Source organism: Bacillus massiliigorillae, from assembly GCF_000380245.2.
GTDB classification, from domain to species: domain Bacteria; phylum Bacillota; class Bacilli; order Bacillales; family DSM-1321; genus Bacillus_AD; species Bacillus_AD massiliigorillae.
This window is the reverse complement of sequence record NZ_HG428741.1, coordinates 1,253,286-1,310,956: the sequence shown is the minus strand read 5'-3', so window position 1 is coordinate 1,310,956 and position 57,671 is coordinate 1,253,286. Positions and strand designations below refer to the sequence as shown.

The following is a 57,671-nucleotide window of genomic DNA, read 5'->3' as shown; positions in this document are numbered from 1 at the left end:
AAACTAGTAAACCCATTATGTGTACGACCTAATTGTTCAAGAACAGTCGCTTTTCCAACCATTCCTAAACCAATTCCACCGTATTCTTCTGGAATGCTCATTCCGAATAAACCAAGCTCTTTAATTTGTTCAATTAAATGTTGTGGAATCGCATCTTCTTCTTCGATTTGTTGTGCATAAGGCTCCACTTCATTCTCAACAAAATTTCTCACCATTTGTCCCATTTGTTCAATTTCTGCATTTACTGTTGTAAACATACATATTACCTCCTCCATTTATTTACTTAATCACTAATGCAAGGTTCATGCCAAACCAATCATGTTGATAAATAAGGGCATTTTCTTAGCTCTTATAATCTTTAATTTAAAAATGAATCAAACTAAAGGCTTTAGTGCCTATAGCTTAATTCATTTTTGGTTTAAGGATTCTTTTATGCATCAAATGCTCATTATTCACAATGGAATGTTATATTTTTTTAATTTTCTGACAATAGTTGATTGACTAGTATCTAATACTCTTGCTAAATCATATGTTGTTTCAGCTGCTTGAATTGCACGCAAGATTACTTGTTTCTCTGCATATTCTGTTGCTTCTTTTAAAGTTGTATAAATTATTGGAGATGATTCATTTGCTGATGATTGATATTCTGAGGGTAAATGATCCATGGTGATGATATTATCATTTGTTAATAATACAAGCCTTTCAATTAAATTGGATAACTCTCTAATATTCCCTGGCCAGTCATATTGATATAGAAAAGACTTCAATTCTTCACTAATACTTTTACTGACATTATATTTATCATTCATTTTCATTAAGAAAAATGAAATCAGTGAAAGAATATCTTCTCTTCTTTCAGATAATGGAGGAATCGAAATAGGAATAACGTTTAAACGATAAAACAAATCTTCACGGAATGTTCCTAAATCAACCATTTCTCGTAAATCTCGATTAGTTGCCGCTATTAATCGAACGTCGATTTTTTTCGACTGAATGGAGCCTACGCGTTGAACCTCTCGTTCTTGAATAACACGCAATAACTTCACTTGTAAATTTACTGGTAGCTCAGCAATCTCGTCAAGAAATAGCACACCTTTATCCGCTAGCTCAAACATACCTGGTTTTCCATTTTTATTCGCACCTGTAAAAGCTCCGCCTTCATATCCGAATAGTTCAGATTCTATTAAATCTGGAGGGATTGCTCCACAATTCAATTTTATAAATTTACCTTGATCACTTCGATCACTTTCATTATATATAAACTTTGCTAATACATCCTTTCCTACACCCGTTTGACCCAATATTAAAACAGTCGCATCGACATTTAACACTCGCTCAGCAATATCATATAATTGCCGCATTTTCTCATTTCTAATAACTATTTGAGACATAGAATAATCTTCATTTCCTTTTAAGCGCTCTATTTCTCTTTCATATTTTTTATTTAATTCATTAGCCTTTTGTAAAGCTGCTTGTAGGTCCATTAATTCTGATAAATCTCTTATATTCGTTACAACACCATCAATTTCACCCTCATCATTAAAAATCGGACTTCCTGTTAACAACGTTTCTTTTCCAGCACGATTATTTTGAACAATAGAAATCGACTTCTTTTCCTTTAAAACTCTAGTAGAAACAGGAAATTGTAATATCCCCCGCTTTACTAATTGATCCACCTGCTTGCCTAAGTAATACTCTTTTGGTATCCCTGTTATCCTTTCAATAGCAGAATTGGTCTTTATCGTTACACCTTTTTGATCTGTTATGTATATTCCGTCAAAGGAACTTTCAATAATGGCATCTAATTTCTGATTAGTCCTTCTTAGTTCCTTTACTTCTTCCAAAATATCTTCTACTTCCTGTGAAAATGCCCCTACAAAAAGAATCTCATACACATTCCATTTCTTACGGAGAAATAGACACGACTCCTCATCAAGTTTTCCTGTTGCTATACATCCATCACCTGAGACTGACCATTCCCCGAATACCTCACCAACTGACTTTCCAATGACGAGATTACTAGATTTTCTTTTCAACTCCTCATTAACATAAAGAATCCTCCCCTCTTGATTTGCTACAAATAATGGATATAGTATAGCCAATTGGTCGTAATTCATCTTTATCCCCCCATTTAGTAAATAATAACATATTTACACATGTAATCCTTGTTTCAGGGGTTTTAGTTGAATAACGGAGACAACAAAAAGTCTTAGCAACAATTTCTACGAACAAATCCTTAAATATAAAATCCCTCTCTGTACTTTACGGAGAGGGATTTTATTATATGCGTTCAGTTATTTTTTTTCGCTCTTCTTAACATCAATTCGTTGAGGTTTACTATCTTGGTTTTTAGGTAGTTCAATATGTAACATACCGTTCTTAGCTTCTGCTGTAATATGGTTTGCATCTACGTTATCAGGTAATACAAAAGAACGGAAAAACGAACCATAACTATGCTCTACGATATGCATATTCTTTTCAGCGTCTTTTGTTTCGCTTTCTTGTTTCTTCTCACCTTTTATAACCAATCTATTACCATCAAGTTCAACATCGACATCATCAGCATCTACACCCGGCATTTCCACCTCAACTAAATAAGTGTTTTCTTTTTCTTCGACGTTCATAGCGGGTGTAAGTACTCGGTCTTTATTGAATACAGAATCGGATAAAGAGAAAAATGAGTCATCAAAGAACTTTTGGAATACGTCATTCATCTCATTTTTAAAATTTTGAACAGTTTGGTTCTTAGGATTCCATCTACTAATTTGTTTCATCATATGCTCCTCCTGTTTGTTTTATATTGCGTATATCCTCTACACGCTATTTTTAATTAACCGATTTTCATATACCCAAGATAATTTTTAAATAAACCAAGAATGGTTTTTCTTATTTAAAGGCTATGATTTCATTGTAGAAATCATAGCCTAACTAAGTGTTTATTTGTTGTTTAGCACCTCAAAACAGAACCCGTAAGAAAAATCCGTAATGCCTTTATTACTTGAAATTATTCACTTCTTTTTTTGCTATTTAGCACGCTTTCCTTAATTTCAATCTTATTTTAACCCTAACTTTTTTATGTATGGAGGTGTAAAATTCAAACCCGTTTCTTAAAATATTGGAATAATAAATGCACCGTAGACAAAAGAACATACAATCACTATTGCAGGATGAATTTTAAATTTCACTAAAGCAAAGAAAGCAAGTACAGCAATCAAAAGTGAATGTATTGGACCAATTGACTTCAAAGAATCTATTGATAAATTATAGGTCAACAACAGCATCATAACGGCTATTACAGGCTGAACAAGTAATGACATTCCTTTTACAACTGGAGACTGCTTATGTTTTTGCATGACTCTTAATAGTAATATCAGAGCAATTGCTGAAGGTACAATAGTTGCAATTAAAGCCGCAATAAAACCTGGCCATCCCCCTACTTCAAACCCAACAAAGGCTGCAATCTTTGTTGCGATAGGGCCCGGCAATGAATTTCCTAAAGCTAACATACTTGAAAAATCTTCATTCCCCATCCATTTATACGCATTTACAACTTGATCGTACATAAGAGGAATCGATGCTGGTCCCCCACCATAGCCAAGAAGATTTGCTATAAGGAAGGCTAGAAACAACTGAAAAGTTAATAAAATCATTAGATTGTTTCCCCCTCATTATCCCCTTTTTTCTTTGCCCAACGTTGCTTCCATTTAAAATGGAAAGCACCATACAATAGAAAAATTGCAATAACAATACCAGGATGCAAGGAAATGATTTGCAACATAATAAAAGAAATAAGAAATAAAAGAAAGCCTAATATCCATCCAAGTCCTTTTACAGCTTTTTCTCCAAATTCATAAGCCATTTGTCCAAGCATTACTGCCACAACTGGCATGACTGCTCCAATCATATGCTGCACAGTGGTTGAAGTACTCAATTGATTGATAAATGCAACTAAGAAAACCATCGCTAAACAAGTTGGTAATACATGTGCTGCGACGCTGACTATAGCACCTTTCCACCCTTTCACTCGATAACCTAAATATGCAGCCATTTTGGTTGCAATCGGACCTGGTAAAGTATTTGCAATAGCCAAAATATCTCCAAATTCATCATCTTCAAGCCAATGATATCTAGTAACTGCTTCATATCGAATTAACGGGATAACTGAAGGACCACCACCGAAACCTAATATACCTGTTCGTACCATACCTATAGTTAAATCTTTATACATTTTTCTTTCCTCCTGCTTACAAGTATAATACATTTCGGAAAATGAAAAGATACATACATGTAAAAAGATAAAAAGGCATTATGATTAATCACAATGCCTCATCATCTATACTAGCAACTTCTAACCTACTATATAGATCATAATAAAACCCCTTCTTCTCAAGAAGAGCCTGATGATTTCCTTGTTCAACAATTGCACCTTGTTTAATGACTAAAATCTTATCTGCATCTTCAATAGTCTTTAATCGATGAGCAATAACAAAGCTTGTTCTTCCTTTCATCAAGTTATGCAAACCTTTTTGAATTTGTACTTCTGTACGTGTATCAACGTTAGATGTAGCTTCATCTAGAATGAGAAGATCTGCATCTTCCAGAATTGCCCTAGCAATAGCTAATAATTGACGCTGTCCCTGACTCAAATTCGTTCCACCTGAAATGATTTTTGTATCGTATTTTTCTGGTAAATACTTAATAAACGAGTGGGCATGAGCAATCTTTGCAGCTTGAATAACCTCTTCGTCCGTTGCATTTAAACGTCCGTAACGAATATTCTCCATAATACTACCCGAGAAAAGATATGTATCTTGTAACACAACGCCAACCTTATCTCGTATATTACTAATTCGATAATGAGTAATATTTTCTCCATCAAGCTTAATTTCACCAGAGTCCACATCATAAAAACGGGTTAGCAAATTAATAATTGTTGTTTTTCCAGAACCTGTAGGACCTACTAAAGCAATGGTTTCTCCCGCTTTCGCTGTAAATGATATATCTTTTAAAATAGGAGAGTCTTTCTTATAACCAAAATGAACATGCTGAAATTGTACTTCACCTTTAAAATGTTTTTTCTCAACGGCATCTTTCTGATCAGTAATTTCAGGCTTTTCATCCATAATTTCAAAAACACGTTCTGCTCCAGCAATAGCCGATTGAAACGTATTCAATAGATTAGATAATTGATTGATAGGTCGGAAGAATTGACGTGTATATGTTACAAAAGCAGCAATAACACCAATAGTGACATAACCATTTACTGCCATAATGGCACCTGTTCCAATCACAAGTCCCAACCCTAGATTATTCATAAAGTTATTAAGTGGACCAAGAAAGCCGGAAACAACCTCAGCCTTCAATGCTGAATTTCTTAGCTTTTCATTTACTTCATTAAAATGCTTTGTTGTTGCTTGTTCTTTACCAAACAATGTAATAACTTCTGCACCTGTAATAGATTCCTCAATATATCCATTTAATTCACCTAAATCTCTTTGACGCTCGGAATAATTCTTACTACTTCTTTTGATTATTTGTTTCGTTGTCCACACAATCAACGGAATAATAATCAGCGTTACAATTGCAAGCATCCAATTCAGCACGAACATCGAAATGGAAACACCTATTACCGTTAATATAGAAGATACAATTTGAACAATGCTTTGACTTAATGCAACATTCAAATTATCGATATCATTGGTGACACGACTCATTAAATCTCCTTGAGACCTTTGGTCAAAGAAGCGTAAAGACAACGTTTGAAGCTTTTTAAATAAGTCTAACCTTAACGTTCGTATTGTTTTTAAAGAAACATTAATCATAACGAATGTTTGAAGCCAAGTGAATACAGACGTCGCAACGAAAATCGCTCCCAATATTAACAGCATGTAGATTGTGCCATCAATATCTTTAGGGATAATATAATTATCTACAATAATACCAATTAAGAGCGGTCCTAATAAAGTTAATATAGTGGTTATAATGACTAAACCAACAGCCAAAATAAGACCTAAACGTTGTTTACTTACATATTCCCAAATTCGTTTCAACGTCTGCTTTTGATTCTTCGCTTTTACGACTGGACCTTGAAAGCGTGAACCACGTTCAAAGCCTGTTCGCCTATTAGGCTTTACTTGCTGATTCAACTGTCATTCCCTCCTTTCCCACTTGCGTCGAATAGATTTCTTGATAAATTGGGTTATTAGCTAGTAACTGATTATGTGTCCCTTTCCCTACAATTTCTCCATCCTCTAACACTAGTATTTGATCCGCATCTTTAATAGAAGAAATTTTTGAAGCAACTATAAAGATTGTACTCGTTTTATATTCACTATAGATGGCTTTCTGAATGATGTTCTCAGATATACTATCAACCGCTGACGTAGAATCATCTAAAATGAGAATAGCTGGCTTTCGCACAAATGCACGAGCCATTGCAAGTCTCTGCCTTTGACCTCCAGATAAATTCGTTGCTCCTTGTGTCAATTCATGATTTGAGCCATCTGAAAACCTTGTAACAAATTCACTTGCACATGAGTCCTCCAAAGCAGCAACTAATTCCTCTGAACTTGCATCATCCTTACCATACTTCACATTATGTTCAATACTCCCAGAAAAAAGTGTTGCCTTTTGAGGTGTAAAGCCAATAGCATTTCGAAGTGTTTCCAAATTATAATCTTTAATAGAAATGCCGTCGATTTCAATTTCACCTTTATCACAATCAAATAAGCGTGGAATCAGCTTAACCAAAGTCGATTTTCCGCTACCCGTTGTTCCAATTATGCCAATTGTCTCTCCCGGACTAATAGAAAATGAAATGTTCTTTAACACTTGTTCTCCATTTTTACTATAGCTATAGCTTACATCTTTAAACTGAACGGCTCCTTTTATAATTGAAGGCTTATAGACTTCTTCCTTATTTTGCACATCAATATTTGTTTGTAATACTTGATGAATTCGATTTGCAGAAGGAAAAGCACGGGCTATTTGTACGAGCACATTACTACTAGAAATCAATCCATTCATAATAATCGTTAAGTAATTGATAAATGCTAAGATTACACCAACTTGCATGGTTCCATTATCAACTTTTATAACGCCCATCCATAATGCAGCGACAATCCCCATATTTGTAACAAATAAAGTTAGTGGCATAAGAATACCTACTATTTGATCAGCACGAATATTTTTAGCAGTAAGATGGCTATTTACTTCTGTAAATTGATTTATTTGATGATTTTTTCGATTAAACGCCTTAATGACTCGAATACCAGCTAAATTCTCCTGTAGCTTCGTATTAACAGCATCAATTGCTTCTTGTACTTTCTGAAAAAGCGCCCCAGATATTTTAGTAAAGAAATACATACAAACTATTAAAATCGGTACTACAAATAATAAAATTGAAAATAATTGCCTTGCTGTAAAGTAGACAACGATGATACTTCCGATAAACAATAATGGACCTCGAACAAACACTTTCAATGTCATCATTAATGCCCTCTGAAGCGTTTCTACATCACTAGTCATAATGGTTATTAGTTTACCTGTTCCAAACGAATCTTTATTACTACTAGAAAAATGTGTAATTGTCTGAAATAAGTCCTGTCTTATGTCGGTCGCAAAATGTACGGCTGTTCTCGAACTATAAATCGAACAACCCACTCCTCCAATTAACCCGATAATTGCACTGAGAATCATTAATAATCCTAACGTAATAACATACTTGTTATCACTATTTGCAATCCCGGTATCAATAATATGCTGCATAATTGTTGGCTGAATTAAATCCATTGTTACTTCAACAACCATCAGAAATGGACCAAGCAAAGCAATATATTTATAAGGTTTTAAATATTTTAGTAGTTGTTTAACTGCATGCATAGTCGTCCTCCTTTGTACTACTGATTATGATTCTCATTCCAAGATGCTAATCTACCTCTAGCATCTGTAATTATGTCCATTAGTTCTTGAGCATGTTCTAAGTTAGTAGAAACATATATTTCAGCTTTCTTCAATTCGATTTCCCAACCTTGAAGTTCCTCATGTATCTTCATACATTCTGTAGTTTGCTTCCAAATAATACGGCGTCTCCAATGATCCCAAAAAGACTCTTCTTCTATTCCAAGCTCTTGTAGATACTCTTCTCCATTAGGATTTAAGGAATATAATTTTTTATCATTTTCTTCATGAATAGTAACAAAACCTTTTTCATGCAAATCTTGAAGAGCAGGATATATTGTACCTGCACTTGGAGTGTAATACCCATCTGATTTTTCCTCTAGCCTCTTCATAATTTGATATCCATGCATGTGCTCATGACGAAGCAATTGTAGTACAGCTAATTGTATTCGCCCTTTTCTTTTACCTCGAGCTCCCCTTTTTTTACCTTTCACATTCATATGTACTCCTCCTAGAACTATTACGATTAATATTAATCGATATAATTTGAATAATACCATAATAAACTAATGAATAATATTAATACAACTCGCACTGATAATTCCCATCAAATGTAAACAACAATAAGCCTTTGAATATTTGAACTCAAAGGCTTCTCCTAACTCCCTATTATTGATTTGTTTATATAATGATTCCTATGTCCTTCTTCGATTACCTTTATTACGATACATTAGTTGATCAGCAAGTTTAATTAATGCTTCAACTGTGTTTGCACCTTTCGGAAGACTAACGATTCCACTACTCACTCCTAAAAAAGGCGTTTGCTGAATAAAAGGTCTCTCTCCCATCGCATTTATTTCTTCTATCTTTCTTTTAATATATGTATTATTTTTTTCATCACCTAAACTAATACAAATAAACTCATCTCCAGATAGACGATACACAGTTCCGTTTCGGTCTGTTTGTTAAGGACATAGAAATAGTTTTCACAACTTTTTTGTGGATAGGTCATTTTCCAGTAGCTGCATGACTTTATCACTCATGCGCTCTGTGCTTGTTTGGCTGAAATGGAGAGATAATTCATAGGTAATTTTTCCGATTTTCCGCTTGACGGTCTGCGGCTTCGGGGCGGCTGTCTTAAAGTCTGTCTGTTTGGTTGGTTTCCTGCATAGGCTCTGCTTTCTGATTTTGGCAAAAGAAAAAGCAGGATACCTGTTTTCAGATTTCCTGCTTGATGGTGCTAATGCGAGGGTAGCGGTTATTTAGTTGTTTGGTGGGGTGTCAATTTATCAAACAGGAATTTAGCGATTTGATTTGTTCTTACGATTTTTCCAAACATTGTACAAAATATCTTTAAGAACCAACATCGCATCTTGTTCATTAAATTGATATTCCTGCTTTATTTCGTCCAACATTTCATTTAATCTACGAGCGTAGTTGGGAATATTCACTTTACTTTGATATTTAAGCAGAATAGGATATTTTTTCCCCCACGCATTTGTCCAGTTGATTTTTTCTTCCGTTTCTTCACTTGTTTTGTCGATAGTCTCCTGGATTTCTTTTATATCAATGTCAAAATCAATCAGTTCATCTAACGACATATTGTATAACACCGCCATTTTTTTCGACTGACGAATATCTGGAACTGTTTCATCTGTTTCCCATTTTGAAACAGTCTGTCTGCTTACCCCCAGTTTCACTGCCACATCTTCTTGCGAAAGTCCACATTTTTTTCTTGCATGAAATAAACTATTTCCTAAATTCATTGATTTCCCTCCCTATCAATTTATAGCCATATTATATTATTTGATAAGGACAAACTCTACCAATTATAGTTATCAAATCTGCACGTTTTTTTTACATACAAGGAACTTACAACTTCCAGTTTTTCGCTGACTTTATTTCACCATATTTCCCCTTTGTTTCATTTCCTATTCGACAAGGGCAATCAGCTTTTTACTGACTGCCCCTGTCTGTACTATCGCCTTATTCCTCTATCTTGAAATTCTCCACGACAGCGTGAATTAAGCGGTGTCCCATGAAATCTTTTTTATGAACATCTACCTGAGTATAAAAGATGATAGTTTAACGTAGCATTGCAAATAAGCAATATAAATGTAATTAAGCGAAATAATTCGTTCTCCATAAGTAATAATTTAGGCATTTTGTATTGTTAACATTCTCAACCACTAAATTATAAAGAGTGGAAAAACCTAATAACAGCGATTTCTTTAATTTGGCAAGTTTAATTGCCAAGAAACACCGAATTTATCAACAACCCAGCCAAACTTCTTACTGAAAGAATAATCACCAAGTTGCATTAGCACGCCTCCATCTGATAAACCTTCATATAATCGATTAATTTCTTCTTCTGTATCACATGTAATATACAGCGAAAATGATGGTGTAAACGTAAAATCATGCTTAATATTACTATCGATACACATGATTTCTTGGCCCCTTAAAGAAAAAGTAGCCTGCATGACGCTACCTTCATCTCCTGCTTCATTTGCTCCATATCGAATAATACTAGTAATCGCTGAGTCTTCAATCAATGAAGTATAATAATTCATAGCTTCTTCTGCATTTCCTTGAAACATTAGAAACGGAGTAACCTTTTTCATCGTATTCTCAAACTCCTTTTAAAATATATAATGAATGTAACTGCCGCACAAACAAATAGAAAATTATTGACTACTATCACTATGTTTTTTAATCATTTCTTGCAAATACTGTGCTGATTTTCCTTTTGGTATACTAATGCACTCCCACTCTTCATTTTTCACCTGCTTACCAATATAAACGATTTGCCCGACATGATATGCATAGTGAGCTAACTGCCACTCAATTGCATCTAATACAAAATACTTTTCACCGCGTATGTATACTTGCTTTAATAAATCTTCTTCCGTTAATTGCTGCAATGCTTCCAATACAACGTTCCATCCATAATTCCAGCTTTCAATTAGCTCTTCCTTAGATTGTTTTGAGTCTACAAATTCTTGTTCACGATTTCGATTTGGTTTTTCCCCATCAGTTGTTAAAAAGTTTGTCCATCTTGACACCATATTTCCACGAACATGTTTGATAATGATAGATATACTATTAGACTCTTCATTAAGGGTCCAATGTAATTCTTCTTCGGATAACTGATCAATAGCCTTATCTCCAAGACTTTTTACGTTTTGAAATCTTCCTAAAATAATCCTTAAATATTCATTACCCAAACTCACACTCATTCCCCCTTATTATATCAATAATAAATTCTTCTAAAAAAATAAAAATCCTCTTAATATTACAAAAAGAGAGCAGCCTAAAAACTACTCTCTTAAAAATCTAACCCAGTACTATTGTTCAAAAATTACACTTCTCGAATTATTCTGTCTCAAAACTTGATAATTTTTCATTTTTTGAATGAATGATAGGGTGTAAGTCAAACTCATACGCTGATTGAATAGCAATATCAATCTGTTTTGAAGTGATGCCTAACTTCTTACATTCTAAATACACCTTCTCGAATTCAGATATCTCATCATCTTTTCTTGTGCTACTTTCAATCATTAATTCATAAACGCTACGTTCTTCGAAAGAATGCGGTTCCCTTGCACAATTTAATACTTTAATAATACTTTCAACCTTTTGATCTTCTTTATTACATTGATCTAGTAAATATAATACAATACTTGTTAAAAGGAGATGTATAGAACGTATATCTTTAATAGTGCATTGTTCTAAGAATTGCCGGCCAGAATTCAAAATATGATCAACATATTCTTCTGCACTATTTCTCTTATTTTCAGCTATAATTTTTTGAGAACTCATCTGCTCTTTGATTTCTTTATTACCTTCTCCTCGGATCATTTTCACAATAGGGTTTTTCTTGCTATCTCCAGTCAGTAGAATTTTTTCAACATTGCTTTGTCCAGGCAAATCAAATAATACATTTTTTAGAATATCATGAAATATATAAGCTAACCCTCTAGCACCCGTTTTCTCCATAATAGATTTCTCTGCAATAGCCAATGCACCCGCTTCGTCTGCTTCCACATTTACACCTACACTGTCTTGTAACAAAGCATCCATACTCTTAACTACAGACGCCTTTGAGTGTAAAACAATTTCTTTCAACTCATCTACACTTAATTGATGAAGTGCGACAAGCCCTGCAAATCTTCCAATGAACTGAGGATTTAAACCATACTTAATCAAATCTGATTTTTGTACATGTAGCAATAAATTCTCTGCCGCATTGTTCTGATTTTCACATTCTTCATTTTTAAAGCCAATACTTGTTTTCCCATAAATTCTGTCGTGTATAATATCCTCTAAACCTTCAAAAGCACCCGCTGCCACAAATAAGATATTAGACGTATCAATTTTTCTTCCTTCGTTATCTACAACAACTTCTGTACCCTCAATCATTTTTAGTAAGGGATTTTCCACGTTTGCACCAGGGCTTCTTCGCTTCTCAGAAACAGATAATATCACCTTATCTATTTCATCAAGAAAAATAATCCCCTTTTCTGCTCTTATAACATCTTTATCACATTGGATATATAAATCATTTATCATTTCAGGTACCTCGCGACCTTTATAACCTGTACCCGTAAATTCTGCAGCATTTTCTATTAATAAATCGTAGCCATAAAGTTTTGAAAGCTCCTGCAGTGCCAATGTCTTACCTGAGCCTGTTGGACCCACAATTAATAAATTGTGCTTAGGGAGTCTGGTCTGCAATCCATTTCTTTTTTGTTGCATATTAATTCTAATATCGTGAAGCCACATAGTAGTTGATAATGCTTTTAAGTAATCGTCTTGTCCAATGACAGTTTCTTTCAATTTCTGATACAGCTTCTCAGGTGTCCACTTTGTCATTTCCAACACGCTCCTAATAAATTTCCTAAACTGTGTAAAATATGCCTTTCGTTTTCACTGGTATAAATCATCATGATTAATTTTGAGTATTTAGAAAATTAAGAAACAAACTTTAGCCATTTATCTTAATATACATATTATATCAAAAAATTTATAAGGACTCGAATATTGAATATTGAATATTCAGAAATTCACTTTTTCATACTCCATTATCAAATCACCAGTAGTATTACTCACTTTTAAACGATTTTTCCCTCCCCCAATTTCAACAACCGCATTATTTTCCTCTTTGCTTATAATCATCCGTGGGGGATGAAAGAAAACCCCCACCGATTAAAGTTTCACTTTATAAATCTATCATTTCATAAAAAAATGCGACTCTTCATAGTGAAGAATCGCATTTGAATTATTCTCCCAAAGATTCATTTACTGCTTCAAGTGCATGAATAATAGTTGTATCAAACAAAGGAACAGCTGAATCTTCTGGCTTTACTAATAAACCAATTTCAGTGCATCCTAGTATAATTCCTTCCGCTCCATTTTGAATTAGCTTGTCAATAACTTGCTTATAATACTCTCTAGATATTGAAGATACTTTTCCTAAACATAGCTCTTCAAAAATGATTTTATTCACCACTTCTCGATCATGTTTATCTGGTACAATGACCTTGATTCCATTTGACTCTATTCGAGATTTATAGAAATCTTGTTCCATTGTGTATTTCGTTCCTAGTAAACCGACGGTATGATAGTTCTGTTCCTTAATTTGAGCTGTTGTAGCGTCAGCAATATGTAAAATAGGAATGCTAATCTTTTGTTCAATATGGTGTACAACCTTATGCATCGTATTGGTACAGATGACAATAAAGTTTGCTCCTGCTTTCTCTAAATTTTGAGCAACCTCAGCTAGTACCTCCCCGGCTTTTTCCCAGTTTCCTTCTTGTTGATATCGCTCAATTTCATCAAAATCCACACTATATAATAAGCACTTGGCTGAATGTAAACCACCTAATCTATTCTTTACTTCTTCATTGATTATACGATAATATTCAACAGACGATTCCCAGCTCATTCCTCCAATAAGACCAATCGTTTTCATATTATTCCTCCACATATGTTTGAATGTTTTCTACACTTCTTATATTATACTATTCCAATTGCAACTATATAAGTTTTGCCAAAATTAAGAAAGAGCTGTACATAATCAGTAGCTCTGACTAATAAACAGCTCTTCATGTTATTTATCCTGTAATAATTCATCTGAAAGTTTCATCTTTGCGATGTTACTTGCTATTGGAGTAAATACAATTAAACCTCCTAACAGCATCGTAATACAGATGGCGAATATCACATTATAATTTATATAGATTTTCCCTGGGTCTATTAATAAAATAATAGCCGTAAAAATAATGCCTGCGAGAATTCCCACGAACAATCCAATGATAAGATACAACAGTACTTGCGTAAGAATAACCTTCATTACTCCTATTTTAGACAGAGAAATGACTCGTAAAATAGCAAATTCTTTTCTCTTCGAATTAATATTGTTTGCAAGTGTGTTGAATACACCAAACATGACACATAACAAAATTACTCCGATTACTATAATAAATATAGCCCAGCGTTGCTTTAGCATTTCTGATGATTGCTCTAAAGAATCTTCTAAATTACTTATCTTTAACTCTGGAAATTGTCTTTGTACATCCTTTAATAGCAAAAGAGTTTCATCTACAGCGTTTGTACTTATAAACATTGAATCAACCGGAATGAGAAACGTATTATTTTGCCAAGACATAAAAATATCTGTATCCATCGTCTCTTTAATAATAGCACCGACTGTTATAAACCCTTCATATTCAATCGCTTGTTTACTTACATAGAAATTTCCTACTTCTAATGTAGTCCCGACTTGTATATGATGCTTTTTAGCGAACTTTTCTGAAACAACAGCTTTATTTTCTAGCTGTTCTGGAAGATGAGGGATAATACCTTGCTTCTCCAAATCTACTAAATCTCCCATTCTATACAATGCCGTTTCATTTCCATTAGCCGTTTTTACTTCTAACGATCCTAATCCACTCATCCTACTAATACCATCAACCGATGTAATCTTTTTCACTGCTTCCTTTTGATCAGTTAATAGTGCTTCTTGATCACGCACAGCTATCTCATCAGATGTTCTACTTTCAATAACGATTGGAGTAGGATATTTCGATTTAACGTATGCTATTTCATTATGAGAAATAGTCGTTATTAAAACTGTTCCAAAAACAGCGATAATCATCATCGTACTAATCGTTAATATGACTAATGTATTTTTCTTAACTTGTGGAATTAGATTTTTAATTGCTACATACGATACATGACCAAATAGTTTTTTAGAGATTGGTAGGAATCTTATCAGCCATGCTGTCATATATAGCGGCAATAATGTAAAAAAGGCTATGAGAATAAGTAGTGCCGAAGATACATACATCATCTCAGTATCCTTGCCACTTCCGAATTTGTCCTTACCAACAGCGAATAAAACGATAGAAAATCCAATAATCAATAGAATAAAGCCCACTTTTTTACGTACTTTACTATTTTTAAAATCCATTTTCTCATTTTCTATCATTGTTTGTAATGGTAATGTTTTCGCTACTTTGTTAGATGGAAGGAAGAGAAATATCTGAATTAGCAATCCACACCCAAAAGCCACAAAGATACTTTGTGAAAAGTAAAAATCCATCACAGTTATTTGTATAGAAAAAATCCTCTCTAACATCCCTTGTAGATATGTATTACAAATAATTGCCAACATTAATCCGCTTGTTACACCAATCATATTGATTGTGCTACTTTGAATCATAATCATATGTTTCAACTGCTTATTAGTTGCTCCTATACTACGCATAACAGCTAATTGATTTTTTGATTTATAAAGAAGCACATCAAAATTTGAAACAATTAGTAATGACGTAACAATAACCACTAAGACAGAGATAACAATTAAAAATACTTTTAATGACTCTAAATTCATCTTTAAATATTCGTTTTCTTCTGCTATATCAATTCGCAATTCTTTATCGAATCGCTTTATAGCAGCTGCCATTTTTAAAACATCTGCTCCGTCTTCACCTTTTATAAGCATATATGTAGCTTCATGCATTTTCTTTGTTTTTTCAAAAACAAATTGTTGAACACTTTCTTTTGACATTATTAATAAATCAGGAGTTGTTCCTCCAGCTTTAATATCCTTCAAAGTCTCTACTAATTTAAAAGACTCTCCTTCTATAATAACTTGCTTTCCTTTATCAATTTGTAAGGCTTCAGCAAGTGAAGCATTCATGCTAACTTCATCTTTTTTAAAATTCTTATGAAATTTATAACGACTTTTTACTAAGTCATCATTTTCCACACCAATTGTATAAATTTTTGCCCCCACTGCATCTACAGTTAAGTGTGTGATAAGTACATCTGAAACTTCTTTAACGTCAGGTTGTGAAGCAATCTTACTAGCCAATTGTTCATCCAATACTTTATTTTGGCCAGGATTATAGCCTACAGATAAATCCATGTTTCCATATAATTGTTTTACATCATCTTTTATTGTTTGCTTTGCATTTGCGGAGAAAACAAATACTGTAATGATTAAACAAACAGATATCATAATGCTGAAAATAGAAGAAGCAACAATTAATTTATTAGAACGAAAAAAGTGAAGTGCTAATTTATTTAACGGTTTCATTTGTATTTTGCTCCATAATTTTTCTGAAGATTGCTAGAATATTATTCATATCATTTTCATCACCACATCCGTATGTATCAACAATTTCCCCATCATGAAAGAATAGTACACGATCAGCAAATGTTGCAACGTACGGATCATGTGTGACTACAATAATACTTTGCTTTCGTAATTCTTTCATGTCTACAAGAATGGAAAGAATATCATTCGTCATATTAAAATCTAAATTTCCTGTTAGTTCATCCGCTAGAACAATCGGAGGATTTGTAATTAAAGCACGAGCAATTGCAACCCTTTGCTGTTGTCCACCTGATAATTGCACAGGTCGATGTTTTTTCCATTCTGTTAATCCAACTTGTTGCAGTATCACATCAACTCGTTGCTTAATTACATTATTTTTGTCACCCTTCAGCACAAGTGGTAATCCAATATTCTCTTCTACCGATAAGTCTTTCAACAAATGAAAAGATTGAAAGATGAATCCAATTTGATCTCGACGATAATGAGTAGCATATGGTTCCTGAAAGATATTACTTTGTTTCTTTCCATGTAGAAAAATATCGCCTTTATCGGGAGCATCTAATGCACCCAATACATGTAGCAGTGTACTTTTCCCTGAACCACTTGTCCCCATAATGGCAATCATCTCACCTAGATTTACCTCGAAGGATATATTCCTTAAAGCGTGAACTTCATATTGCTCTCCTTTATATGTTTTTGATAAATTTTTAATTTGTAATACAACTTCGTTATTTAACATAACCCACCTCATAGTTTCTGCTTTTTTTAAAAAATAACAGTTACTATATATTGGTAAGATTATTCATTTCCGTTCGATTTTTTTAAAAAAAGCAGACAAATAATCTTTTGTCTGCTTCATATGTTTTCTATTATATTTATATGTAACTACACTATTTTTCAAGCTGTTCGCTTCAAATCAAAAGCTCCCTTAACAAAATATATAATGGAGGCAATTAATAAAATAATCCAAAGTCGCTGAACGAAAACAAGCTCCCAAACTCCTATTAAATAAAGCATCGCTGGAATGGTTAATGTCACCCAAGATTGAACGTTCGCTACTTTACTTACATAATTTGCGATAGGCTTCTTCAAAACGTTTAATACGTAGAACAAATACCATAGAAATGCCCACATTAACCACATTAAGGCACTTACATAATCTTGAAAATAAACAACAGCCATAATGGTGTAAATACAAGCAATGATGGCTACCCAAATAGCAAACCATCCTAACCCGCTCCCATCCATCCCAAAATAAAAAGTAAAGCCTACATAAAGAAAGGTTAGACCAAACAAGAAAGTAGCTGCATGTCCATATATAGTCCAATTGCTTTGATCAGAAACCATCAGCAAGTAAAACGGAATAATGACTTGAAGAGTTCCAATAAAAAAATTAAATATAGCCACGCTTCTAGACTCCGCTTTACCAGAAAGCATTAAACTATTCAGAAAGAGTGTAGCTCCTGACAACAATATACCTACATAAGTCATACAGTAGTTCCTCCTAAATCCTTAAATTTTCCCATTAAGAAAAAGCAGCATTGCTCCTATACAGCAAGCTGCTTCTACGTTCCTACTATTAAATAACTAATCCAACGATGATTCCGGATAAGACACTTACAAGTGTAGCTCCATATAATAATTTCAAACCAAAACGAGCTACAACATTTCCTTGTCTTTCATCCAATCCTTTTACTGCTCCTGCAATAATACCAATGGAAGAAAAGTTAGCGAATGATACAAGGAACACTGAAATAATTCCTAAAGTACGCTCGCTGAATTGATTTGCTATATCTGAAAGACTAATCATTGCTACAAATTCATTTGTTACAAGCTTTGTTGCCATAATTCCTCCAGCAGTAATCGCTTCTGACCAAGGAACACCCATAAGAAACGCAATTGGTGCAAACACATAACCTAAAATTTCTTGGAATGAGATGCCTAAAACCATATCGAACACAGCATTAATACAAGTGATTAACGCTACAAATCCAATTAACATAGCGCCTACGATAATAGCTACTTTAAAACCATCCATAATATATTCGCCAAGCATTTGAAAGAATGTTTGTTTTTCTTCTTCTTCAATAGCCAAAATATCATCTGAATCATCCACTCGATACGGATTAATCATGGAAGCAATGATAAATCCACCAAACATATTAATAACAATTGCAGTTACTACATATTCAGGTTTAATCATTGTCATATATGCCCCAACGATGGACATTGAAACTGTTGACATGGCAGACGCACATAAAGTATACAAACGCTGAGAAGATAGTTGACCTAATTGCTTTTTAACTGTAATGAATACTTCAGATTGTCCAACCATTGCAGAAGCAACTGCGTTATATGATTCTAATTTACCCATTCCATTTACTTTACTAAGTAAGAAGCCTATTCCACGCATAATGAAAGGTAGGATTTTGAAATATTGAAGAATCCCTATTAGAACAGAAATAAATACAATTGGGAGCAACACAGTAAGGAAAAAAGGTGCTTCCCCTTCATTCGCCAAACCATTAAATACAAAGTCCACACCAGCTGCTGCATATGCTAATAAATGATCAAAGACTGATGCAATTCCTTTAATTAATACGTATCCAAAACGAGTATTAAGTAGCAACATTGCTAATAGAAGCTGAATTACCAGCATAATAATAATATATTTATACTTGATTTCTCTCTTATTATTACTTGCTACATAAGCTAGACCTAATACAACGATGATACCGATAATTGAAATTAGATAACTCATATTTTCCTCCAATTATGATTTAAAATTTAGCCTGATACCGCAAAGAGGATTTGAATTAATCCTTACGATACTTTTGCATTTATTTCCTTAATATATCCAGATTTCAATTTCCTATCCAAAAGCCATAATCTTTGAGCTATCCACCTTCATTTGGATAGTTTTTGAAAGCAAAAAAACCAACAAAGATCCTTCCTTTGTTGGTTTCAAATTAATTACTAATAATTAAATTACGTTCTACCAGTTTTCCAATTCCACTAATTGTTATAAGCACCACTATCATTAATATTATTTTTGATGGATTCGTTGCAATTTCAAGTATATCATCACCAATAAAACTAAAAATAAGTGTTAATCCAAAAATACCAATCGATGAAGCAAGTGCAAACATTTTAAAGCTCATTTTATTCAATCCTGCCACAACTGTAATGATAAAGTTCGGAAATACAGGAATCATACACAGTATTGTTACAATCCATAAGCCTTTATTATTCAACCATGTTCCGTATCTTTTCACATTTTCATGCTCACAATATTTCTTAAAAAATGGCTTATCTCCAAAATATCTAAACACCCAATATAAAACCCATGCTCCTGCTACACAGCCTATATAAGATAGAACAAATCCGCCAACTAAACCATAAGCGGCTGCATTGGCCATCATAAATGCTGTTAAAGGTAAAAACGGTAAAAAAGCTTCTGTAAACGGTAAAATCATGCCTGAAAGAGGACCTAATTTCCCATAAGTATCAATTAATATTTGTAAGTTGTCCAAAGACAAAATCTGTTGAAGTTCATGGAACATATAAGATGCTCCTTTCTATAAATAATTTTCTATCGTAATTCGTTACGTCGAATTTATATTTATAGTATATAAGGAGAACTGAGAATCTCTAATCGATTAATATTACGTCAGCTTACAATATTGTAAGTTAAGGATTAAATAGCTTTCAATGTCATAAAAGCAGCCACTTTTAATAAGAGCTCAAAAATAAAAAGAATAGTCAATGGAAAAGGAACAAGGCAGCAAGGAACAAAAGCAAACTATTTAAAAAATTGGAATTACTTCAAAAGAAATAAAATCACTAATCTCTAAAGAATTATCCATTATTTTCTTTGTACCACTACTGTTTGGTATGAATATAGGGATTTACTTTTCATTAATTGATTATTCTCAATCACCAATGTTAGGAACTGTTATTACTAAATTAAGCATACTATGGTTGGTATTTATTGTTATACAAATCCTTCTATATCGCATGTGCAAGAAACGCTATTTATATGAATTAAACGCATAAGTGACGCATGATTACTCAATAAAGACTCTAGTAATTGTACTAGGGTCTTTTCCCTATTCACATTTGGTTCTAGTTTCATAGGTTGATATTACCAAGCTCTCGCTATTTATTTTTCTGTTACACTCTTTAAGGTATCAGAAGAATACTAGGGAGGGAAATAGCTAATGAAAAAACGAAATCTCCTGATTGCCCTGGTAATACTCATTACCTTTATCGGAGTTATGACATTACAAAGTATAGAACAGCATTATTCTAAAGCTGCTAACATAGAAGAAAATCAACAAGTAAAGGCGGAAACCGACTCAAAACTATTAATTGGTTATGTTCAAGATTTCCGCAATCCAAACGAAGTGGATTACTCAAAACTTACTCATGCCATATTCTCATTTGCTCACCCTACTGAAAATGGCGACATCTTATTTACAAATGATGCTTCATTGCAAAATTTAAAACAAATGGTCAGTAATGCGAGACAAACAAATACAAAAATAATGTTAGCTGTGGGAGGCTGGTCTCATATAAATGGAGGTCAGTCATATGATTACTTTCAAAAAGCTATTAGCCAATCAACTTCTAGATTAAACCTTATTAATAATCTTATGGTAATTGTAGAACGAGAAGGTTTGGATGGAATCGATATCGATTTCGAACATCCTCACAACTCTTTAGATGCGAACTATCTTGATTTATTTACAAAAGAACTAAGCGAGCGCCTACATTCGCACAACAAAGTATTATCCATTGCTGTGCATTCCAAAATCAATGCTGCAACTGGATTAGAGTCTGATTATGTAGTTTATGAACCATCTACTTTTAGTTATGTAGATTATGTAAATATAATGGCATATGAAGGCCAATGGGATGAAGGATATCACCCAGAAAATTCAGCGCCTTATTCATATGCTGAACAAAGCGTAAAATATTGGCATGATTTCTTTACACAAAACGATTTAGATACAAAAAAATTAATTTTAGGTGTTCCATTATATGGTCAGCCAGATCATGTTTCCAATCAACCGGTTTCTTTTGCAACAATCATCGAAGAGTACCCTGCATTCGCTGACAAAGATTTAATTTATATAAATGGTACTAACTACTACTATAATGGTAGAGAAACCATGAAAAAGAAAACAAGGTTAGCATTAGACTATGGTTTCGGCGGAATGATGATGTGGGAAACAGGGCTTGATACAAATGGTAGTGACAGTTTGACTGCCGCTATTTATGAAGAGCTTAAAAAATGATAAAGTGAAAATTTGCACGGGATAAGAAAAACCGTCACCGGTCTTTTTTGATTAATGTTTATGCTTCTTGTACTACTCCAAATCAAAAAAAGAGCTATGCGGCAGAAATAAGACGAGCTGTTCTTGAAAACCCTCTTTTGGTTTTCAAAACAGATTGGCTTATTTCCGAGCATAGCAGGTGTAAGGTTAGACAGCGCTAAATTTATATACTTTCTTTTCAACCAACTTACATTTTATTTTTCAAATTTAAAAGCATTATTTCTTCCAAATATATTGCTCAGCTTCAATAAATACTCCTGATCAATCTGTTTGAAGTTCTCTTCCGTAAATCGAAAATTCCAATTTCCAGTTGCTTTACCTGGTATATTAATTCTTGTATCTTCACCATAACCGCAGGAATCTTGAACAGGTGCAATCGCTATCGAGGAAACCGATTGATATAATGTTCGCAATAAACCTCTACATACCGGTGATTGAGATCCTCCATCGCCCCAATGACTTGAAGGAATATTACAATATTCCAATGCTTGGTTACGACTTGATTCATCTATCTCCCAAACCCAGCCTAACGTAGTATTATTATCATGAGTCCCCGTATATGCAACGGAATGATTATTATACGTATGAGGAAGATGAAGATTACTAGTGTTTCCATCAAAAGCAAACTGCAAAACTTTCATGCCTGGAAAACCACTTTCTTTTAAGAAAGCAAACAATCTTTCATCTACTGTCCCTAGATCCTCTGCAATAATTGGGGCGGGACCATACTTTTTCTCAAAAGCATGAAATATAGAAAGTCCAGGACCTTCTTCCCAACGCCCTAGCCTTGCATCTCGATTTTCAGCTGATATATACCAATAGCGCTCAAAACCTCTGAAATGATCAATTCGCAAAGCATCATTATACTTTACATGAAAAGCGATTCGGTGAATCCACCAGTCATAACCTTCACCTTTCATCGCATTCCAATCATAAAGCGGATTCCCCCAACACTGACCCTTTTCTGAAAAATAATCAGGTGGTGTTCCTGCAATTCCAATAGCTTCAAAATCTTTGTTCAGCATAAAAAGATGCGGATTTGCCCATACATCACTGCTATCATGCGAAACATAAAAAGGTAAATCGCCAATTAAGCCGATTCCTAAACTATTACAATAGTTCTTTAGGTTTTGCCACTGACTATAAAATTCATATTGTAAAAAACAATAATAAGAAAAGACTTCATCATTTATTAAAGCTTCTTCTTTTTCTTTAGACAAAAAAGCTTTGCTAATGATACTTTCACCTTTCTCTTGTATCGTCATAAACAAAGCATAATCATTAAGCCAGTATTTATTCTCTTCCTTAAAATGTTCAATATCTTCTTTCATGGATGTAGTCAATCTTGAATATGCCTTCTTTAGTAATAAAGGTTTATGCTTTAACAGCCAATCATAATCAACAGAATAAGAAGAAAGAGGATAACACGCATCCTCTAATTCTTCCTTTGTAATTAATGATTTTTCATACAGTGTTTCTGGATCAATATACAAAGGGTCACCTGCAAAAGCAGAAATTCCCGAGTATGGTGAATTACCTGCCCCTGCATGAACCATCGGCAACACTTGCCAGCAATGAATTCCCGAAGCAAGAAGAAAATCCGCGAACGCTCTCGCCTCTTTTCCTAAAACACCAATACCATATGACCCAGGTAGAGAAAAGACTGGTAATAGTGCACCCGCTGTTCGTGTAAACGAAATTTTAGATAAGTACGTCATTTTGACTCATCTTCTCTACTAAAGACTTACCATACGTTACTAGTTCTTCTTTCTTCTTTAATGCTTCTTCATGTGAGTCTGCTTTAACCATAATATATAATTTAAGCTTTGGCTCTGTACCAGAAGGTCTTACAATAAATGAAGAACCATCCTCTAATTCATAGAAAAGTACATCTGCAATCGGTAAACCAGTACTACTCTCTTCACTAGTTGAGATATTTGTCACTTTACCCGTTTTATAATCACGCACTTTTGTTACCGGAATAGTAGCTATTGAAGTTAGTACATTTTCACGTAAATTTGACATGATTGTTTTGATTTTCTCAATTCCATCTAAACCACTAAGCGTAATGGATACAACTTTCTCATCAAAATAACCGTATTTTTTATAAAGAGTAAATAGTGCTTCATATAAAGTCATATTTTGTAACTGATAATAGCAAGCCATTTCTGCAATTAGCATAGAGGCTACAATTGCGTCCTTATCTCTTGCATATGTACCAGCTAAATAGCCATTACTTTCCTCAAAACCAAATAAGAAAGTATGCTCGTTCGTTTGTTCGAATTCTTTAATTTTTTCACCAATAAACTTAAATCCTGTTAACACATCCATCATTGCAACATGGTTTTGCTCGGCAATAGCTTTAGCCATATTAGAAGATACAATACTTTTGATAACAACAGCATTGTCTGCCAATGTGCCGTTCGCTTTTCTACTTTGAATTAAATAATCCAATAATAGAACACCGATTTGATTTCCTGTTAGCGTTACATATTCACCATCAAAATTTCGTACAACAATACCAACACGGTCAGCATCTGGATCTGTACCTACAATCAAATCTACATTTTCTTTTTCTGCCAATTGAATCGCAATTTGTAAAGCTTCTTTTTCTTCTGGGTTTGGAGACTTCGTTGTTGGGAAAAGACCATTTGGTTCCATTTGTTCAGGAACTGTAATTAAATGTTTAATACCTAAACGAGTTAATACTTCCGGAACAATACGGTATCCTGTACCATGAATTGGTGAATAAATCATGCGGAAATCATCTGCTACTTTATTGACATATGTACTTCCAACAGATTCACCAAGAACCTTCTCCATATATTTCTCATCAAAGTCTTTACCAACTACTGTGATTAAACCTTTATTCATTGCTTCTTCTTTCGAACATGTTTTCACATCAGCAAAGATATCTAATTTTTGAAGACGATCTGAGATTTGTTTCGCATGCTCAGGTGGTAATTGAGCACCATCTTCCCAATACACTTTGTAACCATTGTATTCTTTTGGGTTATGACTCGCGGTAATGTTAATCCCAGCGATCGCACCAAATTCTCTAATTGCAAATGAAAGCTCTGGCGTTGGTCGTAATTCATCAAAGATATAAACAGCAATTCCATTTGCACTTAGGTTACAAGCTGCTTCCCAGGCAAATTCAACTGAATTTAAACGAGAATCATAAGCAATGCAAACACCTTTTTTAGCAGCTTCAGCGCCATTTTGTAAAATAAGGTCGCTTAAACCTTGCGTTGCATATCGAACTGTATACTCATTCATATTATTTAAGCCAGCTCCCATAATGCCACGAAGACCTGCTGTACCGAAATCCAGCATAGATGAAAATCTATGTTTTAGTTCGTTATCATTATTTTCTAATGAGCGTAATTCTGCTTTCATCTCATCATTTACAACGCTACTGTTCAACCATTTTTGATACTCTTTTTTATATGCCATTTGCCAAAACCTCTTCCTTATAAACAATATTCTATTTTTTATATTCAAATTTCTAGTTGTCGATCACGAATGCACTAGGAAACAACATGCATTCGGTTGAATTATGTATTCATTTGTAACTTTTTCATTATGTAAAACATCTTCATAAAGCTGCACCACATCCATTGCAAACGGCTTGTCTGAGCGATTCACACCAACAACCACTTTTTCCTTTTCAGTTACGCGTTGAAAGATAAATACTTTCTCTTCTGCATATATCGTCTTATAACTACCCTCTTTAAACACAGATAGTTTTTTACGAATGCAACCTAATTTCTTATACCAATTCAGTAATTCTTTATCTTCATTTCCCCATGGATAACATCGTCTATTAAAAGGATCTTCATATCCTTCCATGCCGACTTCATCTCCGTAATAAACACAAGGAACACCTGGTAATGTCATTTGAAGAAGCGATGCTAATTTTAACAATAAGATTCCTTTGACTCTTTCTTCCGGAGTCATCACTGTAAGAGATTTTTCTTCTTTCGTCGCATTCGCTAATTCTTTACCTCCAAGAGAAGTTAATATTCTTCGAGTATCATGTGTACCAATCATGTTCATCAAGCAATGAACAACAGCATCCGGATAGTTTTGCACTATCGATGTGACAACAACATCCAAATTCTCTGCATCTCCATAGCGGATAAAACGAATAATGGCATTCATGAAAGGATAATTCATGACACTGTCTAGTTGTTGCCCATAAAAATAATGACGTCTTTTTCCGTAAGCAATTTTATAAGAAGCATCTTCCCATACTTCACCTACAATAAGTGCATCTTCATTAATATTCTTAACAGCACTTCGGAATCTCTCTAAGAAATCATCAGGCAATTCATCCGCAACATCTAAACGCCAACCGGAAGCCCCTTCTTTTAGCCATCGTCGTCCGATTCCATGTTCACCCGTAATAAACTCTATATAAGATGGATTATCTTCTTGAATAGCAGGTAAGGTATCAATCCCCCACCAACTTTCATATTTATCTGGGTATTTCAAGAACTTAAACCAATGGTAATACTCAGAATTCTCCGATTGATATGCACCCACACTATTGTACGTTGCTTTTTTATTAAAATAGACACTATCAGAACCCGTATGATTAAATACACCGTCTAATAAGATCCGAATTCCTCTTTGCTTCCCTTGCTCGCACAACTCATGGAAATCTTCAAGAGTACCAAACATCGGATCAATCTTGGTATAATCTCCCGTGTCATATTTGTGATTAGAATAAGCTTCAAATATTGGGCTTAGGTACAAGCAGGTAATTCCAAGAGAATGCAAGTAGTCTAGTTTAGAAATGATACCTTTCAAATTGCCTCCGAAAAAGTCATTATTCATCACTTCTCCCTGCTTGTTGGGTGCATAAATAGGTACACCATTCCAATCATTTCGCATAACAATATGATTTTTAACTGGTGTAGAGCCTACTTTTGCAAAACGATCTACAAAAATATGATAAAAAATACCACCTTTAATCCAATCTGGTGTTTTAAAAGCTTCATCATAAATCGTTATTTGCCATGAAGGAGGCTCTACTTCTGTTTCGATAATGCCATCAACATCCTTGCCAACGTAAGTTACATGATCCAAGGATTTCAATTGAAAATAATACCAAAGCAATCCTTGATTCTTTACTTCCATAGATACTTCAAAAACGTCCCTTCCACTTTCAATGCCTTTCCAGTTCATCCTAAGATAATCATAGTGATTATCTTCATCTTTAATACACACAAGAAAAACTTCTTTTAATCCGTAGTAACGTGGAACCTGTATGTTAAAATTGATGTTTGAATTGGTAGGTACTGCTCCTGATGGATAACGAAAGTTCCCTATTGTAAACCGTGAACTAATTTGATTCTCCACACAAACAGCTCCTTAATCCTTTACTTCAAAGGTTCGATACCCCATATTTGACTAGCATAATCTTGAACGCTTCTATCTGCCGCGAAACGTTCTGCACCAGCAATATTATATAGTGACATCGTATTCCATTTATTTCGATTATGATACGTTTCTGATAATTGATCGTGAACCTTTAAGTAATCATCAAAATCAGCAAGACACATATAAGGATCACCCATACCATACTCACCTACTAGTAAATAGCGATAAATCGACTCAAAGGATTCTCCATTAAAACCTTTACGTAAGCAATCAAGTACTCTGCGGATTTTCGGATTATTTTGATAGTAGAATGATGCAGCATAACCTGACTTTAAACGTCGTTCTACTTCATCGGCATTCATTCCAAAAATAAAAATGTTATCTTTGCCAACAGCGTCGAATATTTCAACGTTTGCTCCATCCATCGTACCCATAGTCAATGCGCCATTAATCATCATTTTCATGTTACCTGTTCCACTTGCTTCTTTACCAGCTAAGGAGATTTGCTCACTAACTTCTGCTGCTGGCATTAAAGTCTCTGCCATCGTTACACAATAATTTTCCAGGAATACAACACGAATATTTTGACGCAACACTGGATCTTTCTCGATTTCAACACTTAAATGGTTAATCAATTTAATAACTTCTTTAGCGGCAAAATAACCTGGAGCTGCCTTTGCTGCAAAAAGGAATGTTTGCGGTACGACATGCATATTTGGATTTTCTTTTAAATCCAAATACAACGAAATGATTCGTAATACATTTAACAATTGACGTTTGTATTCATGAAGACGTTTCGCTTGCACAACAAACATTGAATAAGGGTCAATCGTAACCCCTTTATTTTTCATTAAATTCGAAAATCGAATTTTATTATTAAGTTTTATATTATCTAGCCGTTGTAAAACATCTAAATTATCATGATATTTACGGAAATGAGCAAGTTTACTTGCATCTTTTTTATATTCGTCTCCTATGCACTCATCAAGCAGCTTAGTTAGTTCAGGATTAGCTTGACATAACCATCGTCTATGAGCGATACCATTTGTGACATTTGTAAATTTCCAAGGTGTATTTTGATAAAAATCGTGAAAGACATCATTCTTTAAAATATCCGAATGTAGCTTAGAAACACCATTTACATGTGAAGAACCAATTACACTCAAATTGGCCATTCTGATTTGTCCATTCGAAATAATAGCCATACGCTCAATTCGGTCCCAATCACCAGGGTATTGATTCCACAATTGTTGACAGAACTGTTCATTCAATTCTTTCAAAATTTCATAAATTCGAGGTAGTTGCTGCTTAATTAGCACCTCTGGCCACTTTTCAAGCGCTTCTGCAAGAACTGTATGGTTCGTATATGTTACTGAATCGATTACCATTTTATAGGCGTCATTCCAAGTATATTGATATTCATCCATAAATATGCGCATTAATTCAGGAATACACATTGCTGGATGCGTATCATTAATATGAATCGCAACTTTTTCACTGAAATTATTTAAGGTACCATATTTTCTTAAATGATCATGGATAATATTTTGAATAGAAGCAGACACAAGGAAGTATTCTTGTCTTATACGTAAGGTCTTGCCTTCAGCGTGGTTGTCGGAAGGATAAAGCACTTTACAAATTAATTCTGCACTCGTATTTTCCATCATTGCTCGATTATAATCACCATTAGAGAAAGAGTTCATATCGAAGTTCTTAATATCTTGAGCTTTCCATAATCGTAGAACAGCTACATCATCAGAATCCGCACCAGAAATCATCATATCGTATGCAACCGCTTCAACTTCATTGCAGTTGTTATAATCGATACGTAGACCATTTTCAGTCCACACTTCCTTTAGTTCTCCTTCAAATTTAACAGGAAAGGTCAGATCTGTTCTCTTTTTCAGCCAAACTTCACCACCAGGCAACCAAATATCTGGTAACTCCATTTGCCAACCATCTACAATTTTTTGCTTAAAAAGCCCATATTCATAACAGATGGAAAAACCCATTGCTGGATAGCCTAATGTTGCAAGAGAGTCCATAAAGCAAGATGCTAAACGTCCTAATCCACCATTACCTAATCCTGCATCCGGCTCTTCCTCATACAAGTCCTCAAGTTGAAAGTTCCAGTCACTTAATACCTCTTGAAGTTCGTTATCTAACCCTAAGTTGTATATATTATTCTTTAAAGAACGACCAATAAGAAATTCCATGCAAAGATAATAGATTTTTTTATTTTGTTTTTTCTTCATTTCTTCATGATATTTTGCTCTTTTTTCAAGAAGCAAATCGCGAACGATTCTAGCACAAGTTTTATACATTTGATTTCGAGATGCTTCTTCTACTGAGATTCCGTAATGACGAGATAATTTATGCTCTATACTATTCCTTATTTCGTTCTTCAATTGTGTCTCTTCCATGGAAATTCCTCCAAGCTGTTTAAATGACTTATCCCCCTATGGTGAAGCATAAAGCTTTCACCATAGGGGATTGCTGTCTTTTTCTTATACATGTTGAACTTGACGTGAGCCCAATTCTAAATATAGCTTTTCATATTCTCTTGCTGATTTTTCCCAACTAAAGTCAATTGACATAACCCATTTAACTAAGTTATTCCAAGATTCTTTATTGTGATACACATGTAATGCTCGATGAATGGCATCTAATAATGCATGTGAATTATATTGATCAAATACAAAACCATTACCTTCACCTACGCTGCAATCTTGAATCGTATCACGTAATCCACCAACTGCTTGAACAATTGGAACAGTTCCATATCTCGAAGCAATCATTTGAGCTAAGCCACATGGCTCACTTTTAGAAGGCATTAAGAAAATGTCTGCCCCTGCGTATACTTTTCGAGCTAAATCTTGATTGAAACATAACATAGCAGCTACTTTACCTGGATATTGTGATTGTAACCATTTAAAGTAATCCTCATATTTACGCTCACCAATACCTAGTACAACTACTTGAACGTTTTCATTGACCACTTGTTCCATAATAGCTGTAATAAGATCCAAACCTTTATGAGAAACTAAACGACTAACAATCGCGATAACAGGTACATTTTCATCAACAGGTAAATTCGCAAGCTTTTGTAGCTCTGCTTTATTTACTTTTTTATTCTCAATGCTGTCAATTCCATAATTCAAGAATAACGATGAATCCGTTTCTGGATTATAGCTTTCAACGTCTATTCCATTTAAAATGCCACGCATTTTAAATTCATTTTTCTGGATGATAGCTGCCAAACCTTTTGCAAAATAATCATTTATTAATTCTCTTGCATAGGTTGGACTAACAGTATTAACCTGATTTGAGCATTCTATAGCCGCTTTCATCAAATTTGCACAACCATCATATTCAATACTTGCACCAGCTTCTGGTGATAGTCCAAATAAATCTCCAATGATACTCAAATCCATTTTCCCTTGATACTCAATATTATGAATCGTAAAAATAGTTTGAACTTGTATATGATGATAATTATAGTGTAGGTACACAGGAATCAATGCTGTTTGCCAATCATGGCAATGAATAATATCCGGGTCAAAATTAAGTAAAGCAATACTATCTAGAACGGCTTTACTAAAGAATGCATAGCGCTCTCCATCATCATAATATCCGTACGGGTTAAATCTCTTGAAATAGTATTCATTATCAATGAAGTAATATGTTACATCATTTTTCACTATACGAAACACGCCACAATACTGCTGGCGCCAAGACAAGCTCACATTGAAATGACCTAGAAATTCCATTTGCTGTCTATCTTCATTAGTAATACTTTCATATAATGGGAGAATCACTCGAATATCAAACTTCTCATTGTTCTCCTTCATAATCGCTTTAGGTAACGAACCAACAACTTCGCCCAATCCGCCTGTAGCAACAAAAGGTAGTCCTTCAGAAGCAGCTATTAATACTTTGATTTTCTCTGATTGTTTATTACCCTTCGAAACCTTCTCAATAATCGGAGTATCTACTGCAGCCGCCACTTCATTTATAGATGAAATAATCTCTGATTCCACTTTACTTACTACTTTTTCACGCTTATCGATTACTTGTTTTTCTTTTATATTTTTTCTCTTCCTAAGAGATTTACTTGCCATATCGAATCACCCTTGATTTGACTATTCGTCTTGAATTTTATTTCGCTTTTAAAAAATTAAATTACACTGCCTTTTTCAATAAAGAATGGATGTGTTTCGTGACCACATAATGTACGATGATTCCCAATTACAACATTTTTATCTGTAACAATGTGATTTAATGTTGCGTCCATACCAATCACGCTATCCTGCATAACAACGCTGTTGCTAATTGTTGCATTTTTATCAACTTTTACCCCACGGAAAATCACCGAGTTTTTAACAACACCATTAATCACACATCCGTCTGCAATGATCGAATTTTCAACAACTGCATCCGCTCCATATGTAGTAGGTGGAGAATCGTTAACACTTGTATAAATAGGACGATATGGCTTACGGAATAATTCTTCACGAACATTTAAATCTAATAAATCTAAATTACTATTTAAATAGCTTTGTAATGAATCAATGTATGCATAATACTCATTAAATGCAAAACCGTTAATCATAATTTCATTAGCATGATCACCTAGATATGTTAATAAGCTTCTATATCCTTTATGACAAGCAATTTGAATATGTCGCTTCAAGAAATTCTTTTCAATAACCATCGTACCCAAATAAAGAAATTCTCCCTGTCTTGTGCTCGATGTTTTTTTGATTGCTGTAATACGATTATTTTCTTTCATACGAAAGACTGTACGTTGCCCTTTCCAACTAACATCCTCATCTTGTTGACTATAAGCAAGCGTTACATCTGCATTACTTTCTTTATGAGCTTTTAGCATATCTGAGTATGAAATATTACAAATAACATCACAATCAGATAGGACTACATACTCCTCATCCGCTTTTTCAAGATAATCTAGGATTCCCTTTAAAGTTTCGATACGGTTATCCATTTGGATAAATTCTTCAATATTATCAACATTAGGCTGCAGAAGACGGATTCCTCCACGCTTTCTAGCTAAATCCCATGCCTTACCAGTACCGATATGATCCATCATATTCTGATAATTCTGCCTTGTTACCACACCTGCTTTGATGACACCAGAATTAGCCATATTAGATAGTACGAAGTCGATTAGGCGATATCTTCCTCCGAAAGGAACAGCGCTCATGATTCTATTCTTTGTAATTTCTGGTACATGTTTATCTCGAATATTAGAAAAAACGATACCTAATGCGTTCATACTACTACCTCTTTTTCTACATTGTTTAAATGGATTTTTTCTGCACACTTTTGTTTCTTAGAAGTACTCTTCTTAAGAGCTGTTACCTTTTCATCTAATACCATGTCACAGTCAATAATTACACCTGCTTGAATAACCGCATGATCCTGTACCTTTACACCAGTACCAAGCACTGTAATATCTACACCTTCTGAGCGCTCTTTTCCAACTGTTGCATGCGCCCCAACCTGAACACGACCATCTACAATACTATAATTAATTGTTGCACCATCATTAATATGCGTATTTCTCATGACAACACTATCTTTAATGACTGCACCTTTACCAACAGTAACACCACTGAATAGAACAGAATTAATAACTTGACCTTCAATTTCACAACCTTCTGCAATAACACTGTTTGTTACTGAGCCATTTTTTCCGATGAAATGTGGGTGATCTGGATAGTGTCGATAGCTAATTTTCCATTTATTATCACTTAAATCTAATAGAGGGTTTTCACCTAATAAATCCATATTACTTTCCCATAAAGATTGAAGTGTACCTACATCTTTCCAATAACCTTCGAATGGATATGCAAATAATTTCTCATTCCCATTAAGCATGGCAGGGATAACATTCTTACCAAAGTCATTTGAGGATGTTTCGTTTGCTTCATCTTGAATTAAATAACGGAACAACGCTTCTTTCTTAAAGATGTATACACCCATAGAAGCTTTATTGCTCTTAGGTTGTGCTGGCTTTTCTTCGAACTCAAAAATACTACCATCTTCATTTGTATTCATGATTCCAAAGCGACTAGCTTCTTCTAGTGGTACAGACAGAACAGCAATTGTGCAGTCAGCATCTTTCTCGATATGATAATCTAGCATTTTGCTGTAATCCATTTTATAAATATGGTCACCAGATAAGATAATGACATATTCTGGTTCATAACGATCAATGAAATTCATATTTTGATAGATTGCATTAGCCGTTCCTTTATACCAATCTCCACCTTGAACACCTTGGTATGGAGGTAAAATATGAACTCCGCCATTTGTACGATCTAAATCCCATGGTTCACCATTGTCAATATAATCATTCAGTTCAAGAGGCTGATATTGAGTTAATACACCAACTGTATCTATACCCGAATTAATACAATTCGATAAAGTAAAGTCGATAATTCGATACTTTCCTCCAAAATGAACAGCTGGTTTTGCTAGTTGCTTTGTCAGTGCATATAATCTACTTCCTTGCCCCCCGGCAAGTAACATAGCTACACATTTTTTCTTTCGATACATACACATTCACCCTCTTAATTTTTTATATAAATAATGTTTTTATATTTTTGTTTTAGTTTGTTTTACTTGCTGAAAAACAAGTGTAGTTAATGGTGGCACAGTAACCGAGATGTATTTGTCATAATCATGTATATTTCCTTCAATTGCTTTCAGAAGCTTACGATTTCTCTTTCCTGATCCACCGAACTTCTTCAAATCCGTATTGAAGATTTCTTTATATGACCCTTCATAAGGTACGCCGATATAATAATTCCCCCATTCTTCTGCAGAGAAATTGACGATAACAATTAACTCATTACCTTCTTGGTCTAAACGTCGGAAGGCTAATATATTTCTCGTATGATCGTTATGGCAAATCCACTTAAAACCATCCCAAGAGCAATCTAACGCCCATAAAGGTTTATGTTCTAAATAAAAATGATTCGCTTCACTAAAAAATGTTTGCAGCTTTTTATGAGATTCATATTTTAATAAAAACCATTCCAGCTCCTTGCTGAAATTCCATTCAATAAACTGGCCAATTTCGGAGCCCATGAACATTAATTTTTTCCCAGGATGACATAGCATATAAGCTACAAAGCTACGTACTCCTGCAAATTTATCATTATATTCTCCTGGCATTTTATCTAATAACGATCGTTTACCATGTACAACTTCATCATGTGAAATAGGTAAAATAAAATTCTCATCACACGCATACATAATTGGGAATGTTAATTTATTATGATTATGCTGTCTTCCTATTGGATCTACTTCAATATAAGAGAGAGCATCATTCATCCAGCCCATATTCCACTTAAAGTTAAAACCTAGGCCATTATGTGACGGTGGCAATGTTACACCCGGCCATGCTGTTGATTCTTCAGCAATCATTAAATTATTTGGATATTTAGTCAATACTGTACTATTCAAAGTTTGCAAAAATTCTATAGATTCCAAATTTTCTCTACCACCGTTTTTATTCGGTCTCCACTCTTCACGGTCATAATCTAAATAAAGCATCGAGGCAACAGCATCAACTCTTATTCCATCAATATGATATTTTTCTATCAAAAACATAGCGTTTGAAATGAGGAAAGATCGAACTTCATTTCTACCGAAATCAAAAATTCTTGTACCCCATTCCTTATGTTCTTGCTTTAAAACATCTTGATACTCATACAAAGGTTGACCATCGAATTCATATAAACCGTGTGCATCTTTTGGAAAATGAGCAGGTACCCAATCTATAATGACGCCTATCCCATGTTCATGAGCTAAGTTGACTAAGTACATGAAATCTTCTGGTTTACCAAAACGAGATGTTACGCTGTAGTATCCACAAATTTGATATCCCCAAGATCCATCAAATGGAAATTCAGCTATTGGTAATAATTCTAGATGGGTGTATCCCATTTTCTTTGTATATGGAATTAACTGATCTGCAATTGTTCGATAATCTAAATACTGATCATCTTCCGTTTTTCGCCAAGAACCAAGATGTACTTCATAAATATTCATTGGACTTTCATAAATATTAAGATTCGCCTTATAGTTCTGCCAGTCTCTATCAGTCCATGTGAATTTGTCCGTAAAACTATATGTATAAGATGCTGTTTGTTCCTTTGTTTCACTATGAAAAGCATAGGGATCTGACTTAAATAAAACGCGGTCATCCTTTGTAGTGATGGCATATTTGTATAATGAATACTCTGCCAATCCTTCAATGAACAGTTCCCATATACCTTCTTCTGTTTCTCTTTTCATAGGATGAGTCTTATGATTCCATTCATTGAAATCGCCAACAACTGATACAGCAGCAGCATTTGGTGCCCACACTCTAAAAACAAAACCTACTTTTCCATCTTCGTTAATCAAATGAGAGCCTAAATAATTGTATGCCTCAAAGTTTTTCCCTTGATGAAATAAGTATTTTGCTAAAGAAAAGTCTTCTTTCATTTGCTGCACCTAATTCAACTCCTCTATTAAGGTATTAGTATATTCAATACTGTTTTTCCTCATTACTAACTGAACAAAATTTTATTTTTTCACCATTGGATTACTTCTTTCATTATCTTGTGCGAGGTTCACAGGATGTGAGTCAAAGTGGTGTTGTGCTACAGAGGATGTTTTACCCTTCGTAGTTGTTTCTTGTTTGTGAGGTTTTGTTTCTTTTGAAACCTCCATTGTCAAATGCCTAAGCATGAATAACAAAATATGTTCTTCTTACTTAAATAGCGCTTATAACTACACAAGGTATTACATAAGAGCAGTTTGACAGCTACCCAACAGAAATAGTCATGCTAAAGCTGTAACTGCAACGATGTACTCAATTCCATTCTGTTGCAGATTCATTGCTGCAATACGATCATCATTCGATGTGTACTGACATGTTTTGCATATAAACATATGCTGCTTTTTATTGCGGTTAGCCCTCTCTGTATGTCCACATTTGGGACAAGTCTGAGATGTATACTTCGGTTCAACCGCAATTACTTTCGACTGTTTCATTCGAGCTTTATACTCTAGCATTTGCCTTAATTGTTCAAAATACCAACCATAGCAAACTTCTTTTTGAGCACAATTTAATTCTTCGATAACAAATAAAGTGTTTTTACCGTATTTAGAAACGAGTGCCTTGCTGACGCAATGATTTACATCAGTAATCCAACGGTTTTCTCGCTCTCTTATCTCTCGAAGCCTTTGTCGAGCTGAAGGTGTTTTCTTCATTTGTAACTGTTTGAGAAGACGTTTATATTGAGCTCGTTTATGTTTCGCTTGCCTCCCTGAAAAGAATGTCGTCTTACCTCTTGAATCGTATGTAGTAGCTAAAAAATTTTGACCGAAATCAATTCCTACGACTTGGCGAATATTCTTATATGAAGCTTGTTCAAAATATTTCGTCATTGGGATAAGCAACAACCACTTCTTATGTTTACAAATAAGTTTTGCTGTTCCGAAAACCCAAGAGCCATCAAAATATTTCTCCATTCCCTTCTGTATAAACGGCACCTTAATACGTCCTTGTAAAGTGTTTACAGAGAAACAATCTTTCATTATGGAATAGTCTCGATTCCATAACAAATCGTATTCAGGTTTTCTGAAGCGAACCAAACTCCAGCCATATCCGATATTTTTGTTAGTTTTATATTTTGCTATAACAGTTTTCATAACCGACTGAGCCATTTGCGATCGCAATGCAAACCCAGATCGCAACTCGGTATAAGTAGCTCTATGCAGAGCTGCTTGTTTTAGCTGCTTTGTATGAAAAACAATCTCAGAAACAAAATTACAACCATTTCGATATGCTCGAACCGTTTTTTGAAGCAAGGATACTTGTTCTATTGTGGGAAGAATCTTAATTTTAGCAGTAATTGTAATATTAATAATCTTCACCTCTCTTCTTCACTAATTACTATATTGAAATAGTTTAGTGAAAGAATGAAATAAATATTAACATTCTTTGAAAAGAGACTCTTATAGTTGACATTTTTCGATAAAAAACTCTTGACAAATACGCAAGATACATGAAACATTGCAATTCACCTATACATCGGGGCGGTTATTCATTGTTTTTTCATGAAAGGAACGTGCAGAATCTTTAACAATAAAAATGGTATATTCACTCCTTCATTTAACAATCTCTTTTATTGAAAATTAGTCACAAAATACTTTACATGAACAAATGTCATTTTACATTTAGCTATTTATGCTCACTCACATCATTGATTACCAAATATATCCTATAAATATATATTCTTCCCTTCCATTCTTTCTCCTCTTATGTTCTTAAATCTATTTCATACTTTTTTATTTCTAAATACAAAGGGACATTTATTCAAAAAAATAGATTACATGGAAATACTCCTATAATTTGTGAACATGACATAAGAATAAAAAGAAAGAGCATATCTTGAAACTGACATGCCTAAAAATATGCTCTATAATTTACAATTATAGTTGCATTAGCTTGTACCTTCTTCTTTATCAGGCTCGACGTGAATATGAACATCATATACACCATACCTATTCTTCATTTCTTCTTCTACTAATGTCGCAATATCATGAGCTTCATTTATATTTAAAGAAGATTCAACAAATATAACAGCATCTATTACCTCATTGTTTCCGTAATTCCTACCCTTAATGCCGTTTATACCTTTTACTCCATTTACTTTTGAAATTAACTCTTTATAAGCGGAAAGCTTCTCTACATCAAAGCCATCTGTTAATTCATGTGTTGCCTCTTTAAATATATCCCAAGCTGTTTTACAAATTAACAAACCCACAATGAAAGCGGTAAAGCTATCTAGCCAAGGCATATTCAATTGTGCTCCAAAGATTCCAATAGCCGTTCCAATACTTACCCACGCATCTGAAATATTGTCCTTTGCAGCAGCCATAACAGCCTTACTGTTAATCCGAGCTCCTAATCTTTTATTGTAACGATATACAAAGTACATAACGATCGCTGAAAATATCCCAATATAAGCAGCTAATATATCTGGAGATGCTTTTTCTTCTGCAAAGAAAGACCTAACCGTATCTGTTATTACTTGTATACCAACAGCGAACATAATAAACGAAGCAATTAAAGATGCTACTGTTTCGCTTTTCCAATGACCATATTTATGATCCTTATCTGGCGGTCTTTGTGCAATCTTCAGTCCTATAAGAACAGCAATAGATGCAATGATATCTGTTGTATTATTTAATCCATCAGCTTTTAATGCATCTGAAGAACTAATAAATCCTACAATCAGTTTCAAAATAGAAAGGAAAATATAAGCAATGATGCTAATCATTGCGCCACGTTCTCCCAGTTTAAGATCATTATACTTTTGATTTTCCAAGTATACCTCTCCTCCCTTCAAATCTAAATTCATTCTCTATTCTTTACTTTTCCCAATTCCTCATAAATACATAGTAAAAAATAATGTGTATTCACTCATTATTTTCAACCCACAGCATCAAATTATAATTACTCTCGATTAATTTACGAATTGATGTTATTTTTGATAGAATATTCTCATTATTAAATGAATGGAGGATATAAAAATGTTCACTCTCTCTACCTTGAGTGCATTCGTAATAATAGTACTGGGGCTTTTTATTATACCCGGACCCGCTGTTTTACTAGTCGCTACTCGTACAGCACAAAGCGGACGAAAAGCTGGTATTATGGCCGGCCTTGGAGTTGCAACTGGGGATTTAATTCATACGTTATTCACAGCAGTCGGACTTTCTGCTATTTTAATGACTTCTTCTGTTGCTTTTAACTTTATTAAATTTGCTGGAGCAGCTTACTTACTTTACTTAGGGATTCGAGCAATTTTAGAGAAGCCTGCCAATCCACAAATATCAAAGGTTACACCTGTATCCTCTATAAAGGCTTATACTCAAGCTATTTTAGTAGAAGTTCTTAATCCCAAAACATCTCTTTTCTTTTTGGCATTTTTACCACAATTCATACATCCTGGAAACGGACCATCTTTTCTTCAATTCTTAATACTTGGATTAATATTTGTATTGTTAAGTGCTATCTATACGACGTTTTTAGCATTAAGTGTTCAAATGCTCGGTAGGTTAATTAAGCGAGTAGCTTGGATAGGTCGTTGGAGCGGAAAGATTGTAGGTACAATTTATATAGGGCTCGGATTAAAAGTAGCTATCCAAAGTCAATAAAAACATTCACAACCGGTAGTAATGGATAGCGACTATATGATAGGATAAACGTCACAGCAATTATGACCTACTAGCAAGGAGATGTTAACAATGAACATAACAATTAGACAAGAACAAATTAATGATTATAAAACGACAGAAGATATTGTGAAAAAAGCTTTTGCAAATATGAAATTTAGCGATCAAAAAGAACATGAGTTAGTATCACGCTTAAGAAATACTAATGAGTTCATACCAAAATTATCGCTAGTCGCGATTAGCAACGATACTATTATCGGTCATATTCTATTGACTAAAATACAAATAACGAACGACAAACAAACATCAGAATCACTAGCTCTTGCTCCTGTTTCTGTCTTACCTGAGTTTCAAAGCAAAGGGATTGGAAAGAAATTAATTCAAGAAGCATTAAAAAAAGCCAAAGAGCTCCATTTCAATTCTGTTATCGTATTAGGACATCCGACATACTATCCTAAATTTGGATTCAAAAAAGCTTCTCTATGGGGAATAAAAGCTCCTTTCGAAGTACCTGAAGAGTCATTTATGGCATTAGAATTAAAAGAAAATGCACTAACTTCTAATTCAGGAGTTGTGGAATATTCAAGTGCTTTTTTCGAATAAACCCTTCGAAGTGAACAATCGAACTCATATAAAAAAACAGAGAAGCATTTGCCATTAAACGCTTCTCTGTTTTCTTTTTTACCTATGCCAAAACAAAGTTCATTAGCACAATTATTGATTAAACTTGTATACCCATCTCTCTACTTACGCATCGCTCTCACCTAATACACGATATATAAGCTCATTTAATAGCAAGTAAGGATTCTCGTTTTCTAAAACATATTGTGCTAAATACGGATTATCTGTAATGATACCTTTTATCGGCTTTTCCGCCACTTTACGCATATCCTCTTCCTCATTTACCGTCCACACATATAATGGTTTCCCTATACTCTCTAATCGTTTAATTAGCTCTCTGGATATAAAGGTTGTCTCAATGCTATAAATATCAGCCGAATGAAGGCTTTCAAAATCACCATACGCTATGGCAGAAATATACGCTGTTTGGATGTTTGGATTTTTCCTTTTTACTTGTTCTAATAACCCATGATTCATCGATGCAATAATACATTGATTCTCAAAATTATATTTCTCTATAATCTTCAGCGTTCGACCAACTAAATCATGCTCACGTCCATTGCTTTTCAGTTCAATCATAAGTTTAATTTTATTTTTCGAAAAAGATACCGCTTGCTCCAAGGTTGGAATTTTTTCACCTTGGAATCGGTTATCCATACCAGCATCATAACTTCGAGTCTGTTTAAGTGTTACATCCCAAACATTTCGGTTTACTCCTGTCGTCCTCTGAAAGTTTGTATCGTGCAACAAAATTAATTGTCCATCCTTTGTCTGCTGAACATCCACTTCCGCGTAGTCAGCACCACTTTCGATGGATTGTTCTAATGCTGATATAGTATTTTCAGGTGCAAAGAGAGCTCCCGCCCGGTGCGCCACTATTTCGATTTGACTTCGTGTTCCAGAAAATATTCGTGATTCATAATTCGGCGTAAATTCCGAGTAAAAAAGAAATAGTAGTGTAATGACAACAGCTTTACATATACCTAAGAATAACGCTTTCCGCGTCCATTTATTTTTATTTCTTAATACCACATGATGTTGTGAATAATATAGCACAGTAATTAAGGCTAAATTTCCTATCGCACACAGCATTCCAAAAGCTATTCTACCTATGTAATCCATCGTCGAAAAATAATACCAGAACTGCGCTTGCGCTTCTTCCCCAACAAAAGAAAACTTAACAACTGTTAAAATCAAGAATATACCAATATAATATATTGCCGCTGATATAAACCATAAAAAGAATGACCAAACAATAAAATACCATAAGGTAATCAACCATTTGCCCTTAAGCATAGAAGAGCTTGTTCTACACGCCTCGCGAAAACTAACGCCTTTTAAGATTGTTTCATGCAAACTGAAAATCCATCGAAAAACGAGAATTAACAAAAAAAGATGATTCCTTTATAAAATATATTTAGAAATGTCTTCCCATGAATATAATCTAGAATAAATCCCGGAACTTTTACGATAATCAAAGGGCCTGCTGAAAGTGAAAAACCCGTTAATGGGATGATTACAGCTACAAACAGCATTAATAATACATTCCGTGGCCACATAATGATTACAGCTTTTCTAACAGCTTGGGCCATCAATTTTAGCGGCCCAATTTTACTTCTCGATATACCATGTTGACAGTAAATAATGATTGCCGTAATTTCAACATACACATATAACAAGAATAAAAGAAACAATAGCAATAAATACACAATAGCTACAGGATGAGTGAATAACTGCGTCATATTTTGAACCGTCAAATAGTTGAGCCCTGCAACCTTTAATGCTTGTTCCAACAATAGCTCATAATACGGCGCTACCAATACTAAAAAGAATTTATATAAAAGCTCGAATATTAAAATCGTACTCCAATCCCAAAGGATTAGTCGAAACGCCTTTTCAAATAACTGTTTCACTTTAAGACACAACCTCTGCCCAAAATATTAACCACAAGTTAACGTCGTCTTAATAGGATGCCCTGACAACATGTATCTATTACTTACTATTGTTAAATACTTCAAAAAATAACTGTGGAGAAAGGCTTTCTCCACAGTTATATAATAAAAATTAAATGTTTATGACTAATTATTTTCATATTCTTTAGAACCTTGATTACTCATAAAAATGAGTTATCGTTACATAGATTGCTCTATATTATTAAAAAATTTAATACATGTATATACCCTTATATTTTTTCATTGTGATATATAATTATTTTCATGTAAAATAGTCATTGTCAAAGGTATTCAATTAAAACCGATATTGAGTTCATCTTGAGTGTAGAAACAGACAATAATTATAATAAGTGGTGTTTATGATGGAAAAAATGTATAAAATCCAGTCTGATAGTATGCATCCATTTAATTGGAACGGCTTCCTCGAATGTATTCGTCATTGTGAAGGAACCCTTCATTCAATTCATTTGCATACTGGAGAGTCAATCAACATTCAAAAACAATTAGAATTTGAGGGACCATTCACCCTTACTAGAGCAAGTAAGGACTTTTTAAACATGAAAATAAAAGCAACTTTTCCTTTTATTTTAAGAGATTTAACCTCGAATTTAGATCACGGTTATATGATAGTACAAGCAAAATTAAATCAATATGATATAGCCAGATTCCAAAGTTATAAATTCAATGTTATGCTATACTGATTCATTTAACGTATAAAGGGGCTGTTCAAAAAGTGATATTCCATCACTTTTCGAACAGCCCCTTCGTTTTATACTACTGATTACTTACTCTCTTATTTAGATAAGTTTTCAGTAATGATTTCATAAATTTCAGGTTGTCCTGAACCATTTACAAATTCAACATTAATTGAAACAATTTTTTCCGCTTTCTTTAATTCAAATACATTGTATCCTTTAGATAACGTACCTAATTCAATGTATTTATCCTTATCCGTACGAGCAACTACTTTCGCATTTGAGATTTTACGCTCATTTTGGAAGATTTGAACACGTTTTACATCTTTACCTTCAAACATGTTGTATACTAATTTATCGCCCGCTTTTACTTCAGTACGAGGAATAAATGATGTTTGGATATTGTTATCTTTTAAGTTATCTAAACGATGCTCATCATTTAATGGTTTAACGTTTGACATGAACTCAACTTCAGCTACAGGATTATTCACTGAGAAGTCAGCCATACGGAACCAAGAATCTGTGCTATCCGTTGCTGTTAGGCGTAAATATTGCGCATCAAAATCTAAATCATACATATTTAATTGCGCAGGAATTTTACCTTCAGTAAGAGTTTTCCAAGTTGTTCCGTCTACAGAATATTCTAGTTTACCGTCACGAATACGGTCTGCTCCAGATACTCGGTCTGAGATAATTTGAACATTACGGATGTTTTTCACTTTACCTAAATTTAAAGTTACATAATCTCCAACTTGTACTGGTGAACTTGAGATAAATGCATGATCCACGTCACCATTGATCATATAATCTGCTTGGTTATATTGTGGCCAAGAAGCAGATAATCCATTACGGTTCGTTGTAACAGAAAGATCTCCTCTACCTTCAACATTTACCTTTAAGTTAAATGCTTTCTTATACTTGCTTGTAGCATTTGATGTAAATCTCACTTGCTTAACAGCTAGCGGCTTTTCAAGGACAACTTTTCCACTACCTTTAACTGTAGCAAAATCAATCCAATCTCTACCATTAATTGTGTAAGCTAATTTACCAGTTGCACCTTTTTGTAGTTCAACAGAAGTAATGTACTTGTATTCTGGAAGTTCAATTGTTGCATAGTCGTTCTTCGTCAACTTAACAGGTTTGCTTGTTGTGAAGCTATACACATCTTCCGTGTTTACTACGTCTTTTTGTAATTCTGCTTCTTTAATGTCCTTTTTGTTAGAATAAATTCCACTAGTTGTTGCTTTATTCACTTGGAATTCTCTAACAAATACTTGATTAGCTTGATCTTCTAAAGCTGTATATTTAATATAACGAGCAGAAGCATCTAATGTTTCAAAGATTTCATGATCTTCGTTATTTTTAATTAGCGTTTTCCACGTTTGACCATCTTTAGAAATTTCTAATTTGCCCTTCATAATAGTGTTATCACTATTAGTACGACCCATTTCCATGTAAATGTTCTTTAATTCTTCGACTTTACCAAGATCAACTTGAATGAAATCACCTTTTTTAATTTCATTTTGTGAACGGTAAGTAGTGTCTAGACGTCCATCAACCATACTTGAGAACTCGTAAGGAGCTTTTGTATTTAACCAATCTTCATGCTTTAATGGCACTAAGTTTTCTGAAGCTGTAACCTTATAGTCATAAGTTTTCACTTCTTCTTTCTCTACACCATTAAAGAACATTTCATCAGTTAATGAATTTGCTTTGCTAACAAATGCAGCAAGAACTTCTTCAGAAATAATTGCTTTATTTTTATTTAGCTCTTCAATCTTAACACTTAATTGAGATTTTAAATCCCACCATTGCTGTGTATTCTTATTCATCATTGCAGTAACCATATCAGTAGCAATTGTAGCTGCATCTGAATATACACCAAGCTTATCTAGTTGACGATTAATTTCTTTCATCATCTTAGGATCTTTCAAGTCTGCTTTAACTTTATTTACTGCTTTTTCAATATTTTTGAATTCAGCTTTTAAAGTAGCAATCTCAGAAGTAGGTATTGTTCCTTTTTCAACTTTTGCCCAGAAGTTATCCATAACCTCTTTCATTTCAGGTGCATCAGGACGACCTGTATCTAAACGTGTTGAGTGATCAGCGAACACTTTAAAGCTATCTTTCAATTCCGCTCCAACAGTTGCTTCAATTGCACGATCCCATGCTTTATCATGATCATACTTCGCAGTGTTCCATGCATAATCAGCACCTGTATGAATGGAAATTTTAGATGACTCTGCAAATGTCATTGGGTTAATAATGAATCCACCAATGTTTTCGTTTAAGTTATTTGGAAGGTTATAAATTGGTCCTAAAGCCAATTTCTCTTCTCTGTAATCACTTACAGGATAGTTCCACCATAACAACATGTCACGACCATAAATATCTTTAATTTTTTTTGCATCTTCAGGTGTTACAGTTTGTGACATTACATCATTACCTGTCCACATTACCTCAATGTCTTTATCTAATGTACGAGCAAAATCTTTCGTATAAGTTTTTACTTCGTCTCCATTGAACATTACACTTCCCCAATATTCCGTTGGTACAGTAATAAGTGGTGTAACATCACCTTTAGCTTTAACAAAATCATTATTAAAACGGTTCAATACTGTAGCTTGTCCTACTCCATCTACGATGAAGATATCATCCCATAGGATTGAGAAGCTACGTACACCCATTTCATATAACGCTTCAGCTTTATCTAGTAATGCTTTGTAATCTTCAGGGTGAACTTCATGTGTTTCTTCATTGAATCGAATATCTTTACCTGGAGAAATAGCAAACACGAAGTCTACTTTATTTTCTTTAGCAGTCTCAATTAGTTCTTTCATACGACCTAATTGATCAGCTGGGTATGGCTCTCTCCACTTATCACGATGATAAGGGTCTGATTTTGGAGCATATATGTAAGAGTTGATTTTATTCTCACCATAGAATTTGAATTGATTTAAACGTGTTTCATGGCTCCATGGCTCTCCATAAAAACCTTCTACAATCGCACGTTGATGTTGTGAAGGATGGTCTTTAATATATAATTCTGGAACATGAACACCATCTTGTTCTTTTTCAATTAATTGCTTTAACGTTTGAACACCATAGAATGTGCCCTTTTCGTCTTTACCTTCAATTGCAATCTTTGAAGATCCGTTTTCATCCGCAACTGTAGCAAGTGCATAGCCTTCAGCAGTTGTAATCTTGCTAGCATCATCCTTGTTCAGCTCAGCAAATAATGCATTTAATTCTGCGATTTCATCTTCGTCTTCACCAATAAGAATTGTTGTATCTTTCTCATTGATTGTTGTATTAACTTTAATACCATATTTATTAAGTAACTCCGTTAATTCGCGCATCGCATCTTTATCAGCTACATCTTTACCAATGATGTTAACTGAAGAAGTAAAAGTAAAGTCCTTCCCTAGTTCATTAACAACTTGAGGAGTTGGGCTTAACTTTTCAATTACATTACTTACAACCATTTTTTCTTTTTCTTCTTTAGTTGCATCCACTGCGAATACGGCTGTTGGAATCGTAGTTGCTGTTAAACAAGATGCCATTACAATTCCGAAAACTTTTTGATGCTTGTTCTTTTTCAAATACTCTCTCTCCATTCTGATGACGCTTTCAGTAGTTGAAATAATAGAAAAGTTACAAACATAATATAATTTCAATATAACTATATTATTAAATCTACCTTCAACTAATTAATAATAAAGCCTAAAAATATTGTGAAATCGCTTTCCGAATCTAAATATATTAAATTAAAATACAAATGTCAATTATATTAATATAGTGTTATTTTCAGAGTATTAGTTAAGTCACTTAATTTCCGAATTTACTTCTTAATTATTTCACAAAAGAAAAAAGAGACTGTCCCATCTACATAAAACTTGGGTAGCCTCTTTTTTCACGAACATTTCTTACTTTTATCTTTAAATATTACGCTAAATTATCGCTTTTTTAAGAAATTCACTTCAAAATAGAGAATTAAATCGAAAAGATTCGCATTTTCTCACCTTTAGAGTTCCTCTTTTACTATCTATTTACCATTTCACATTATAAATCTCGTCAAATAATACGACTTATTTTCATTACTTACTATGCCAAAATCAGTGTAACTTTACTATTATTACGTAGTTGTCAATTATTTTTCTTAAATCAAAAGTGAAATTCCACTCTGAAAAACTGTATCACTTCATGAAATTGTAAAAAATACAAATAGTTTAAATATATGTTAGACGAGGAATTAATCCTTATATTCTACTATATTAAACAGATAAGTAATTATTTTCAAAACATTGAATACATATTCAGAAATTAAACAACACATTCAAGAAATCAGATTTCCTACTTAGGTGATATATAGAGTCCCTCACTTTTTTTCCATTCAGCATGGAAAATATTCTTCACATCATTGAAACCTTTAATCTTGAGTTCTTTCTGTAACCATTTTTCATCTAGTCCATTTTCATACAATGTGTTCCTTATTATTTCCCCATCAATAATGAGTGTTATAGGTAAATCTATTTTCTGTTCAGGTAATTGTAAATCTTTATTCTTAAGATTATCATATTTCGATTTTAAAGCTACGCTAAGTTGACCATTAGGTTCTAAAATTGCAAATTCAACTTCTCTTATTGAAAATACTCTTTGCTGGCGTAGTAAGCTTAATATTTGATTAATATCTAATCTAGACTTTTTTACTGCATTACGATCTAGTTTCCCATTCCTAATTATGAAAAATGGTTTTCGTTGTATTATAAATCTGATTTTTATATATTTCATCGTAACAAATTCTAAAATAATCATTAACAAAGTCCACAAACCAATAGCGTAAAGAAACTTAAAAATACTTAACTTATTTTCATATATAACATGTCCTAAAAAGTCATCTAACATTAAAATAAAGATAAAATGAAATGGAGTTAATTGAGAAATTGATGTTCTCCCTGTAATAAGAAGAATACAATACAAAGAAATAAACCCAATAACTACCTTCAGTGCAATTAATCCTAAGCTAACTTCATCCAAAGTTGCAACCTCCAAAACCAAACGTTTCTATAAACACATTATGTTTAGGAAGGGCAATTTATATACAATTATTAGTATTAGAACTCTGTCTATTTTATTGTACCAACTTCATCGTTTATGATTTTTCAACTTTTATTTTGTTTCATCCATCACTGTCTACACATTTTACCGTAAAACAAAAGGTGGACCTTCATAATAAGCCCACCCAAATATTTACTCAATTATCCAATTTAAAAGTGACCGATCCAACACCCATTTCCATATTCACATTCAAAATTACATCAGCGTTATCATAGGCTGCATTAACATATACTCCATTTCCTTTAGAAATAAAGTTTTCCATGTTAATCTCCCCTATTCCTTTTTGAGATGTAATTTTCACTCCAACTTTTGAAGGTAAAATAACCGTAGTTTCTCCCACACCAGTTTCAATTGTAGTTGTAAAACTTTCTTTCCACTCTCCACCTAAATCAACCTCTAGCTGACTCACACCAGCTTGAATATTTAATTGTTTTAGCTTTAAGTCTCGTAAATCTAGTTTTGCCATCGATGCACCAGTGTTAACTGATAGTTTCATTGGGATTTTTTTCGAAAGCTCTATATTCCATTCGTTCTTTACATTCTTAATTTGAGGAAACTTTAAATTTTTCTGCTTAATTACTACCTCACCTTTATCATTACTATAATCATATTTTACAATCGGTTTAAGTTTATCCTTATTATAATTAATGCTTCCTTCAATCCAATCCTTTGCACCTTTTGAAACATTTAACTCTCCTGCTCCTACATTAAGTTCTACATCTAATTCCTTTGCTCTATCCTTTTTAATCAAGATAGGCTCATTTTGTACATCACCACTTACTCCACTAACTAGATTGTTACAACCCGCTGCTATAAATAATAATCCACAAATAAGACCAATAAATAATGTTTTTCTCATTTTTTCCTCCCCCATTCAATTGTTTTTTACTTTTAGCCTGATAATTTAACAACATTCCATTTGGAATACTTTTACATCCACTTATAATTCAATCATATCTCCTTACACAGTTTCACAAATGTAGCTGAAGTAATATTTTTTCTTAAGACTTAAGACGTAATGAATTTCACACTCAGTGAACTTTTTCTAAAAGAATATTTATAAAATAAGCAGAATGATTGAATCCAAAGTTGTCCAGCAGTAAGCTCAATATGTATTTAAATAGGCAAAGGGGTTTTTTCATGTCAGTCAAACTAGGAAGTATGCAAGATGAATGCCATTAAAATTATTGTGCAAATCGCTATTTTATATGTTTTTTTGTTCATTGGAAATGCTATGCATACATACGCGCATATTCCACTACCAGGAAGTATTATCGGTTTATTATTATTATTTCTAGTATTATCTCTAAATATTTTGTCTGTAAAATGGATTGAACGAGGAGCTGGATTCTTATTAGCCTTTTTACCACTGTTATTCGTTCCTACTCTAGTAGGAATTATAAAATATCCTGATCTTTTTTATGGTAAAGGTCTATTAGTTCTTTTAGTTGTCATTATAAGTACCCTTATGACTATCGTTTCAGCAGGGAAAATTAGTCAATTTGTTGAACATAAAACGAAGCAAAGAGAGGAAAAGAAAAAATGTTACAAGCGCTCATCGCAATCGCTATAATATCCATTACGATTCTACTTTATTTAGGGATGAATCGATTATACTTAAAATTCTCCTCTCCTTTTCTTTCGCCGATTTTGACAACAGTGCTAGTTATTATTGGAATACTTGTTTTATTTCATATTCCATATAACACATATTTAATAGGAGGTCATTGGATTAATTATTTATTAGGACCAGCTGTAGTAGCTCTCGCTTACCCTTTATATAACCAAAGAAAAATATTAGTGAAATACTTATTACCAATTGTCTCTGGAGTATCAATTGGCTTGGTTGTTGGAATGATGAGCGGCTCACTTTTGGCATTTCTATTTGGAGTAAATAAAGATATGATTCTTTCTCTTCTACCAAAATCACTTACAACTCCTGTTGCTATGGAAGTCTCCTCTGAATTAGGAGGAATTCCTGCAATTACGGTTGTATTAGTAGTGATTGCTGGGTTCGTTGGTGCTGTACTAGGTCCACTCTTTATTAAATGGAGCCGTATTCATAGTGATATGGGGAAAGGAATTGCTCTTGGCAGTGCCTCACATGCACTTGGTACTTCGAAAGCTTCTGAATATGGGGAACTAAGCTTCTCCATGGGTTCTGTGTCGATGGCTTTGACTGCAATTCTTGGAGCAATTATTGGTTCGATTATTCCGTTTTTTATGTAGTAACGTACTATTTTATAAATGTTTAATAGAATGGGGACTAAAAAGATCTTAATACTTTGACCTTTTTAGTCCCCTAGCTGTTTATTGTGTGATTTTGATTTTCTTACCATTACTCGTGCAATATACCGTACCTTTACTTGTTAAAAAGGTTTTAACATTCAATGCATCTAGCGCTTTTAACGTTTTTTTCTTTGGTGGTTCTTCATCGGAACAAGTAATAACACTATAGGAAGGTGCAACTTGCTGTAGAAATAGTTTCGTTTGTTCATTATATTTACCATGATGAGGAACCTTCAAAAATGTATGCTGTAGATTATCTATTCGCATTAGTTCTTTTAATCGTGTTTCTTCAGCATCTCCAGCAAATAAAAAACTCGTTTTTTTATATACAACACTAAGAACGAGAGAATAATCATTATCCTCTTCATAATATAAACGTTCAGGAGGATATAATGTGAACTGAGCATCATTGATTTGAAATTTCATTGGTTCTTTTAGTGTTTTAGGTACAATTCCCTTTTCTGAACAAACCTCTATGTATTGCTTATATTGTTTCGTATTTGCTTCATAATGGCTATGAATCAGTTGTTTCACTTTCAATTCTCTAAGTATATGATCCGCTCCCCCGATATGGTCTTTATCTGGATGAGTAAGAATGAAATAATCAATTTCTTTAATATTCTTTTTCTTTAAATATCGAAGTATTTTCTTAGCATTCTTATCTTCGCCACTATCAACAAGTATGATTTCCCCACCTGTCTCAATAATGATACAATCTGATTTTCCAGTCTCTAATACTGTTACAGCAAACGGAGCTTTCTCACGTTCTTCTCTTGATTCTTGCATAAACCATTTATACAAGAAAAAAAATATAACGATTAATACTAAAAAAGTAATCGTCAAAATCATAATCCCCCTATTTAACTTTCTCACTTAATTCTCAACCCTTTACTTTTAATGGAACTATATAATTTTGTTCAGTTGATTCTATAGTTTATCTCCATTCATCCCACTTCCATTATAACTCCTATTCAAAGGTTGTTTTAAGAAGAATTCAGAAAAAAATACAGCCCTAATTCCCTATATAGAAATTAAGACTGTAAATTCATAACAGATTATATTTAACTACTTAAACGTCCCTTCAACCAAGGGCGATTTCTATAAAAGCCAATTGGTACTTGAATTAAACTTGTTATCCCTTCAGTTTTTACTCGATAAAGTTCATCACATAAATCCACATCATATCCAAGTAGTGGATGCCCTCCCATTCCGAGAGCTGAAGCAACTAATAGCAGTCGTTGTACAAGCATTCCAGCTTCCATCTGTTGAATGCGATAGCCCCGATAGCCAAATGATTCTTTGTAATGCTCCTTTTCTCCACCTACATGTATACACATAGGAATTTGTTGCATGTTCACATTACTAATAGTCATTCCTTGCTGTAGTCGAAGTCGTTGGTCTCCCAACTGTCTCGGCTGTAAAGCATGTGTACTACTGTCATATCTATAAGCACCAGATGGAACATCATCTACATTGTACAAACAACTATAAATTGTTAATGATGTTTGTTTCAAAAGTCCAAGGTCATTCTGATATTTGAATGACTCCATTGCCTCATACATAAGACAGCTTAATTGTTCTTTACTTACCTTTCCCAAAACAAAATCCATTTCCGGAGAAAATCGCTTTCGGCACACAGATGCCAAATCATACGATAGTCGTTCCACAGGCGGTAAAGATACTTGCTGATACACTTCATTCTCAGAATTCTCCAAAGTCATATACCGAAACGATTCAGTAGCTTCCAACATAGACGCTTCATTCATGTTAATTAACATTGGGTACTCTTTAATATTTTGTGAGTGTACATAATGATTACAATGAATCTCATGTAAATCATTACATAATTGTTCTGAAGTAATATTGACATTCTTTTCATTAGAAACCGAAAAACAATTTGCTGATTGTACTGATAATGGAATCACAGCATATGTGCTTTCTTCATTTTCCACAAGCCCAAGTAAATGATTAACAGCACGATCTAAAAATTGAAAATACACACACGATTCAAAACGAAAGCGTTTTGCTATCTCTAACAATTGCCCAATTACAACGCCAGTATCCATTCCTTGCAAACGATAAGCAAAATTATTGTATTTATAATAATTTTTCCAGAACATTGTCGAAATAAATACAGTCCCAAAACACTCAGACATATCAACTCGATTGCCAAGAGTAGCTTCAATATAAGAATCAAATTCTCCTTCTCGTAACAACACTAAACGATGGTGAGCTACATCATAATGATAAATTCCAGTTGGCAAATGTTCTATTTTTAAATATACATATAATTCATTTGGATACAGCGCTCCACCTGAAGGAGCATACCGCCGGAATGACCGTAATAAATCTCCTTCTTCATCTAAAGACTCCGCTGAAAAAAAAGACTCTCTCAATTGAGTAAGACCGTACACATACCAAAGAAAATCGCCCATGCTTTCGAAATCTGGTGTAGAGCTAGTATTCCTTTCTTCAAATGTCATCGGTACTTCTAGAGAAAACGGAAAACTAGGCAAGCCTTGATAAAGCTTATACGGTAGTGGTGCATCATCCCAATCCACTTCCCAATTTGGCGGACTTAATTTGTCAACGTGATAGTGTAGATTGTGTAGAAACTCATCAAGAATCATCTTCTACCTCCTAATCACTAATTATGGAAACGGATGTGGATATGGATTGAGTTGTTCCCTACTCAATGGTTTCGTTGTATACCCGAGCTCCATAGGAACCTTTAATACTCTATCAAGACCAGTCACACGAGTAAGATGATGTCCAAATGTCATAGGCAACATTCCAGGAATAATCACTTTCACACAGTGCAATCCATTCCGCTTAATTTCTGGTGATGTTTGATTCACTACAATTACATCAAGGTCTACCTGCCGCAAAGCTTGCAAAATATCTTGTAAATCATCTTTTAAATCAAAAGACTTATTGTGGCGTTTAAACTCTTCAGTAAATGTTCGTAATGGACGATTTTCTTCTAATAGAAACTTCAATCGCTCTTCCGTTTGCGGCAAGCCAAACAACATGCCGTGGTCATCCATCTGTTTGACTAACGTTGAATCTTGAAACATTCTTTCATATTCATCTCGGTTATCTTCAAACTTTTTATCTAAAGTTAACATCATTCCAGCCAGCTCATGGACCGCACTTTTGACCGCTTTAACAGGATCTACATGAGCTCCTGCCGCACATATGATATTTAATCCCTTTTGCTTTCTATTCTTAGCCAATGCCCATATGCTTGGGATGCCGTGCTCCATTGTGGCATTAAACAAATGAATATCATACCCTGCAACAGCTCGTGCTCTATCAATCATTAAATGCAATTCTTCATCATTCGCTGAATAAGGGTCAAGTCGAGGTAATTGCATGTTCGCATACCATGTCAATAGAAACGAATCTCGCTCTATAACTTCCATAATTCCATAAAAAATAGTCTCCTCTAAACTCCCACCTAAAGCACAGCCGTTCGAAGTTTCATAAACAAATCCTTCTCCACACCCTAAACTATAATAAGCCAGTAGCTCTGGAACTAGTATTGGACGCTCTTGTGAAAACGAATACCCCCAAACCCAATGAATAGGCTTATTATAATCAAATGGTTTAAATGGATAACCAAATTGTTCATAATGCTTCTTCGAATGCACACCCAATTCTACAGGATCAAGTGCTTGCTCTTTTAAGTTGTTATAACTATCATATATGACCGTTCTTTTCCCTCGTGGTTCTATTCCACAATATCTCTCTAAACCTTCTAAAATAGCAGTTGATTCGCTCATCGCATATGAATTTGTCCGTCCCGCTACTCCTTCTTCACCAATAAATAAAGGTAAATTAACACTTACATCAGCAAATGGTGGTACAAGGTCTATCATTTTATTATTTAAAAAGCCCATTTTTTGATCATAATAGTCTTTGACCAAAACTTTACTTAAATGATCCATTGAAATAGTACGATAATTATCAGGACTTATCTTTGGACTAGGCTGCAAAGCAATTCGAGCTTCAGTCGGTGTGTCGTTAGGTAATTGATTACAAAACTCACATGAAGAATTCGGTAAAAAAGTATGCCAAGACGTATTCAATGATGTCAGATTGATTAAAGCCACACGTTCTTGCCCGTGTCTATTGTTGTCATCCCTTGCTATCTTCTCTACTTCCGCACAAATTAGATAAGCCATATGCCTAATACCGAGCTGAGTTGCCGTTACATCGCTCTCTATTCCGCTATTCTCTTGCAAATGCATTCGCACTTCCCACATTTCTTTACGTTCACGTCCTGCCATGAGACGCCGATGATCTGCACACTGAGAACAACCAATTGTATCTGGGTACACTATTGGACCAACCATTCCTTCTCCAAATGACACAAAACTACGAAGCCAGGGAATATTAGCTTCTCTAAATACTTTCTCTGCTTTGACATGCATAGCTGGTTCCCAACCATCTTGTAAAACTAAAGCTAAATGAATATTTCCAGCAAGATTTAGCTCAACATTAGTTTGATGAATAATCTTGTATTGGTCTGATAATTCTCTAATAACACTATCTGTCAATAGTCCTTCTCCGACAACCAACACAACATAACTCACCTTGCCACCTCCTCTCGTACTAACACTCCATACACTCCAGCTAATTTTTCTTTAAAAAATGGCTCCAAGTCCAGTTCCATAAGCAGTAGTTCTTTATTGTTGGCTTTTAAAATCCCCCTCGAATGTTGCACTATTTCAATATGGGCTGTCTTGTTACACGTAGGAATCAATAAGTCCAGTAGAGGCTTATCTTCCAGAAACACATCAGAAAGTTCCAATCCTTGAACTTCAATTTGTCTACCCTTATTTTGTACTTTCATAATCGCTTGTCGTAGCACATTTTGTAACGCCATTGTTATATTTAAACCTACACATCCCAACCACTTCTCACCCGAATTAATCCACGCTACAGGGAAACCATGAATTTCTCTTCCAATGCCAATCCTAGGTGCACCTTGCATTGTAGTAAGTGACTGTAAATAATACTTAACTCGTTCATCTTCTACTGTACTTAATTTCACCAACTGAACTGAAATAGTTTCATTTCTTGTTCGTAAACGAAGCTCTTCATTTAAGCATTTACTCAGTCCTCTACAAATACATTCTGCAACGGTCTCGCCACTACCAATACCCATATATTCTTCAAATTTCACATTTTCTAAAGATGCTGTTGTTATGAGATGTCTAACATTAGGCAACGCATACGCTTCGATACCACTTAAACCGGCTTCTCTTCTTGCTTCTTCATGAGTCAAATCTGAACAAATTATTTCTGGTAATAATTCAGCAGGACCGTCAGTCAATGGATTGACAACTTGAACCTGACATTGAGCTAAAGGAAGCTGCTTTAAATCTCCTTCCTCCCAACTATGAAAAACACCTATTTCAGGTGAAGTTAACATACTGAATGAAATAAACCATTTCCCTTCCTCGCCTACACTGTTTCTCTCAATAATCCTATTATCAATGTCTTCCACCCATCTTGCCTTTATATCGCCTTGCACTTGAGGATGATTCATAAATTGATGCCAATTGCCTTCTAATGTTTCCATATTGAGCAAATAGAATTGATTATTCCGACTCGCTTCCACTGCCCCTGTCACTTCTTTAAAAAATGCAAATACCATTACATTTGCTAACATTGCTCCAGCAACTGATGAAAATGTTGATAATTCAGTATCTTTTTCGAGTACTGTTTGGTGCAAACGTCGCCATGCAGATTCCCAGCATCCTGTTGAATCCTTTTGCATTACTGGACCCACCAAACCTACATTTTTCAGGTTTACTGCTGGCATAAATATTTTATTTTCACTCTTACAAGCCAAATGAATAGCTCTTAATTCCTCAATATTACCTTCTTGTGATACATATAAAACTGCATCAAATGGACGCACACACTCTTTCCAAGAATTATCTCCTATAGAAGTAATACGAATCTCCTCAATCGCTACTTCATTATCTTCCTCACTTGCATGTGTAACAATTTCCGCTATTCTCTCTCTATTAGTAGGCACACAACCAGTAATTAATGTAAAAAGTCGAGGTAAACCAGATTCAAGTAAAGCAGAAACTAACGAAACAAAAAATGAACCAGATCCAATTGCCAGTACTTTCATCTGTCGATATGTTTGGAAACGAGCGGCACCTGAATTGCCAATATGATTTAAAAACTCAATTTGCGAAGCATACTTCTTCATAATAGGTTCTGCCAATTGATGCGGGTAGTCTAGACTCATATCTCGAACAAACCCATTTTTATAAAGAACTTCTGCAATTTCAAAAACACGATTTCGATAAGGTCCTGGCAAACCATCTGTCAAATCCTTTAACGTATGTTCTCCATTGAACATAGGCATTAGTTTTTCAATCCATTGAAAAATTGTACTCCCCTGCATTCGGAATGAGCTTACATTATTCCGAAAATACACTCCCTTATCTGAATCAGGGAGAAAAAAAACATCTCTTTTGACTTTTAAGCGCATAGAAGGGGTCACACTTGTCATTACGATCCTCCTAACCCATAGCGATTCTATAGCAATCTACATAAGAGCCTTCACTTACATCCTATGTATTACAATTTGTCTCATATGTATACAAAAAAATCCCTGCATACATTCATGCAGGGAAAACCTCCTCAATTCATAAATACAAAATGAATTATCGACCACATCTTCCGCAACGTCCTCCACAACCACCACAGCGTCCACATCTACCACCGCAACCAAAGCAGCCGAAGCATAAGAAACACCCAAAGCAACCCCCGATGCCAAAACCAATTTGGCGATATGAATTATCCATACCATATTGACTTTGATCCCACGGAATCATCTGAGTAGTCTGGAAATCACTAACATTTAACGCTTGGAGTTGATTATAAAAATCATTCATTAGTATATACCTCCACGTAATAATATTGAACAAAGAGCAACTTAAATGGAGAAAACTGCAAAAATCAATAGTTTTACCCATATTTTAAGTACTCTCTTCAACAAATTATGTACAGTGGATGGGTATTGCTACAGATGCAAAAGCCTATTTATTGGAAAGATTTAGTTTGTTCATAAACCTACTTTTCTTTTTCATTAAAACAAATAATCTTTCCTCTTTAAGAGGCATCTATCCAAAGAACTAAGGTAAGCCTATTTACATATTTTAAATAAGAATGAAAAACACATTTTTTGAAAGGAAAATATTATGTATCAGCAACCTAATATGTATAACCATACGTTTGATAATAATGATATAAATAATTCTTATAACCATTATGAATATGATCGCCTTCCTCCACCAATACCCAGTAGTATTTTGCCAATGCCAGGTGGAGCACCTTCTATGCCGAGTGGTAGCGGATTTCCTCCCTTTGGTCCTGGTACTGGACCTTCTATGCCGGGTGGCGGTGGATTCCCTCCTTCTGGTCCTGGTGGAGGACCTTCTATGCCAGG

47 protein-coding genes (1 of these 47 only partly in view) are annotated in these 57,671 nt (G+C 34.1%); 7 read left to right on the top strand and 40 right to left on the bottom strand.

Annotated features, from left to right (window positions below):
- The 20 genes from TX86_RS06055 to TX86_RS05965 all read right to left on the bottom strand — a co-directional run.
- Positions 1-257, bottom strand: partial view of an acyl-CoA dehydrogenase family protein gene (locus TX86_RS06055; protein ID WP_042347209.1) — the 5' end (the start) only. 892 nt of this gene lie to the left of the window's left edge; the window shows 257 of its 1,149 coding nt (coding positions 1-257); its start codon is at positions 255-257; its stop codon lies beyond the left edge, outside the window.
- A gap of 195 nt (positions 258-452) precedes the next feature.
- Entirely contained in the window at positions 453-2,117 is a 1,665-nt protein-coding gene (locus tag TX86_RS06050) for a sigma-54 interaction domain-containing protein (protein ID WP_154663058.1), read from the bottom strand.
- Positions 2,118-2,294: 177 nt separating this feature from the next.
- On the bottom strand, positions 2,295-2,777 hold the full coding sequence (locus TX86_RS06045; RefSeq protein ID WP_042347203.1) for an Hsp20/alpha crystallin family protein: 483 nt from the start codon (positions 2,775-2,777) through the stop codon (positions 2,295-2,297).
- 330 nt (positions 2,778-3,107) lie between these two features.
- Complete coding sequence (gene chrA, locus TX86_RS06040) at positions 3,108-3,650, bottom strand: chromate efflux transporter ChrA (protein WP_042347201.1); 543 nt, start codon at positions 3,648-3,650, stop codon at positions 3,108-3,110.
- Positions 3,650-4,228: a chromate efflux transporter ChrB gene (gene chrB, locus TX86_RS06035; RefSeq protein ID WP_042347198.1), complete on the bottom strand. Its 579-nt coding sequence runs from the start codon at positions 4,226-4,228 to the stop codon at positions 3,650-3,652. The genes chrA and chrB overlap by 1 nt, the downstream gene beginning before the upstream one ends.
- An 88-nt stretch (positions 4,229-4,316) precedes the next feature.
- Entirely contained in the window at positions 4,317-6,146 is a 1,830-nt protein-coding gene (locus TX86_RS06030) for an ABC transporter ATP-binding protein (protein WP_042347197.1), read from the bottom strand.
- A complete protein-coding gene (locus TX86_RS06025; protein ID WP_042347195.1) occupies positions 6,124-7,881 on the bottom strand; it encodes an ABC transporter ATP-binding protein in 1,758 nt (585 codons plus the stop codon). The genes TX86_RS06030 and TX86_RS06025 overlap by 23 nt, the downstream gene beginning before the upstream one ends.
- Positions 7,882-7,898: 17 nt before the next feature.
- The gene (locus TX86_RS25640; RefSeq protein WP_052343553.1) at positions 7,899-8,399 is read right to left on the bottom strand and encodes a PadR family transcriptional regulator; all 501 of its coding nucleotides are present in this window, start codon (positions 8,397-8,399) and stop codon (positions 7,899-7,901) included.
- Between the two features lie 195 nt (positions 8,400-8,594).
- Positions 8,595-8,843, bottom strand: coding sequence for a diguanylate cyclase domain-containing protein (locus TX86_RS06015; RefSeq protein ID WP_042347193.1), 249 nt, complete (start codon positions 8,841-8,843; stop codon positions 8,595-8,597).
- Positions 8,844-8,885: 42 nt separating this feature from the next.
- The gene (locus tag TX86_RS27585; RefSeq protein ID WP_369126212.1) at positions 8,886-8,999 is read right to left on the bottom strand and encodes a transposon-encoded TnpW family protein; all 114 of its coding nucleotides are present in this window, start codon (positions 8,997-8,999) and stop codon (positions 8,886-8,888) included.
- A 201-nt stretch (positions 9,000-9,200) separates the two neighbouring features.
- On the bottom strand, positions 9,201-9,665 hold the full coding sequence (locus TX86_RS06010) for a helix-turn-helix transcriptional regulator (RefSeq protein ID WP_042347190.1): 465 nt from the start codon (positions 9,663-9,665) through the stop codon (positions 9,201-9,203).
- 465 nt (positions 9,666-10,130) lie between these two features.
- On the bottom strand, positions 10,131-10,523 hold the full coding sequence (locus TX86_RS06005; protein ID WP_042347188.1) for a VOC family protein: 393 nt from the start codon (positions 10,521-10,523) through the stop codon (positions 10,131-10,133).
- A gap of 63 nt (positions 10,524-10,586) precedes the next feature.
- Positions 10,587-11,132: a DinB family protein gene (locus TX86_RS06000; RefSeq protein ID WP_042347186.1), complete on the bottom strand. Its 546-nt coding sequence runs from the start codon at positions 11,130-11,132 to the stop codon at positions 10,587-10,589.
- A 142-nt stretch (positions 11,133-11,274) separates the two neighbouring features.
- Positions 11,275-12,774, bottom strand: a complete 1,500-nt coding sequence (locus tag TX86_RS05995) for an AAA family ATPase (protein ID WP_042347184.1) — start codon at positions 12,772-12,774, stop codon at positions 11,275-11,277.
- A gap of 406 nt (positions 12,775-13,180) precedes the next feature.
- A complete protein-coding gene (locus tag TX86_RS05990) occupies positions 13,181-13,873 on the bottom strand; it encodes an aspartate/glutamate racemase family protein (protein WP_042347181.1) in 693 nt (230 codons plus the stop codon).
- Positions 13,874-14,011: 138 nt separating this feature from the next.
- Positions 14,012-16,504 (bottom strand): FtsX-like permease family protein, encoded by a 2,493-nt coding sequence (locus tag TX86_RS05985; RefSeq protein WP_042347180.1) that lies wholly within the window; start codon positions 16,502-16,504, stop codon positions 14,012-14,014.
- Complete coding sequence (locus tag TX86_RS05980; RefSeq protein WP_042347179.1) at positions 16,488-17,264, bottom strand: ABC transporter ATP-binding protein; 777 nt, start codon at positions 17,262-17,264, stop codon at positions 16,488-16,490. Before TX86_RS05980 ends, TX86_RS05985 begins: the two co-directional genes overlap by 17 nt.
- A gap of 158 nt (positions 17,265-17,422) precedes the next feature.
- Entirely contained in the window at positions 17,423-18,016 is a 594-nt protein-coding gene (locus tag TX86_RS05975; protein ID WP_042347177.1) for an AmiS/UreI family transporter, read from the bottom strand.
- Positions 18,017-18,104: 88 nt separating this feature from the next.
- Complete coding sequence (locus tag TX86_RS05970) at positions 18,105-19,286, bottom strand: NupC/NupG family nucleoside CNT transporter (protein WP_042347173.1); 1,182 nt, start codon at positions 19,284-19,286, stop codon at positions 18,105-18,107.
- Between the two features lie 208 nt (positions 19,287-19,494).
- Complete coding sequence (locus TX86_RS05965; RefSeq protein WP_042347170.1) at positions 19,495-20,088, bottom strand: TVP38/TMEM64 family protein; 594 nt, start codon at positions 20,086-20,088, stop codon at positions 19,495-19,497.
- Between the two features lie 657 nt (positions 20,089-20,745).
- Between TX86_RS05965 and TX86_RS05960 the strand changes: the two genes are divergently transcribed.
- Positions 20,746-21,825 (top strand): glycoside hydrolase family 18 protein, encoded by a 1,080-nt coding sequence (locus TX86_RS05960; protein WP_042347169.1) that lies wholly within the window; start codon positions 20,746-20,748, stop codon positions 21,823-21,825.
- Between the two features lie 233 nt (positions 21,826-22,058).
- On the opposite strand, the gene malQ is transcribed toward TX86_RS05960, so the two are convergent.
- The 10 genes from malQ to TX86_RS05910 form a co-directional block, all read right to left on the bottom strand.
- A complete protein-coding gene (gene malQ / locus TX86_RS05955) occupies positions 22,059-23,582 on the bottom strand; it encodes a 4-alpha-glucanotransferase (protein ID WP_042347167.1) in 1,524 nt (507 codons plus the stop codon).
- On the bottom strand, positions 23,566-25,320 hold the full coding sequence (locus TX86_RS05950) for a phospho-sugar mutase (protein WP_042347164.1): 1,755 nt from the start codon (positions 25,318-25,320) through the stop codon (positions 23,566-23,568). Before TX86_RS05950 ends, malQ begins: the two co-directional genes overlap by 17 nt.
- A gap of 63 nt (positions 25,321-25,383) precedes the next feature.
- Positions 25,384-27,231, bottom strand: coding sequence for an alpha-amylase family glycosyl hydrolase (locus tag TX86_RS05945; RefSeq protein ID WP_042347163.1), 1,848 nt, complete (start codon positions 27,229-27,231; stop codon positions 25,384-25,386).
- Between the two features lie 20 nt (positions 27,232-27,251).
- Entirely contained in the window at positions 27,252-29,675 is a 2,424-nt protein-coding gene (locus TX86_RS05940) for a glycogen/starch/alpha-glucan phosphorylase (RefSeq protein WP_042347161.1), read from the bottom strand.
- 84 nt (positions 29,676-29,759) lie between these two features.
- Entirely contained in the window at positions 29,760-31,373 is a 1,614-nt protein-coding gene (glgA, locus tag TX86_RS05935; RefSeq protein ID WP_081707579.1) for a glycogen synthase GlgA, read from the bottom strand.
- A 56-nt stretch (positions 31,374-31,429) separates the two neighbouring features.
- The gene (gene glgD / locus TX86_RS05930; protein ID WP_042347159.1) at positions 31,430-32,548 is read right to left on the bottom strand and encodes a glucose-1-phosphate adenylyltransferase subunit GlgD; all 1,119 of its coding nucleotides are present in this window, start codon (positions 32,546-32,548) and stop codon (positions 31,430-31,432) included.
- Positions 32,545-33,834 (bottom strand): glucose-1-phosphate adenylyltransferase, encoded by a 1,290-nt coding sequence (locus tag TX86_RS05925; RefSeq protein ID WP_081707578.1) that lies wholly within the window; start codon positions 33,832-33,834, stop codon positions 32,545-32,547. Before TX86_RS05925 ends, glgD begins: the two co-directional genes overlap by 4 nt.
- Before the next feature lie 39 nt (positions 33,835-33,873).
- Positions 33,874-35,772 (bottom strand): 1,4-alpha-glucan branching protein GlgB, encoded by a 1,899-nt coding sequence (gene glgB / locus TX86_RS05920; RefSeq protein WP_042350213.1) that lies wholly within the window; start codon positions 35,770-35,772, stop codon positions 33,874-33,876.
- A gap of 339 nt (positions 35,773-36,111) precedes the next feature.
- Positions 36,112-37,200, bottom strand: coding sequence for an RNA-guided endonuclease InsQ/TnpB family protein (locus TX86_RS05915; RefSeq protein WP_042350212.1), 1,089 nt, complete (start codon positions 37,198-37,200; stop codon positions 36,112-36,114).
- A 578-nt stretch (positions 37,201-37,778) separates the two neighbouring features.
- The gene (locus tag TX86_RS05910; RefSeq protein WP_042347157.1) at positions 37,779-38,666 is read right to left on the bottom strand and encodes a cation diffusion facilitator family transporter; all 888 of its coding nucleotides are present in this window, start codon (positions 38,664-38,666) and stop codon (positions 37,779-37,781) included.
- A 205-nt stretch (positions 38,667-38,871) separates the two neighbouring features.
- On the opposite strand from TX86_RS05910, the gene TX86_RS05905 reads away from it, so the two are divergent.
- Complete coding sequence (locus TX86_RS05905; RefSeq protein ID WP_042347155.1) at positions 38,872-39,498, top strand: LysE family translocator; 627 nt, start codon at positions 38,872-38,874, stop codon at positions 39,496-39,498.
- 90 nt (positions 39,499-39,588) lie between these two features.
- A complete protein-coding gene (locus tag TX86_RS05900) occupies positions 39,589-40,119 on the top strand; it encodes a GNAT family N-acetyltransferase (RefSeq protein WP_042347152.1) in 531 nt (176 codons plus the stop codon).
- Between the two features lie 144 nt (positions 40,120-40,263).
- Here the strand turns inward: TX86_RS05900 and TX86_RS27385 are convergent, their stop codons facing one another.
- Entirely contained in the window at positions 40,264-41,493 is a 1,230-nt protein-coding gene (locus TX86_RS27385) for a glycerophosphodiester phosphodiesterase family protein (protein ID WP_195892865.1), read from the bottom strand.
- 26 nt (positions 41,494-41,519) lie between these two features.
- Positions 41,520-42,050, bottom strand: coding sequence for a glycerophosphoryl diester phosphodiesterase membrane domain-containing protein (locus TX86_RS27380; RefSeq protein WP_042347150.1), 531 nt, complete (start codon positions 42,048-42,050; stop codon positions 41,520-41,522).
- Between the two features lie 398 nt (positions 42,051-42,448).
- Here TX86_RS27380 and TX86_RS05885 point away from each other — a divergent pair, with 398 nt between their 5' ends.
- The gene (locus TX86_RS05885) at positions 42,449-42,790 is read left to right on the top strand and encodes a hypothetical protein (protein ID WP_154663056.1); all 342 of its coding nucleotides are present in this window, start codon (positions 42,449-42,451) and stop codon (positions 42,788-42,790) included.
- Positions 42,791-42,882: 92 nt separating this feature from the next.
- On the opposite strand, the gene TX86_RS05880 is transcribed toward TX86_RS05885, so the two are convergent.
- From TX86_RS05880 to TX86_RS05870, 3 genes are all read right to left on the bottom strand, one after another.
- Positions 42,883-46,386 (bottom strand): glycoside hydrolase family 84 protein, encoded by a 3,504-nt coding sequence (locus TX86_RS05880; protein WP_052343550.1) that lies wholly within the window; start codon positions 46,384-46,386, stop codon positions 42,883-42,885.
- Positions 46,387-47,137: 751 nt separating this feature from the next.
- Positions 47,138-47,821, bottom strand: a complete 684-nt coding sequence (locus TX86_RS05875; protein ID WP_042347146.1) for a DUF421 domain-containing protein — start codon at positions 47,819-47,821, stop codon at positions 47,138-47,140.
- Positions 47,822-48,038: 217 nt separating this feature from the next.
- Complete coding sequence (locus TX86_RS05870) at positions 48,039-48,761, bottom strand: toast rack family protein (RefSeq protein ID WP_042347143.1); 723 nt, start codon at positions 48,759-48,761, stop codon at positions 48,039-48,041.
- 309 nt (positions 48,762-49,070) lie between these two features.
- Between TX86_RS05870 and TX86_RS05865 the strand changes: the two genes are divergently transcribed.
- The gene (locus TX86_RS05865; protein ID WP_042347141.1) at positions 49,071-49,475 is read left to right on the top strand and encodes a CidA/LrgA family protein; all 405 of its coding nucleotides are present in this window, start codon (positions 49,071-49,073) and stop codon (positions 49,473-49,475) included.
- A complete protein-coding gene (locus tag TX86_RS05860; RefSeq protein ID WP_042347139.1) occupies positions 49,445-50,131 on the top strand; it encodes an LrgB family protein in 687 nt (228 codons plus the stop codon). The genes TX86_RS05865 and TX86_RS05860 overlap by 31 nt, the downstream gene beginning before the upstream one ends.
- A gap of 81 nt (positions 50,132-50,212) precedes the next feature.
- Here the strand turns inward: TX86_RS05860 and TX86_RS05855 are convergent, their stop codons facing one another.
- From TX86_RS05855 to TX86_RS26145, 5 genes are all read right to left on the bottom strand, one after another.
- Entirely contained in the window at positions 50,213-51,034 is an 822-nt protein-coding gene (locus TX86_RS05855; RefSeq protein ID WP_052343549.1) for a ComEC/Rec2 family competence protein, read from the bottom strand.
- A 218-nt stretch (positions 51,035-51,252) separates the two neighbouring features.
- Positions 51,253-52,821 carry a SagB family peptide dehydrogenase gene (locus tag TX86_RS05850; RefSeq protein WP_042347137.1) on the bottom strand — a complete coding sequence of 523 codons (1,569 nt, stop codon included), beginning with the start codon at positions 52,819-52,821 and terminating at the stop codon, positions 51,253-51,255.
- A gap of 21 nt (positions 52,822-52,842) precedes the next feature.
- A complete protein-coding gene (locus TX86_RS05845) occupies positions 52,843-54,789 on the bottom strand; it encodes a TOMM precursor leader peptide-binding protein (RefSeq protein ID WP_042347136.1) in 1,947 nt (648 codons plus the stop codon).
- Positions 54,786-56,732, bottom strand: coding sequence for a putative thiazole-containing bacteriocin maturation protein (locus TX86_RS05840; RefSeq protein WP_042347135.1), 1,947 nt, complete (start codon positions 56,730-56,732; stop codon positions 54,786-54,788). The genes TX86_RS05845 and TX86_RS05840 overlap by 4 nt, the downstream gene beginning before the upstream one ends.
- Positions 56,733-56,886: 154 nt before the next feature.
- Entirely contained in the window at positions 56,887-57,117 is a 231-nt protein-coding gene (locus TX86_RS26145; RefSeq protein WP_081707574.1) for a heterocycloanthracin/sonorensin family bacteriocin, read from the bottom strand.
- Positions 57,118-57,423: 306 nt separating this feature from the next.
- Between TX86_RS26145 and TX86_RS26955 the strand changes: the two genes are divergently transcribed.
- On the top strand, positions 57,424-57,671 hold a 248-nt coding region (locus tag TX86_RS26955), incomplete at its 3' end, for a hypothetical protein (RefSeq protein ID WP_042347130.1).

What these genes read in the sequence shown, in the direction of transcription:
- TX86_RS06050 (WP_154663058.1), bottom strand. Translation starts at nt 2,117, where the DNA reads ATGAATTACGACCAATTGGCTATACTATATCCATTATTTGTAGCAAAT.
- TX86_RS06045 (WP_042347203.1), bottom strand. Translation starts at nt 2,777, where the DNA reads ATGATGAAACAAATTAGTAGATGGAATCCTAAGAACCAAACTGTTCAA.
- chrA (WP_042347201.1), bottom strand. Translation starts at nt 3,650, where the DNA reads ATGATTTTATTAACTTTTCAGTTGTTTCTAGCCTTCCTTATAGCAAAT.
- chrB (WP_042347198.1), bottom strand. Translation starts at nt 4,228, where the DNA reads ATGTATAAAGATTTAACTATAGGTATGGTACGAACAGGTATATTAGGT.
- TX86_RS06025 (WP_042347195.1), bottom strand. Translation starts at nt 7,881, where the DNA reads ATGCATGCAGTTAAACAACTACTAAAATATTTAAAACCTTATAAATAT.
- TX86_RS25640 (WP_052343553.1), bottom strand. Translation starts at nt 8,399, where the DNA reads ATGAATGTGAAAGGTAAAAAAAGGGGAGCTCGAGGTAAAAGAAAAGGG.
- TX86_RS06010 (WP_042347190.1), bottom strand. Translation starts at nt 9,665, where the DNA reads ATGAATTTAGGAAATAGTTTATTTCATGCAAGAAAAAAATGTGGACTT.
- TX86_RS06005 (WP_042347188.1), bottom strand. Translation starts at nt 10,523, where the DNA reads ATGAAAAAGGTTACTCCGTTTCTAATGTTTCAAGGAAATGCAGAAGAA.
- TX86_RS05995 (WP_042347184.1), bottom strand. Translation starts at nt 12,774, where the DNA reads ATGACAAAGTGGACACCTGAGAAGCTGTATCAGAAATTGAAAGAAACT.
- TX86_RS05990 (WP_042347181.1), bottom strand. Translation starts at nt 13,873, where the DNA reads ATGAAAACGATTGGTCTTATTGGAGGAATGAGCTGGGAATCGTCTGTT.
- TX86_RS05985 (WP_042347180.1), bottom strand. Translation starts at nt 16,504, where the DNA reads ATGAAACCGTTAAATAAATTAGCACTTCACTTTTTTCGTTCTAATAAA.
- TX86_RS05980 (WP_042347179.1), bottom strand. Translation starts at nt 17,264, where the DNA reads ATGTTAAATAACGAAGTTGTATTACAAATTAAAAATTTATCAAAAACA.
- TX86_RS05975 (WP_042347177.1), bottom strand. Translation starts at nt 18,016, where the DNA reads ATGACTTATGTAGGTATATTGTTGTCAGGAGCTACACTCTTTCTGAAT.
- TX86_RS05970 (WP_042347173.1), bottom strand. Translation starts at nt 19,286, where the DNA reads ATGAGTTATCTAATTTCAATTATCGGTATCATCGTTGTATTAGGTCTA.
- TX86_RS05965 (WP_042347170.1), bottom strand. Translation starts at nt 20,088, where the DNA reads ATGTTCCATGAACTTCAACAGATTTTGTCTTTGGACAACTTACAAATA.
- TX86_RS05960 (WP_042347169.1), top strand. Translation starts at nt 20,746, where the DNA reads ATGAAAAAACGAAATCTCCTGATTGCCCTGGTAATACTCATTACCTTT.
- malQ (WP_042347167.1), bottom strand. Translation starts at nt 23,582, where the DNA reads ATGACGTACTTATCTAAAATTTCGTTTACACGAACAGCGGGTGCACTA.
- TX86_RS05950 (WP_042347164.1), bottom strand. Translation starts at nt 25,320, where the DNA reads ATGGCATATAAAAAAGAGTATCAAAAATGGTTGAACAGTAGCGTTGTA.
- TX86_RS05940 (WP_042347161.1), bottom strand. Translation starts at nt 29,675, where the DNA reads ATGGAAGAGACACAATTGAAGAACGAAATAAGGAATAGTATAGAGCAT.
- glgA (WP_081707579.1), bottom strand. Translation starts at nt 31,373, where the DNA reads ATGGCAAGTAAATCTCTTAGGAAGAGAAAAAATATAAAAGAAAAACAA.
- glgD (WP_042347159.1), bottom strand. Translation starts at nt 32,548, where the DNA reads ATGAACGCATTAGGTATCGTTTTTTCTAATATTCGAGATAAACATGTA.
- TX86_RS05925 (WP_081707578.1), bottom strand. Translation starts at nt 33,834, where the DNA reads ATGTATCGAAAGAAAAAATGTGTAGCTATGTTACTTGCCGGGGGGCAA.
- glgB (WP_042350213.1), bottom strand. Translation starts at nt 35,772, where the DNA reads ATGAAAGAAGACTTTTCTTTAGCAAAATACTTATTTCATCAAGGGAAA.
- TX86_RS05905 (WP_042347155.1), top strand. Translation starts at nt 38,872, where the DNA reads ATGTTCACTCTCTCTACCTTGAGTGCATTCGTAATAATAGTACTGGGG.
- TX86_RS05900 (WP_042347152.1), top strand. Translation starts at nt 39,589, where the DNA reads ATGAACATAACAATTAGACAAGAACAAATTAATGATTATAAAACGACA.
- TX86_RS05885 (WP_154663056.1), top strand. Translation starts at nt 42,449, where the DNA reads ATGATGGAAAAAATGTATAAAATCCAGTCTGATAGTATGCATCCATTT.
- TX86_RS05870 (WP_042347143.1), bottom strand. Translation starts at nt 48,761, where the DNA reads ATGAGAAAAACATTATTTATTGGTCTTATTTGTGGATTATTATTTATA.
- TX86_RS05865 (WP_042347141.1), top strand. Translation starts at nt 49,071, where the DNA reads ATGAATGCCATTAAAATTATTGTGCAAATCGCTATTTTATATGTTTTT.
- TX86_RS05860 (WP_042347139.1), top strand. Translation starts at nt 49,445, where the DNA reads ATGTTACAAGCGCTCATCGCAATCGCTATAATATCCATTACGATTCTA.
- TX86_RS05850 (WP_042347137.1), bottom strand. Translation starts at nt 52,821, where the DNA reads ATGATTCTTGATGAGTTTCTACACAATCTACACTATCACGTTGACAAA.
- TX86_RS05840 (WP_042347135.1), bottom strand. Translation starts at nt 56,732, where the DNA reads ATGACAAGTGTGACCCCTTCTATGCGCTTAAAAGTCAAAAGAGATGTT.
- TX86_RS26145 (WP_081707574.1), bottom strand. Translation starts at nt 57,117, where the DNA reads ATGAATGATTTTTATAATCAACTCCAAGCGTTAAATGTTAGTGATTTC.